Raw genomic sequence first — 56287 nt, forward strand, 5'->3', positions numbered from 1 at the left:
GTTCGATTCCGGGCCGTCGAACACTCCCGCGACCGGCGACGGACAACCGGCGGACGGAACCGCAGACGTCGCCACCGACGGTGGCAGGGGGGATGGCCGTGGCGATTGACTCGGATGTCCTCGTGATCGGCGGCGGGATTGCCGGCCTCTCGGCGGCACTGTCGGCCGCGCGGACGGGGGCCGACGTGCGACTCGTCAGCGAGGCCGAAACGACGCTCCATCACGCAAGCGGCCTGCTCGACGTCCTGGGCTACCCGCCGAACGCCGACGGTGACGGGCCGGTGGTCGACCCGTTCGACGCCATCGGGGACCTCCCCGACTCCCACCCGTACGCGATCGTCGGCGCGGGAACGGTCCGGGATGGCCTGGCGATGATCGACGACGTGCTGGGCGAGACGTATCACGGCAGCCACACCGACGCGAACGCCCTCGTTCCGACCCACGGCGGGACGGTCAAGCCGACCGCGCGATATCCAGCGGGCGTCACGGCGGGCCTGGCGAGCGACGACCGCGACATCCTGCTCGTCGGCTTCGAGCGGCTCACCGGCTTCGACGCCGGTGTGGCCGCGGACCACCTCGAAGCTGCGGGGATTCCGGCCGAGACGAGCGCCGCCACTGTCGAGTTCCCGATCGTCGTGCGCGACGACGCGAAGGTGACCCGGTACGCTCACCTTCTCGACGAGAACCCGACGGTCGACGGTGCTGGCAGCGATCGGCGCGTCCGGGCCGCCCTCGCCGACGCAGTCGAACCGTCCGTCGGCGAGGCCGAACGGATCGGATTCCCTGCGGTGTTGGGCGTCGACCATCCGGCGGCGATCCGGGACGAACTCGAAGACCGTCTCGGTGCGGCGGTCTTCGAGATCCCGATGGGGCCGCCCAGCGTTCTCGGTGGTCGGCTCGAAGACCGGCTCTATGCCGCGCTCGATGATGCGGGCGGACAGATCGAGTCCGGCGGCGGGCCGATCGTGGACTTTGACGCCGAGGGCGGGATGATTTCGGCGGTATACATGGATCGATCGGGCAGTCAGATACCCTACGCGGCCGAACAGTACGTCCTCGCGACGGGTGACGTCGCGGGCGGCGGGATCGACTCGGACCGTGACGGCGTCACCGAGCCGATCTTCGGCTGTCACGTGCCCCACCCGGACGATCGCTACGAGTGGTTCGAGGGCGAGGCCTTCGGCGAGCATGCCTTCGCAGAGTTCGGAGTCGTCGTCGACGATGCGCTCCGGCCGATGGATGAGGGAGGCACCCCGGAATTCGCGAACCTCCGGGCGGCGGGGGCCGTGATCGGCGGCTACGACTACCCGGCAGAGAAATCAGCGAGCGGCGTTTCCATCGCGACTGGCTACGCTGCCGGTCGGCGTGCGGCGAGGGAGGGCTAATCCAATGAGTGACACACAGCGCGGTGATACCACGACGGACCGTGCGGAGACAGACGCCGACGTCGAGAGCGACGAGGAGGGCTACGAACCACGCGACGTTTTCGACTCGACCACGGAGATGGATCTCCGGGCCGGGGCCGACAACTGCACGAAAGTCGGAACCTGCGACGCCGAGTGTCCCGTCGCCGAGGTCAACGACGACTTCCCCGGCCCGCAGTTCCAGGGCCCGGAACAGTGGCGACTCTCCCAGAAGGGCGAGGTCGAGATCGACGACTCGATCACCGAGTGTTCGAACTGCCTGCAGTGCGATAGCGGGTGTCCCTCCGGCGTCCCCTTCAGCGAGATGCACAACACGGCGCGGGCGAAGTACGTCTTAGAGGACCAGCCCCTCTCGATCAAGAAGATCCGCAACCGGATCCTCGCCAACTACCGGACGTCGGCCTGGCTGGCCTCGAAACTCCCGCGGACGGCGAACTTCTTCATGAACAACGGGGCGGTCCGGTGGCTCATGGAGAAGACGATGAAGATTCCGAGCGAACGCGAGTTCCCCGAGTTCGCCACGCAGACGTTTCGTGAGTGGTGGGCAGAGCGAGGTGGCGAAGCCACCTCGAAAGAGCGAGCGCGGGAGGCGCGAGCAGAGCGTGGAGGTGCCCACGTGCAAAGCGACGAGAAGCGCATCGCGTACTTCCACGGCTGCTATTCGAACTACAACACGACCGAGGTCGCCAAGGCGATGGTCCGGGTCTACGAGTCGCTGGGATACGAGATCACGGTCCCGAAACAGAAGTGCTCGGGGACGCCGATGTTCGCCAACGGCCGCGTCGACGACGCCCGGCGACACGCCAAAGTCAACGTCGAGCATCTGGGCAACGCCATCGAGGATGGCTACGACGTGATCTGTACCTGCTCCTCCTGCTCGCTTGCGCTTCGCCAGGAGTACCCCGACCTCTTCGATCTGGAGGGCATCGACGAACTCGCCGCTCACACCTACGACGCCATGGAATACCTCCGGATCCACGAGGATCTCGAAGCCGAACTCGCGGGGGCAGAAGCCGAGGAGTTCCCCGACGTCGCCTACCACGCGCCGTGTCACTCCCGCAATCAGGGCCTCGGGCGACAGGCCGTCGAACTGTTCGAAGATGTCGATGGCGTCACCGTGACCGATGTCGGCGACTCCTGTTCGGGGATTTCGGGCACCTACGGCTGGAAAGAAGAGAAGTACGAGACCTCGATGGAGATCGGCGAGGAGATGTTCGAGCACATGGCCGAGGCCGACGCCGAACACGGGATGACGGAGTGTCCCACCTGCTCGATGCAGATGGAACACGGGACGGGCTATGAGATCCACCACCCGATGCAGTTGCTCGATACGGTGTTGACCTGAGGGCCCAAGGCAAACAGCTGCCAGCACGGCAACGGACGACAGAGACAGTTGCGAAAACAGGCGTAGATTCAGCGGGTGAGGTCGGTTATCCGGTGTTCTTCATGCCGGCCGCGATGCCGTGAACCGTCAGCCGGAGCGCCCGGCGTTCGGTCTCGGTGAGGTGCGATTGAGCGAGCAACCGGATCTGGAGCAGGTTCAGCGGGTCGACGTAGGGGTTCCGGCGTTCGAGGTTGTCCTCCATCCACGACCGCTTGAGGAGGGTCTCCCGTCCGGAGATCTCCTGGATGAGTTCGACGGAGTTCTCGTACTCGCTCCGGATCCGGGGGAAGAACCGCTCGCGAAGCTCCTCGTCGGCCAGGTCGGCGTACTCGGTGGCGATCTCCATGTCCGATTTGGCCAGTGCCATCCCGGCGTGATCGAGGATCGTCCCGAAGTACGGCCACTCCTCGTACATCTCCTGGAGGGTCTCCATGTCGCCGCCGTCGTCGAGGTAGCCCTGGATGCCCGTGGCGACGGAGTACCAGCCGGGGATGATACACCGGGCCTGCGTCCAGGAGAACACCCACGGGATCGACCGGAGGTCTTCGAGACTCCGATCCTCCGTCCGGGAGGCCGGCCGCGAACCCATGTTGAGGTTTTCGATGACCGTGATCGGCGTCGCCTGCTCGAAGTACTGGACGAACCCGTCAGTTTCCAGGAGGTCCCGATACTCCGTGCTGGCGTGGTCGGCCGCCGTCTGGAAGGCGTCGATCCACTCCTCGGGGATGTCCTCGACGGGGTTCTCCATGGCGTTGTACCGCGCCAGGACCTGGGCGTTCAGCATCTGCTCTAAGTTGCGCTCGGCGATGTCGGGGTTGCCGTACTTCTCGGCGATGGCCTCGCCCTGCTCGGTGAACTTGATCTGGCCGTTGACGGTCTGGTTCGGTAAGGCGAGCATCGCCTCGTGCATCGGCACGCCACCGCGGGAGATCGAGCCGCCGCGGCCGTGGAACAGCCGAAGCGTGACGTCGAAGTCGTCACAGATGTTGGCCATCCGCTTTTGATTGCGGTACAGCTCCCAGTTGGCGGCCAGATAGCCGTTCTCCTTCGAGGAGTCCGAGTACCCGAGCAGGATCTCCTGGGTGTTGTTGCGTGCTTCCAGGGCCTGGCTGTAGGCCTCGTTCTCGAAGAGGGTGCTCAACATCTCCCGGACACGCGTCAGCGCGTACTCGCTTTCGAACAGCGGGACGATGTCGAACCCGCAGTAGCCCGGCAGGTCGACGATGCCGGCCTGGTCCCCGAGGAACAGAACCTCCAGTGCGTGGGAGGACTCTTCAAACCAGCTGATCGCGTAGGTATCGATGGCATCGACGCCGTACTCGCGTTGCCAGTGGGCGGCCTCGGAGAACAGCGTCAACACCTTTTGGGAGTCCTCCGAGAGGTCGTCGGTCACGTCGATGTCGATGACCGGCTCGTCCTGGAGGATCGCCTCGGTCAGGAACTCGACGCGTTCGTCCTCGTCCATCGACTCGTAGTCGATGCCCTCACGATCGAGGGTCTCGATCAGCGCGTTGGTGTGTTTCTCGCGGTGGTCCCGCAGGTCGAGGTTCGCCAGCGAGAAGCCGAACGTCTCGACCTTGCGGATCAGCGGCTCGACGTGCGCCTCGACGATTTCGTCGGCGTCGTTCTCCCGGAGGCTCTCGGCGATGCTCTCGAGATCGGCAAGGAGCTCTCCGTCGTCGTCGTACGCGCCGGAACGGACGTCATCGACCCGGAGCACGCTCTCGCGCATCAGTTTCAGCTTCTGGCGATAGGGTTCGTCCGGATAGCGATCCACTATCTCGTCGGCGACGCCCGGGAGGTCTGCTTTGTGCGTTTCGAGGTTTTCCTCGAACGCCTCGCTCATCTCCAGATTGTCGATGTCCTGGCTCAACACACCGGAGAGGCTCTTGAGTTCGTCCCGATACAGATCGAGGACGACGCTGCGCTGGCGGTCCAGCGTTTCGTGCGTGACCTCGGGCGTGACGTACGGATTCCCGTCACGGTCGCTGCCCGCCCACGATCGGAACTCGTAGAGTTTCGGGACGTCGACTTCGCCGTCGTATGCCTCTTCGAGCGCGACCTCGAGTTCGTCGTAGACTTCGTCGATGACGTCGAAGAGACTGTTCTCGAGGTACCACTGGATGTTCAGCGTCTCGTCGGTCACGTCGGGCCGGCGATCGCGGACCTGCGGGGTCTGCCAGAGGCTCGTCACTTCCGCCCGGAGTTCGCGCTTCTTCCGGCGTACCTCCCGGTCCGTGAGGCGGATCTGATCGAGGTCCTGGATGAGCTTCCCCACCGACCAGAGCTTGGCCTTGATCGTCTTGCGTCGCGCTTCGGTCGGGTGAGCCGTGAAGGTCGGCTCGATCATGACGTCCTCGAGGATCTCCTCGACGGTGTCCGGATCGACGTCCTCGGCAGCCAGCGTCTCGACAGCTTCCTCGACGGTGTCCGAGAGGTCCCCGCTTTGGACTCCCTCTCTGATCTCGCGGACACGCTCGCGCTCCTCGGCGAGGTTGATGAGTTCGAAATAGGTAGTAAAGGCCCGCGCGACGACGTCTTGCATCTCCGGGGAGAGCCGGTCGAGTTCGTCGTGGATCGGCTCACGGGACTCGCCGTCCCCGCGACGGTAGGCGATCGCGTTGTTCCGGATCCTCTCGACAGATTTGAACGCTTCTGTCGAGTCTTGTGCCTCGATGATCGACCCCAGCAGTTGCCCCAACTCACGGACATCCTGGTTGAGCTCTCTGCCGTGTAAAGTCATACCACCCAATGAACATTGGAAGGCTATAACACTAGCGGAATTGGAAGAATGTCATATCCGCAGTAGATAATCATTCAATAAGTCGCAGTCTTGGGATTTCGCCATGGAATTCGCCACGATCTATGAGTATAATATCACGGGCCGGACCATTCTTTCGGGGGGCAACCGGTTCCAACGGTCACCATGGCCCCCTCTCGAGACGGGATTCGAATCACGTCGACCTGCAGAGGGGGACCGGTGTCTCTCGGCGTCCGTGTTTATCCCTCGCGAGCGCGTATGGGTGAGCATGCGCGAGTTGGCTTTCGCCCTGGAGTACGACGCCGGGTGCAACCGGGTTGCGGATACGCTCGCCGAGCATTCGGGGGCACGGATTCGGTCGCTGTCGCTGCACGCTACCGACGAGCGCCTCTGGCGGGTCGACCACGCGAGCGGTTCGCCCGACGCACTCGACGCGATCGAGGACGCGTTCCGCACCACTGACTACTACGCCGACTGTCTCGCGACAGACGACTGTGGCGCGACCCAGACGACGGACGTCCTCGATCGATCAGCCGAGACGCTCGTTCTCTATTCGTACTGGGAGCGGACGCCCGTCTGCGTTTCCGTGCCCCACCTCGCACTGGATCACCTCGGCGACGGCCTCTTGTTCGATACGCGCCACGAGGGCCGCCATTACACCTGGCGGATCATCCACTCGGGGACCGGCGACGTCGCGGCCTTTTTCGATGCACTCGAGACCGCCGTCGGTGACTGCGCCGAGATGGAGATGCTCCGGACGGGCGTGACGGCCGATCCCGGATCGGGTGAGGACGGTGAGGCGACGCTTCTCGCCCCTGAACAAGAGGCTGCCCTGCGGGCGGCCGTCGAGCACGGCTACTACGAGAATCCGCGAGACGTCGACGTCGCCGACCTCGCCGAACACTTAGATGTGCCCCGGTCGACGCTCACCTACCGGCTGCGACGCGCGGAAGAACAGCTCGCGAAGGGGTACGTGGCGGGAGACCCCCGTCCGGAAGCGCCGCCGACAGGGTGAGCACGTGTGGACTGTGCTTTCGTTTCCTACAGCGAGACGGTAGCAGTCAGTAACCCAGAAAATAGTTATGCCTGAAACGATGATTTGACACCAATGAGGTCAAGCGGCCCCACTCGTCGACAGGTACTCGCGGGAGCAGGTGCAGTCGGGGCTTCCGGGCTCGGTTTTCTGGGCTACTCGACTGACAACCCAGTACATCGGTCGTCGATCGACCGGACCGAAACACGGCAGGTATCGCACGATCCCGATGTGGGGGAGGTCTGGGTCGGGAATTTTCAGTTCGGGGAGCGGCTGCCGGAGATGGATCTCACACAACTCATCGGCGTGCAATACGGTGGGCGGGATTCTCACGACTACCGGTTCTTTGACGTCATCGGGGTCACGATCACACACGGCAACTCGGGTGCGGACAGGCCATCGTTCGACCGACACTGGCTGGATATCGGATCGCGCGAAACCCGTCTGTTAACGCCGGTCGATCCACTTGATTACGATTCGATTCAGGGGGGCGCTCTCGTCTCGCCGGCCGTTATCACCGAGAACCTTCCGATCGAACGTGGCCAGCTGGACGACCCGTCCGTGATCATGGATCTCATCACGAGCGGGACGTTCACCGGGACGACTGGCTTGAGAGGGAACGAACATGTGGAACGCGATCTCGAACTGATCGACGCCTTCTTGAACCACTATTCACCCGAGCGATCCGATCGATTGACACGGACTGGACTCCTCTATGCGCTCCATAAGGACCAAACGACCGACTACGACGGCCACCCAGATGCGGAGTCCGAAAGAGGGTACCTGTGGCATTGCGACAGTGTGGCTGCCCACGTCGTTCAGTATGAGGGGTTCTTCCTCGAACCGTCCAGCAGTACGTATCAATTCAACGTCTCCCAACGTATCCCACGGCCGAGTATTCTGGGGGACCCGACCGTCGAATCCACCCTCTCCATCGAGATTTCCCCATGATCACTCCCGTTTCACGCTGGCCCGGGCAATCGACGAGCGGGACGGCTCGCGTCCGGACACACAGCTTTCCCCCTGTCCGTGTGTCTGTCCCCTGAACCACTGACGATCTTGGAATATTCCAACGAAGGCTTATCGAACTGTCGCCCGTAGCTCGAAGTAATGAGCGACGACGAGATGGCAGCGAGTTCGGGCGGTGGGGAACCGCCGACAGCGCGGGGTGCAGACGGCAAGACAGGCAAAGCGGTTACGGCCCGGCTCGCCGTCCCCGAGATGGATTGTCCGTCGTGTGCGAGCAAGGTCGACGGGAGCCTCGAACGCGTCGACGGGATCACCGAGGTGTCGCTGTCGCCCACCAAAGGAACCGCGACGGTGACGTTCGATCCCGAACGGACGAGCGAGGAGGGGGTGATCGCGGCCATCGAGGGCGCGGGCTACGAAGTTCTCGACGGCGGGAGCGGGGACGAGAGCGAGAGGGGCACCGACGGCCCCGACGTTGCCCCGCCGACCGAGATCTGGACGAGTCCGCGGGCGATCAAGACTTGGATCGGTGCAGCCTTCCTCGTGGCCGGCCTGGCCGTCGAGTTCCTCCTCACCGGTGGGAACGTCGAGGTCGCCGCTGTCCTCGACTATCCCATTGCGGTCGCTGACGCCCTGTTCCTCGTCGCGATCGTCGTCAGCGGCGCGCCGGTCGTCCGGAGCGGAATCTACTCGGCACGCAACCGGAGCCTCGACATCGACCTGCTGATGGGCGTGGCCATCATCGCGGCGACGGGGATCGGCTACGTCGTCGAGGCCGCGACCCTGGCCGTCCTGTTTTCCATCGCCGAACTGCTGGAGGACTACGCGATGGACCGGGCGCGCGATTCCCTGCGGGAGTTGATGGAGCTGTCGCCCGACGAGGCAACAGTTCGGCGGGAGGCCGCAGCGACCGACGGGAGTGAGGCCTCCGAACGAGCGAGCGGTGAAACCGCGAGCAGAGATGGTGAAGAGGTAACCGTCCCGGCCGAGGATGTCGCGGTCGGCGAGACGGTCCTCGTCCGGCCGGGCGAGAAGATCCCACTGGACGGCGTCGTTCGCGAGGGCGAGAGCGCGGTCGACGAGTCACCGATCACCGGCGAGAGCATGCCAGTCGAGAAGGGCGCTGGTGACGAGGTGTTCGCGGGTTCGATCACCGCGGAGGGCTATCTCGAGGTCGAGGTTACCTCGACTTCCGGGGACTCGACGCTCGCACGCATCATCGAACTGGTCCAGGACGCGGAGGCAAACCGCACCGAAAGCGAGCAGTTCGTCGACCGCTTCGCCGGCTACTACACGCCTGTGGTCGTCGTGCTGGCGATCCTGACCGCTGTCGTCCCGCCGCTGTTGATCACCGGGAGTGCGACGCTCGCGCTCGCAGGTTATGAACTCGTCCTGCCGGGTGGCTGGCGGCCCTGGTTCGTCCGCGGGCTGACGCTTTTGGTGATCGCCTGCCCCTGTGCGTTCGTGATCTCGACGCCGGTCTCGGTCGTCTCGGGGATCACCAGCGCCGCCAAGAACGGCGTCCTGATCAAGGGCGGCAACCATCTGGAGGCGATGGGCGACGTCGACGCCATCGCGCTTGACAAGACCGGCACGCTCACGAAGGGCGAACTCGCGGTGACGGACGTCGTTCCCGTGGGCGAGCGCGAGGAAGGCGACGTACTCCGGCGGGCGGCGGCCTTAGAGCGCCGGAGCGAACACCCGATCGCGGCCGCGATCCGCGAGCGTGCCGATCGCGCGGAGATCGACCCGCCCGACCCCGACGACTTCGAGAGCCTCACCGGCAAGGGCGTCCGGGCCGAGGTGGGGGGCGAGACAGCCTACGCCGGCACGCCGGCGCTGTTCGACGAGCTTGGACTCGATCTGGGGGCGCTGGGGTTCGAGACGGGCGGGGACGCCCGGACCGACGGCGGCAGTCTCGAGGGCCGGGCGGCGTCCGGAGAGACCGTCGCCGAGCGGATCGCCGCCCTCGAGCGCGAGGGCAAGACCATCGTGGTCGTCGGCACCGCGAGCGAGGTCTGGGGCGTCGTCGCGGTCGCCGACGAAGTCCGGCCGACGGCCAGGCGTGCGGTCGAGCGGCTTCACGACCTCGGCGTCGAGCACGTCGTCATGCTGACTGGCGACAACGAGGGCACCGCCCGGGCGATCGCTGCGGAAGCCGGCGTCGATGACTACCGTGCCGAACTGCTGCCCGAGGACAAGGTCAGCGCCGTCGAGACGTTACAGGCCGAGTACGGCGACGTGGCGATGGTCGGGGACGGCATCAACGACGCGCCCGCGCTGGCAACCGCCGACGTGGCTGTCGCGATGGGTGCCGCCGGAACCGACACGGCGCTGGAAACCGCCGATATCGCGCTTTTGGGTGACGATATCGGCAAGTTGCCCTATCTGTACTCGCTGTCGAACCGGGCCAACGGCGTGATCAGACAGAACATCTGGGCCAGCCTGGGCGTGAAAGCGCTGCTGGCGGTCGGCGTCCCGATCGGCTACGTTACCGTCGCGGTCGCGGTCGTGGTCGGCGACATGGGCATGAGCCTCGGGGTCACGGGCAACGCGATGCGGCTGGCCCGGATCGAGCCCGATTCGGACGCAACTGTCACTCCGTCCGCTCGTCAGGGGTCGGCAGCCGAACGGTGACGACGCTGCCGCGGGGGTCGTTGGTGGCGAACGAAAGCTGACCGTCGGAATGCTGGACGATGAGGTGGACGAGCCACAACCCGATACCGCGCCCGTGAAACAGCGGCTCGATGTCCTGGGTACCGGTCAACACCTGGCGCTCCATCTCGGGGATCCCCGGCCCGTCATCGGCGACGTTGATTTCGACGATGCCATCGTCTGTCGTGACCGTGATCGTGATCGTCGGCGTGGATTGGTCCGAGTGAGTCACAGCGTTCTCGACGAGTTCTTCGATCGCCCGGTCGAGGTATTCTACCGTGAGAACGGGCTGTTCGGTCGGGAGATCGACCGTCAACTCGGCCGTCGGATACTGTTCGCGCAGGTCGGCGACCACGCTCTCGACGACCGCAACCGCATCGCGTTGGACCGTCGGGCGGGATTCGGCCAGGAAACTCGTGATCTCCCGTTCTTTCTCCACTGTGGCCCGGAGTTGCTCTCCCGTTCGGATGATCCGTTCCGCACTCTCTCGGGGGTCCGCCGTCGTCGCGTCGGCGATCGAATCGGCGTTGCCCAGGATGACAGTGAGCGCGTTGTTGAGATTGTGCCGCAGGACCCGGTCGATCGTCTGGATCTGGGTAATGCGTGCCCGCCGGTCGGAAACGTCCCTGATGAGCCCGATGAACCCGGTGATCTCGCCGTCCCGGTCCCGGAGATAGAAGACGTTCGTCTCGCCCGGGAACACCTGTCCGGACTGCTTCTCGTAGCGGACTGTCTGAACGAACGTTGGGTCCTCCAGGTGCTGGCTCAGGGATTCCCCCATCGCCTGAAATTCGTCGTCGCTCTCACAGATGGCAGCCGTCGGCTTTCCCTCGATCTCGTCTAAACTGTATCCGAACAGCTCTGTAAACGCCGGGTTGCAATCGACGATCCGTCGATCGGTGTCGGCGACCAGGATGGCGTCTCTGATGCTGTCGAACAGCGATTCGTAGCGTTCCCGTGCTCGCCGGAGATCCTCGACCATCTCCCGGTGATCTGTGACGTCCCGAAGCGACGCTCCCACTCCCTGGATCGCCCCGTCGGCGTCACGTAACGGCCAGTATCGGACGTCGAGCACGCGATCGTCTTCGCCAGCGTGTGTCCGCGTCATCTCGAACTGGACCTGTTCGCCCGCCAGTGCGTCCCCGAGGTGGGGTTCGACTGTCCTGAACTCCCTGTCGTCGAGTACACTATCGAGTGTCCGACCGTGGACCATTTCCGCCTCGATACCGTGAAACGACCGATAAGCCTCGTTGGCGAACAGAAACTGCAACTCCGAATCGATGGCCGCAAGCTGGTCGCGCGAACTCTCGACGGCCTGTTTGTAGTGGGTGATCCGCCGCTCGCGCTCCTTGCGCTCGGAGATGTTTCGGGCGATCGCGACCCGGTATCGGCGACCGTCGATATCGACGTCCGATGCCGAAATCTCGACCGGGACCGTGGTTCCGTCGGCCCGGACATGGGCCGTCTCGTAGTACTCTAATTCCCTGCCCTCCGGTGAATCCAAAAATTCCTTGAACTCATTCGGGTCCGCGAACTCGGGGTTGATCTCGGCGACGGACATCCCGACGAGCGTCGAGCGATCGTACCCGAGGACGTTGCTTGCGGTCCGGTTTACGTCTTCGATCGTCCCCGTCGTCGGGTCCATCAGGAACACGCTGTCGGTCGCTTCGTCGACCAGCCGTCGAAACAGCGTCGTCTCGCGCTCGCGCTCGCGCATCTGGTCCGCCTGTCTCGCCGTGACGGCCCCGGCGGCCACGAAGACGACCATGATCACGATTCGGATGTACAGTTCGTGGGCCGGTATGTCTGTCAGGAGTAGCGCGACGAACGGCGTCCCCTCGTAGAAGAACATGGCGTCTAAAACCGCATCGAGAACCCAGACGGACATTCCGAGGGCCACAGCGACCGCCAGAATCCCCCTCGTGGTTCGCATGTGGTGTACTGACACTCGGCACGGACTTAACTCACCCGGCGAGGGCAACCTGTGACCGCGCCGTTCAGATAGTCATCTGCCTCCGATCGCTCCAGACGGTAGGTGGTTGGCTCACCGAACGATCACGCTGCTATCGCTGTGCCTCAGTGACGACGGTTGCCAGCTCCCGGGTCGCGACTGCCGGCTCGTCCGCGTCCGTGATTTCGGTAATCACCGCAACGCCGTCCGCCCCGGCCTCGACTACCTCGCTTGCGTTCTCGGTGGTGACGCCCCCGATTCCCACGACCGGGATGTCGACGGCGTCGACGATATCCGCCAGACGGTCGGTGCCGATGGCGTACTCATCGTCATCGATGTCGTCCTTCGAGCCGGTGGCGTAGATCGCCCCGACGCCGAGGTAGTCCGTCCCGGCTGCTTCGGCCTCGCGGGCGTCGTCGACGAACGACACTGACCGCCCGATGATCGCGTCTTCGCCGAGCAAGTCACGAGCGACAGCCACGGGTAGATCCTCGTCGCCGAGGTGGACGCCGTCGGCATCGAGTGCGAGTGCGAGGTCGACCCGGTCGTTGACGATGAAGGTGACGCCCGCCTCCCGGGTGTGCTCCCGGATTAGCCGCCCGGTCTCGTAGCGCTCCCGCGCGCTGCGGTCCTTTTCACGCAGTTGCACCACGTCCACGCCGCCGTCGACCGCCGACGCGACGACTTCGGGGGTCGTTCGCTCGCCGGAGAGCGATTCCTGGGTGACCAGATAGACGTTCCAGTCGGGCATAGCCATGTCTGGGTCCGGCGTCGGTGAGTGCGTTGTGGTTCAGCGATCGACTGCCGCGTCGTGGGCTCCCTCGACCGTCCGCCGGAGTTCAGCGATGTCGGGCGCGTACGCGAGATGCGTATTGCAATCACAGTCCGAAGCCCCGATCCCCGCAACCGGTTGGGCTTCGGCCGCGATCTCCCTGGCGACTGGACATTCGATGTCTTCGTCGACCGTCTTCACCACGTCCGTCAATTCCGTCCCGGGGTGCCCCAGCAGGTAATCGACGTGCCAGTGGCGAACGTCCCGCTCGCCCGCCGCGAGTTCGCGGTGGCGGTCGATCCGGCCGAACCCGCCCGTCCCGAAGGCGCTGCCGGTGTAGGCGTACCCGCCAGCCGCCAGCTCGCGCTCGCCCGCCGCGCCGAAGGTGATCGTCGCCGCTTGATCGAGGGTGACGAGGAGCGTATAGGTTCCCTGGGCTGTCATCGATCGCCCGTTCGTCAGTGGTTCCGAAAGGTCTACCGGAGTCAGCCGCTCGAACCATGTTCTTGGCCGCCCTAAATCATCACGTTTGTCCACATCTGTTTTCAGCGGGTGGGAACACCCCTGTGCCCTTTTTGGTGAACCTAGCTAATCCGTAGTTAGGTGAGACTAAATGAGTGAGGTACTGGCCGACGTGGGTTCAGGGGAGTCCGTCCGGTTGACCGAGGTACCGGACGGGGACACGCGCGCACGGCTGTTACGGCTGGGATTTCTGGACGGGGCCGTCGAGTGTCGCCACCATATCCGGAAGGGGCCGGTGATCGTGCGGCGCAACGGAACGGATCTCGCACTCGGCTCGGACCTCGCTAGCGAGATCGAGATCGAACGGCCGACCACGGAGGCCAGTGATTGAGTATGGAGGGGTGTCACGACGCCGGGTGTGACGCGAGCGAGATCGCCGCCGATTCCACCCTGGCGCTGGTTGGCTGTCCGAACGTCGGCAAGAGCGTCGTCTTCGGCGAACTCGCCGAGCAGTACGTCGACGTCTCGAACTATCCCGGCACCACCGTCGACACCACGCTCGCCGAGTTCGGTGACTACCAGCTGACGGACACGCCCGGCGTCTACGGCATCTCCGCGTTCAACGAGGAGGAGCGGGTCACCCGTGAGATCGTCCTCGAAGCCGACGCCGTGGTCAACGTCGTCGACGCGACCCACCTCGACCGGGATCTGTTCCTGACGCTGCAACTGCTCGATATGGGTATCCCGACCGTCGTCGCCCTCAATATGATGGACGAGGCCGAGGCCGGCGGGATCGATATCGACGTCGACGCGCTGGAGGATGCCCTGGGCGTCCCGGTCGTCCCGACCGTCGCCGTCGACGGCGAGGGGACCGACGACCTTCGCGAGCGGATCCCCGAGGCGACCGCGCCCGAAACGACCGCCGTCGAGGACTACTACGACGAACTCCCCGACGAACTTACGGCGACGCGTGCCGAGAAGACGCTGCTGGTCGAGGGTGACGAGCCGCTGGCCCGCGAGGTCGACGTCGGCGGCGTGATGGCCGACGGCGGATCGGCCGCCCTTGTCGAGCCCGGACTGCGCGAGGAGATCTACGGGGGGCGTCGCTCGCGCGTCCAGTCGATCGCCGACGAGGTCCAGACCGTCACCGAGGTCGAGGGCGGGATCAGGGAGTGGCTCTCCGACCTCATGATCCACCCCCTGACGGGCACGCCGATCGCGCTGGCGATGCTCGGACTCATCTTCTATCTCATCGGCGGGGTGGTCGCCCAGCGGATCGTCGGCATTACGGAAGGCGACATTTTCGCCCAGCACTACAATCCTGCCGTCGAGGCGTTCGTGAGTGACCTCCTGCCCGAGGCGGCCTGGGTCGACCCGATCGAGTTCCTGTTGATCAACCCCGAACTCGGCCTGCTGACGATCACCGTCCAGTACGTCGTCGGCGTCCTGCTGCCGCTGGTGCTGGCGTTTTACCTCGCTATCGGGCTGCTCGAGGACTCGGGTATCCTGCCCCGGCTCGCGGTATTGACCGATCGCGGTCTCAACCGGATCGGCCTCAACGGCCGGGCGGTCGTCCCGATGATCGTCGGCGTCGGCTGCGTGACGATGGCGGTCATCACCACCCGGATGGTCGGCTCGAAACGCGAGCGCCTCATCTCGACCGCGCTGCTCGGCCTCGCCGTGCCGTGTTCGGCCCAGATCGGCGTCATCATGGGGCTGCTCGCGGGACTCGGGCTGGTCTGGTGGTTCGGCTACCTCGGCGTCCTGCTGGCCGTGCTCGGCATCGCCGGACTCGTCCTCGACCGGACGCTGCCCGGGGAGGGCCAGGCGCTGGTGACGGAACTCCCACGGCTGCGCGTCCCCCGGCCGGGCAACCTCCTCCGGAAGACCTACAACCGCACGAAGATGTTCCTGCGGGAGGCCGCGCCGCTGTTCGCCGCGACGGCCCTGGTCGTCTCCGCTCTGGACTACGTCGGCGGGCTGGACGCGATCATGGACGGCCTGCGCCCGCTGACCTCGCTGATCGGGATGCCCGCCGACTTCGGGCAGATCCTCGTCCTCGGGCTGATCCGGCGTGACTTCGCCGCTGCCGGCATGACCGACATGGCGCTGAGTCACGCCCAGATCTTCGTCGGCCTGATCGTCATCACGCTGTTCGTCCCCTGCATCCTGACGATGACGATGATCCTCAAGGAGCGCGGCAAGAAGAGCGCGCTCCTGATGTGGCTCGGCTCGTGGGTCGCGGCCTTCACTGTCGGCGGGATCGCGGCCGCCACGCTGGGGGTGCTCGGGGTATGAACTGCCCGACCTGCGGCCTCGACTTCGAGCCGACCGAGGACCTGCAGTGCCCCCGCTGTGGCGCGTCGCTGTCCTGCTCGACGGTGACCTGTGGCGACTGTGACGCCTGTGAGGGCGTCTTCGAACAACTCCGCCGGACCGCCACCGATCGGCTGCGTGCCGACGGCGGCACGGAGTAGGCTCCCCGCTCACCGGCCACACCTCGCTCGACCGACCGTTTCTTTTCCCCGTGGCCCCACGTCGTGGTATGGACCGGGCCGGAAGTACGGTGCAGGCGAGCAGTCCAACCACGGTACTGATCGGCGTGCTGGTCGTCTTTTTCCTCCTGCAGCGGCTGCTTGAAGTGTTCGGCGGCGCACCCGGGACGCTCGCCCTCGCCTGGCCGCTCTCGGAGAACCCCTGGACGCTGGTGACGAGCGTGTTCGTCCACCGTCGGATCATGCATCTGGTCCCGAATGCCCTCTTCCTGTTCGTGATCGGGATCATCCTCGAACGGCGGACGGACCCCTGGCGCTTTTATGCGTTTTTCGTCGTCGTCGGGATCATCGCCGGGGTGATGGAAGTGACGGTCGCTCAAGTGCTGGGCCAGCCGGTCGCCGTTCTCGGGGCCAGCGGTGCGGTTTTCGGCCTGCTCGGGTACATCCTGTTGGGTAATCCGATCATCGACGCCGTCGCCGACCGGATCAGCGTCGATCCGCGGGTAGCAATTCTCGCCATGATCGGCGTCGCGCTCGCGATCACGTGGCTCACCAGGGGCCGTCAGGTCGCGCTGGTCGCCCATTTCACCGGACTCGTCCTCGGGCTGGTGGCCGGCCGAGCGCACGTGCTCCGGAGTAGTCGATCGCGTACGAGAACCAGTACGGAGCGGCGACGCTTCTGAGTAAACAGCCTCGGGCGCGGTGGCCCGAGGCTTCTATTAGAACTCGCAACCGTCGGGCACCGTTCGCTCGTGGAGACGCGTGACGACCCGGTCGGCGACCGTTTCCAGGTGATCGACGTCCTCGCGGTTGTAGGAGATCAGCGTCTCCAAAGCGGCATCGTCGCCGCGCTCGGCCTCGTACCACAGCCGAACGGCGTCCTTTCCCGAAAGGTCCGGCCGGTCGCGTTCGATACCCACGTCTTTCTCGATCTGTTTGAGCCCGCCCGTCAGATCGAGTTGCCGGCAGGGATACATGAGATCGAGGTGTGGTCGGTCGAGGAGTCCGTCGAGGTCGAAGGAATGCTCGAGGAAGGGCACGTCGAAGCGTTTGCCGTTGAAGGAAACGAGCAGGTCGGCGTCGGCGAAGGTTTCCCGGAGTCGGTCCGCGGTGAGATCCCGATCGCGGACGAAGGTCTTCGTCTCGCCGCCCTGCCGGACGCTGACGGTCGTCACCGTGTCGTGGCGCTGATCCAGGCCGGTCGTCTCGATGTCGAAGAAGGCCGCTGAGTCCTGAAAAGACTCGTAGAGGCGCCACTGCGCGCCGCTGGGGAACTGCCGGCCGAAGTAGTGGCTGTCACCGCGAGCCAACCGCTCGCGAGCGTTGTCGATGAACGTCTCGATGCGCTCGGCGGTGGTTGAGCCGACCGCGTCCGGCTCGAAGTCGTCCCAGTGGGTCATTCCCTGCCGCCACAGCTTGCGCTCGGTCTGCTCGCCGACGCCCCTGACCGGAATGAAACTCTGCTCGACGCGCACGATACGGCTAGTCCATCACGGATGGTCCTAAAGGTCGCGGTACCGATGGCATGCGCCATCGAACTCAGAGCGTCGCTCTGACAGCCTGGACGTACGCGTTCGACCCCCAGCTTCGGTGCGGGGTGATCGTCTCGATCAGTGTTCGGGCCTGGTCGGTCCGGAGGTGGCCGTTCCGTGCGTAATCTCGGAGCAATCTCGGAGTCGTGACGAGCGTTGCGTCCTCGAGCAACGCGTGCACTCGTGCCAGGCTCCGGAATTCGTCAGTTAACAACCCGTCCGCGTCGATCGCGTTCGCCAGGACGATCCCGGCAGTCTCGCCCTCGTCCAGCCCGTGATCGGGGAGGTTCTCCGGCGTCTCGGCCCGATCCAGTGGATCGACGCGCGTGTAGTGGTCGCTCGCGGCCAGAACGTTCGTCGCTGCCGCAGCGTGGATGTCGTCGTCCCCGGCCATCTCGTGGAGTTCGCGCTCGACCTGCAAGGGAACCAGCACCTCGGGTCCGGTGAGGAGATATTGGAGGGGGTCAGGGTCGACGGCTGTCTCGTAGTCCGTGTCGGCCTTCGGGATCGCGAGGCTGACTAGCGCGCAGGTGTCGGCGACGACGGTCTCCATCGGTGGCTACTCCGTAGGGTCGACTTCGGCCGTCTCGCCGTCGTAGATATCGACGCTTTCGTCGGGTTCGGGCACGTCGAGGGGGTCGGATTCGAGGTCGGCCTTGAGTAACTCGAACGTGCGGGCGCGTTCGGCCCCGACGAGTGCCTCGACGAGATCGTGGTCAATCCGACCGTCGTAGTAGGCCTCGGCGACGCGCTGCTGGAAGTCCTCGTCGTCGGTCCGCTCGTCGAGAAACTCCTGGAGTGCCTCGTTGATCACGTCGGTGCGGTCGGTGCCCATGATCTCCGCGAGCGCGTCCGCCCGCTCGACGAGATCCTCCGGCGAGAGGAAGTGGACGCGCTTGTGGTCGTTGTCGGCGGCCATGTGTGTCTGTTATGTACCTGTATGAATTAAATTTGTGCATGATATACTCATTTTAGAGACCGCGACGCTCGACCTCTGGCATAGTCTCACGATTCGTCTCAGTTTTACTTTCACTGTGGTCTGAGAACCTTTTTGCCCTTTCCCGATGATTTCAATGGCGGAATGTTAACAACTAAACGACGAGAGGTGGGGTGACGCTGGATGCGTGTACTCGCCCGGTTGCGGGCACGAGCCGACGCGGCGTACGACAACGCGTATCATCACAAACTCCGCGGGCGACTCTGGGGCGCGCTCGACGGGACCGAGTACGGGGCCAGCCACGACGAGAACCGTCCGAAGGCGTTCACGTATTCGAACCCCTTCCCGCCGGGCGACATGGACGAGGGTGACGAGCGAACGCTCCTCGTCGCCTCGCCGTACGAGGACCTGCTGGCCCACGTCGCCGCCGACCTGAAGGACGACCCCGAGCTGAACATCGGCGAGATGCCCTTCACCGTCGAGGAGATCACGCCACTCGCGCCCGACGTCGGCGAGCCCGGAACGAGCGGGACCATTTCGACTGGAACCGGCGTTCTGGTTCGGATTCCGCCGTGGCGGTTCGACGAGTACGGGATCGAGAGCGATCACGAGGAGGCGGAGTTCTGGCGACCGGAACACACGATGGAGCCGTTCCGCAACCAGATCGAGGCGAATCTCGACAAGAAACACGACCTGTTCTGTCCGGACTACTTGCCCGGGCCGAGTGAGGTCGACGGCGAGTTGTTCGACGGCTACGAGTTGCTCAAGACGTTCGCGATACCAGTCACGCCGACGACTGGCGAGCGCGAAACGTGGGTATTGAGCAAGTGGCGCTTCGAATACACCGTTCGGGACGACGACCATCGGCGGCACCTGAACCTGCTGTTGGACGTCGGGATCGGCGAGCGGAATTCGCTCGGGTTCGGGTTCGTGAACATCGTCGACAAGACGGAACCGGGCGAGACGGAACTGGAGGGCGAGAATGCTTTCGCCTGAGGAGTTCCGAGAGGAGTACGACGACGAGGAGTTGGCTGCGGAATTACCGGACTCGCCGATCTCGTCGCTCCGGAGCATCCAGTACCTCTACGGGAAACTCTACACACTCGGGACACTCGGTGGTGGTCAGTATGCTCCGTACCTCACTCCGGACGCCGCAGACGACATCATCGACACCGAGGACAGCCTGATCGTCGTCAGGGTAGACGTTTCCGATGACGAGCCGTCACTCGCCGATGACGACCGAGGACCCGTGTGGGTGACACGATACAGCGACGATTTGGTCCAAAGCGTCTCGCACTGTAAATATCCTGCTGCACGCGGGATCGATCACAGCGTTACGCATCAGGCCGGGCAAAACAGCAACCCCGAGAAACTCGCCCGCTACGCGAAGGAGCGACTGACGAAGTGGCCCGTCGATGACGAAGTGCAAGACGTCGCTGATGAGCATGTCGATGGCTGGATCATCGACGCACTTGCCGCGCTCGGGGAAAATGAAGAGACCCTCGAATCGGTCGAAAGCGGTGTCACTGACGCACTCGGTGGCGAATCGACGACGGCGCTCCTGACAGTACAGGTCAAGACGGAACCGGATGGCGACTATCGTTGGCCCGGAGAGATCGACGGGTTCATGGAAGCGATGCGACGCCGGAAGCTCTCGAAACTCGTCACGAAGAACAAGGCAGACGACTCTTCGGGTGATGCAACCGATCTTGTCACCGGAGACGGAGCGCGTACTGTTGGAACGGCAGAGGACCCACAGAACTACTTCCTCGGCAAGCAGCTGGAGAAGTTCCCTGGACTCGACATCGAGGAGGCATGGCGCTCGCACCCAATCTCGGAAGATGCGGCGATTACGGTAATGAACGCCGACACGTTCGTCGACGAGTGTTCATATCGGACGTTCGGGGCCAAGGTGTATTATCTCCCGTATTTCCAGCGTGTTCCGACGCCCGACAGCGCCAGAGAGCTGTATGGGTTGCTCTACCACGCGACGAAAGACGAGGACATGACGCCTGTCGAAAGGGCCTACCAGGAGTTACGAAACCGAGAGAGCGAGTACGAGTTGCGATTTTACGTTTCAGCCGTCATGCCGCACCAGATGTCGAGATACGACGTGTTCGGCGAGACGATGAACGGTCGCCTGCTATATCCGAAGACGCTGGCTGTCGAACACAACAACGTCGTCGATAAGACGGCGGCGTTCCAGTCGGATTCCGGCCGAACGGCTCCGATGCCGACGCACGACGGTTGGGATCTCCTCACTGAGGATAACAACCGACTTCACCCTGTCTCGACTGGCTGGTACTTCCGTGAGACGTTCGCCGAACGGGATGATGACGAAGCGGCCGCTGACGATCCACGAATTGAAGCGCTGATCGCCGTACTGAGCGGCGACTCGATCGCCGTCGAGACGCTTCTCGAGGAATACGTCGATCGGATCGACACGGACGAGAACGACGAAACCGTCGAATCGTTCCCCTCGTTCCGCGTCGCCAGCCAGTTCGCACAGTTGTGCGCTTTGGCGACCGACGAACTGGACTTGCTCTCGACGGACGATCCCGGGAAGGAATCGATCACACGAGAACCGAACTACGAGGAAGACTCCATGGAAACAGCAGCACAAATCCTGGCGACAGACGGAGGTAACGCCGCCGCGGAGAAGCTAGAGACGTTCATCGAGGACACTCCCGCGCTCGCCCACGATCCGGACGCATCGCTCAACGACCAGCGCCGCGGCGCGTTCCTGCTCGGCGTCCTCATCGGCGAAGTCGGCGGGTACCAGAACTACAGCGAGGAGCGCTCAACGACGTTGATCGACCAGTATCCGGTGAAATCGATCACCCGGACGCGCATCAAGAAAGTCACGCAGGAAGCGATCGGCAAGACGATCACGTATACACGAAACGAGGATCGGACGATCACGCTGTTTGAGCACGTCGTCGAACGACTCCGGGAGACGATCCTGCGTCCCGACCCCGACGAGTGGGAGATCGAAACCGACGACCTGCGGTTCTACTACGCGCTCGGCGTGACGTACGGCATGAACGACCATCCCGACTGGGAACAGACTGAAACCGATACCGAGGAGGAATCCTGACATGACTGACAACATCGACATCGTCGAGAATCGCTCCGAGATCGTCTTCCTGTACGACGCCGTCGACGCGAACCCCAACGGCAATCCGCTGAGTGGCGCTGATCGACCGCGGATCGATCCACAGACCCAGCAGGCAATCGTCACCGATGTCCGCCTGAAGCGCTATCTCCGCGACCAACTCGACGACGACGGCCACGGGGTCTACATCCGGAACGTCCAGGAAGAGGGACTCCAGTACACGCGAGAACAACTCCTCGAAGATCGACTCAAGGAAGTCGATCCTGATGACTACGATGTCGACGAAGACGAGGAGGCCGAGCGGTTCAGGGACGACATCTTCGGGACGTTCCTCGAAAACAGTGCCGACGTTCGATACTTCGGGGCGACGATGGCGACTGACGCTGGCGACTACGAGGACTACCTACCGGATCACTTCACTGGCCCGGTCCAGTTCTCGCCCGGGAAGACCATGCACGCCGTCAACGAGAACGAGGAGTACGACAGCCTGACGAGCGTCATCGCCACCCAGGAGGGCAAAGAGCAGGGCGGATTCGATCTCGACGATCACCGGATCCAGTACGGCCTCATCCGCTTTCACGGACTTGTCGACGAGCACGGTGCCGAGGACACGAAACTGACGCGAGGCGACGTGCGTCGCCTCGACACGCTCTGCTGGCGGGCAATCAAGAACCAGACGATCAGTCGGAGCAAAGTCGGTCAGGAACCCCGACTGTACTGCCGCGTCGAGTACGAAGAGGAGAGTTTCCACATCGGCGGCCTCGACAAGGATCTCGAACTGGACGAGGACGAGTCGAAGCCCGACGAAGAACTCCGGAACGTGAGGGATCTCACCGTCTCAGTCGACGCGTTCGTCGACCGCGTTCGCAACGCCAGCGACCAGATCGAACAGGTCCGAATCGTCGCGAGCGACGTCTTGGACGTCTCACACGACGGTGAAACTGGAGGGCCGGAGGTTCTCATTGGGGCTCTCGAAGACGTACTCGGCACGGACGCGGTTGAGGAGGTCAACGTATACGACGAGTACCGGAAAACGCTGGCCGACGCCAGCGAGTGACGATGACTCGGCAATCGCTGGACAAGTCGGTGTCTGAAGGGTCGACGGAGCGGATAGTCCCTGAACGCTGTCTTTCCCTGACAGTCCGAGGTCCGTGGGGCCATTTCAGGCGTGTCGAAGGCAACATCGTCAAACAGACGTACCGGATCATCCCTCGAACGACGATTGCAGGCTTGCTCGCGGCCGTGCTCGGTATCGGTCGAGACGAGTATTACGACCTGTTCGGTCCGGACGCGTCGGCAGTCGCGATCGAGCCAGTCAGAGAGCTCCGGACGGTGAACATGCCGATGAATACGCTCTCGACTGCCGCAGGCGATCTGACTTCTCTCAACGGTCGAGGGAAGATCAGCATCAAGCTCCCCGATCCGACGAACCTCCGGCAACAGCACAACTACGAAGTGTTGGTCGAACCGGCCTACCGGATCGACGTTTGGTTGAGTGACGCCGATCGGTTCGAAGAACTCGCATCGATGCTCGATGCCGGGAAATCCCATTATGTCCCGAGCCTCGGACTCTCTGAACACCTCGCTGATATCGAGTTTCATGGTGTGTTCGACATCGAACCGATAGATGAGGGGGCCGAACGAGTCGAGATCGATTCCGCAGTCCCGGGCGGTTTCGACGACGTGATTATGGACGCCGGCCACCGCTGCCAGATCGAGGAATCGCCGGCATTCATGACCGCTGACCAGGGTGGGCGGACGACGACCGCGTTCACGACGTACGCGTACAATCCTGACGCAGGCCCGCTTACAGTATCTGGTGCGGATGCCGCCCGGGTCGGCGACCGAACGGTGGTGTTCGTCTGAGTGAGTCGTCCGTATTCACATCCACCAGAGGACGGGCGGGAGGGAACGTATCTCCTCGATCATCTGAATGACGTCGCGTCCCGGGTCGAGTATGTCGTTCCGGAAGACGCCGAAACGCCGTCCGGAGAGTCCTTCAAGTCGACCGTCGAGACGCTGGGGTACGTCCATGACTTCGGCAAAGCAACGACGTACTTCCAGAAGTATCTCGAAACGGGTCGGTCACCCGACGATAAACGGCTCCGCCATCACGCGCCGCTCGGTTCGTTCGCGTCGTATTACGCCCTCGACGCGAAAGGATACGAAAGAGAGACCTGTCTCGCCGGGTTTGTCGCCGTGGCGAAACACCACGGACGCCTACCGAACGTTGCCGAATACGTCTTCGACCGCGCACATGGACAGGACGGTGACGAGTACCACGCGATACTTGCCAAGCAGATCAATGACATCGACAGCGATGCGTCCGAGGTGGCTCAGGAGGTGTTCGAAACGGCGACGAACGGCGCTGGATCCTGGGATGAGTTCCGAGACGGATTCATCGATCTACTCGATGCGATAGAAGACACCGTCGCGACGGAGGGGATCGTCCCCGAACCGCGGGAGGATGCTGTTTCGGACGCCTGTTACGGACTCGTCCTGCAATGTTGGGGATCGCTCGTTCTCGCCGACAAGACCAGTGCAGCAGGGGCCCCGAACGACGAACGAACGTTCATCGCTGAAACGCCGTCCACCGACCGTCTCGACGAATACGTCGAAGGACTTGAGGCAGACGTTCGACAGGACGAGGACGGGACCCGGACCGAACGGCTGAATCACTACCGATCGCACGCACGAGACAGCGTTTTGAATGCCATCCCGGAGTTCCTAGCGGCCGGAAGTGACGTGGCGACACTTACGCTCCCGACGGGAATGGGGAAGACGCTTACCGGACTCTCTGCAGCACAGAAACTCCGCGACGAGGGTCAACAGAGCCGTATCGTGTACGCCCTTCCGTTCACGAGTATCATTGATCAAGTCGTCGAGGAACTCGAAACGATCTATCGGACGGATGGGACCGGACGACTGCTGACTGCCCATCACCATCTCGCCGAGACGACGATCAGAGATACCGCCGACGAGGACGAAGCTGACCTCTCCGACGACGTGGCCGGGATGCTTGCCGAAAGCTGGCGGGCGGGCGTGACAGTCACGACGTTCGTCCAGTTGTTCGAGAGCCTGGCCGGCCCGAAAAACAGGCAGTCGATGAAACTTCCGGCACTCCGGGACGCCGTCGTGGTTCTCGATGAACCACAGAGCCTCCCGCTGGACTGGTGGAAACTCGTCCCTCGACTTGTGGACGTGCTTACCGAGCAATACAACGCGACGGTGGTCGCGATGACTGCCACGCAGCCACGACTGTTCGAGGACGAATTCGAACTCGTGGACGACCCGGACCGATATTTCGAAGTCGTCCGTCGCGTTTCCTACGAGCTCGACGATTCGACCGAGCGCTATATCCAGTCTCAGAGCGAGCCAAAATCTTACGCGGCGGCCGCCACCGAACTCCGTGAGGCCGTCTCATCGGGACAGACGACGCTCGCCGTCTGTAACACGATCGACAGTGCCCGAGAACTCACGGAGCGGGTCGGCGACGATGTCTTTGTCGACGTTGGTCGCCTTTACGACGACGAACTACAGGAAGCGGGGTCAGCTGACGACGTTGATCCTGTCGAACTCGCGAAGCGCGTTGTAGCGACCGACGACAATGCACTCCTTCATCTGTCGACCCGACTTCGGCCTGCGGATCGGCTCACGTTGATCGAGACGGCGAAAGCGCTCACCGAACGGGGCCATCCGACGCTCGCGATCTCGACGCAACTCGTCGAGGCCGGCGTCGACATCAGCTTCGATCGTGTGTTTCGCGACCTCGCTCCGATCGACAGTATCGTTCAGGCAGCCGGGCGGTGTAACCGTTCTTTCGAGCGCGAGCAGGGAGTCGTCACTGTCTGGTGGCTCGACGTGCCCGACGAGCAGTCGAAGACGCCGGCGGAAGCCGTGTACAATCGCGGGACAACGCTGCTTCCTACTGTCGCAGACACGCTCCGACAGATCCGGGACGAATCCGGATCGCTTTCCGAGACTGACGTAGCTCGAAGGGGTGTCGAACGGTATTTCGAACGGCTGCGAGAAGACAAGGATGTCGGGAAGCAAACGTATGCCGACTGGGTTGACGACGCGAAAGCGAACGAACTCGGAACCATTTCGCTCATCGACGAACAGCTTTCGGCAGAGATCATCGTCACCCGAACGCCTGCTGAACGGGAGCGGGCGGAAGCGATACGGAACGCTCAACGCAACTTCGAATTCGAGGCGCTTGGCCAGTTGCTCGACGAGACGAAGCCGCTGCGTATTTCGGTCCCGTATTACTCCGAGGATAGCCAGACCGCCGACGCGATCACGGATCTCCCGCCACTCGTCGAAGACGAAGGCATATACGAACTCGACGTGCAGCAAAATCCGTCGCACTTCGATCGAATGACGGGATTCGTCGTTCCCGAGGCGAGCGTCGATCACCAGTTCCTATGAGTGGACACACTGACGAGCGGACCGGCGAAACCGACCCTGTCGATCTCCTGCTCGAATCAGCACGCGACGAGGCCGTCGAGTCGTCGTTTCACGTCACCGGTGTGATGATGCAATATTATGAAGTGTGTGAGCGCGAACTCTGGTTCGAGAGCCGCAACATCGAGATCGATCGAGAGAACCCGAACGTCGTCCGTGGCACGCACGTCGACGAGACGGCCTACGACGAGCAGCGGCGGAACCTAAGTATCGACGGTCGGATCGCGCCCGATCTGCTTGATGACGGTCGTGTCGTCGAGGTGAAGCCGTCCTCGACGCTGGTCGAGCCGGCACGCCTCCAGTTGCTGTACTACCTCTGGTATCTCGATCGGGTCGTCGGCGTCGAGAAAGAGGGTGTCCTGGCTCATCCGACCGAACGAAAGCGCGAATCGGTCGAGCTGACAGACGAAACTGAACAGCAAGTCGAGGACGCGATTCGCGGGATTTACGACGTGATTCGAAGCGAGACGCCACCGCCCGCGACGGAAAAGCCGTTCTGTGAGTCGTGTGCGTACTACGACTTTTGCTGGAGCTGTTGATCCATGAACGACAACTACCACATCTTCTCGGACGGACGGGTCGAACGCCACAACGACACGGTACGACTCGTCACCGAGGACGACGAGAAGAAGTACCTCCCGATCGAGAACGCCGAGGCGCTGTACCTCCACGGGCAGATCGACTTCAATACGCGGGTGATCTCGTTTCTCGACGACCACGGCGTCGCGATGCACGTTTTCGGCTGGAACGACTACTATTCGGGCTCGATCATGCCCGAGCGTGGCCAGACATCGGGTCAAACGGTCGTCGAACAGGTCCGGGCCTACGACGACGAAGCCCATCGTGGCAACATCGCCCGTGAGATCGTGGCGGGAAGCATCCACAACATGCGGGCGAACGTCACCTATTACGACAACCGGGACTACGACCTCGGCGCGACACTCGAGTCACTCGATCGTCGACGTGACGAGATCAAGTCCGTGGCGTCAGTCGAGGAAGCAATGGGCGTCGAAGCGAGTGCGCGACGTGCCTACTACGCGATATTCGATCAGATTCTGCCCGACGGCTTCGTCTTCGGGGGTCGAAAGTACAATCCGCCAAACAACAAGGTGAACAGCCTGATCTCGTTCGGCAACAGCCTGGTCTACGCGAATATCGTCTCGGCAATCCGGGCCACGGCACTCGATCCGACGATCAGCTATCTCCACGAGCCTGGCGAGCGACGGTACTCACTGGCACTGGATCTCGCTGATCTCTTCAAGCCCGTCCTGACGGATCGCGTCGTTTTCCGACTCGTGAATCGAGGGCAGTTGTCCGACGATGATTTCGATTCGGAGATGAACGCGTGTCTGCTCACCGAGAGTGGCCGGGAGACGTTTTCGAAGGAGTTCGAGCAGACACTTGACCGGACTATCGACCATCCCAGACTTAATCGGAAGGTAAGCTACCAGTACCTCCTTCGGGTCGAGGCGTACAAACTCAAGAAACACCTGCTGACTGGCGAGGCCTACGAGTCCTTCGAGCGGTGGTGGTAACGTGGTGTACGTCGTCGCCGTCTACGACGTCGAAGCGGACCGAACCTACCTCTTTCTGAACTTCTTGCGTCGGTATCTCACACACGTACAGAACTCGGTGTTTGAGGGTGAAATCACAGAGGGCGATCTCGAAGAGGTCAAGGGAAAGCTTGATTCGATGCTGGAGCCCGGCGAGTCGGTGATCGTCTACCGGATGAGTTCCGAACAGTATGTCTCGCGTACTGTCTACGGCGAGGATCCGACCGAGGACAGCCAATTTCTATAGTGTCGTCATCGACCTCCCGGGTCTCGTGGGCTATTGACGGTCGACGAAAACACTAACTTCCAGGCAAGGGTATCACGCGCTATATGGCCGGTTTCGGCCATGGTTTCAGACGGACCCTCGTGGGGTTGAAGCCCGCGGTATATCGACAAGCCGAAAGCGGCCACCGACGTTTCAGACGGACCCTCGTGGGGTTGAAGCGCGTCGAGGAGTTGGGTCACGTTGTCCTGTGTATAGGTTTCAGACGGACCCTCGTGGGGTTGAAGCGTATTAGTCGGATCGCGTATGATAACCAGCGTCTCGTTTCAGACGGACCCTCGTGGGGTTGAAGCTCGCGGGTCACTGGCCGTCACCTCCGTCAAACTCGGTTTCAGACGGACCCTCGTGGGGTTGAAGCATCTCCTGAGGTCCGTCGTTGGCCTGCCAGGAGTCGGTTTCAGACGGACCCTCGTGGGGTTGAAGCTCTTGCAGGATGTCGATCACCTCGTCCGTCGACGTGTTTCAGACGGACCCTCGTGGGGTTGAAGCGGCCGGCGGTGGGGGGTTAGAGAAAAGGGGTCTAAAGTTTCAGACGGACCCTCGTGGGGTTGAAGCTCCCCGAGAGGTGGACGGCCGTGAGCGGCCCAGAACGTTTCAGACGGACCCTCGTGGGGTTGAAGCTCACCCGGCGCAGGGCACTGAAAGCGGGCGCTGGCGGTTTCAGACGGACCCTCGTGGGGTTGAAGCGGTGGCCTGCTCGCCGTGGCGATCGGCGCGCTCCCCGTTTCAGACGGACCCTCGTGGGGTTGAAGCACGATCCGGCCACCGTCGCTGAATCCCTTTATCTCGGTTTCAGACGGACCCTCGTGGGGTTGAAGCTACGGCCACAATACTGAATTATGATATTATCACATGTTTCAGACGGACCCTCGTGGGGTTGAAGCGGACGATGGTGAACGACATGGTTTCGATAGCGAAGCGTTTCAGACGGACCCTCGTGGGGTTGAAGCACCGCCTGACGGTCGCTCACCACCGGTAAGCTCCCGGTTTCAGACGGACCCTCGTGGGGTTGAAGCACGTCGGACCCGACGACTGACGCTGACGGCCAGCCGCGTTTCAGACGGACCCTCGTGGGGTTGAAGCCGAATCTCGGTCTGATTGCTGTCCCTGCTGCTGCAGTTTCAGACGGACCCTCGTGGGGTTGAAGCCAGACACCGGTATTTGTCAACCGTTTAACTTCAGGATGTTTCAGACGGACCCTCGTGGGGTTGAAGCTGGCGGACTTGATAAGACCCAGCCATCGCGTCAACGCGTTTCAGACGGACCCTCGTGGGGTTGAAGCTTGAAGGGTCCTGGTATCGCGTCGATCGCCTGAACGGGTTTCAGACGGACCCTCGTGGGGTTGAAGCGCTTTGTGAGACGGCATCAATCGCTCCCGCGCCTCGGTTTCAGACGGACCCTCGTGGGGTTGAAGCCGACGTAACTGGCATGCCCGACACTTTCGGTGGGGTGGTTTCAGACGGACCCTCGTGGGGTTGAAGCACATGACGGCAACAAGATGGTGGGTGAAGGCATTTGGTTTCAGACGGACCCTCGTGGGGTTGAAGCGACACCTACCAACCACTGGATGAACAGTTTGGCTTTGGTTTCAGACGGACCCTCGTGGGGTTGAAGCAAACATCATCCAGCGAACTTCTAACTCACTTTCCTGAAGTTTCAGACGGACCCTCGTGGGGTTGAAGCGTCTTACCAGTCTTCGGATCGCCAGCGACGGTCAGTTTCAGACGGACCCTCGTGGGGTTGAAGCTCTACAAATTGCCCCTGCATCGTCTGTAGATCGTCAGTTTCAGACGGACCCTCGTGGGGTTGAAGCATCCGGAAAAAAGAGGGTCGACACGGCCGACACGCGTTTCAGACGGACCCTCGTGGGGTTGAAGCATGGAAGGCGGGGAAATCGCCCGGCGATCGACCAGTTTCAGACGGATCCTCGGGGGTTGAAGCGTCCTTGATCTCGCCGTGGGCTTCGGCGAGCGATCTTTGGTATATACTTACGTTTAGCGAGGCTCCCACCCGAACTCTGTCTCTGGCATGGTGTCCTCCTATGAAAAGACGCCCTCGGCTGCCGCGTCAGGCCCGCGTCGCAGTGATCGTGAGAGATACCGTCACTTCGCCGTCAGGGCTCGTGCCGTAGACGCCAGTGTTGTCGAACACCAGATCATACTCTCCTGCCCCGACTGACGTAGTTAGCTGTCCACTCTCCGCAGCCGTCCGTTGAGCGCGGTGTTGGACATCTGAGTTTCTGTCCCGGTAACGATCGTACTCGTCGTCATCAAGGAGGATGACGTCGATCGGGCCGCCGTCAGTCACCTCGAACTCAACACTGTACTCGACAGCCACATCCGGCTCGAGGATGCGTGTCGCGTACCGACCGGAAGGGATCGTGACCGTTCCCTCGAGCGTCTCCGACGTCAGCCCGGAACTCCGCTCGACATCCCAGCCCTCGCCGTAGACTCGGTGCGTGGTCTGGCCGAGCGAGTCCAGCGCGACGATCGCGCCACCGCCCAGGAGCACCGCGCCACCGCCCAGGAGTAACCGCCGGCGCGTTACCAGCGTCGGGCCGTCGCCCGCCCCGCCGGCCCCGAGGGCCTCGTCCGCCGGTGGCTCTTCGGGCGCACGCCCCGTCTCGCCGAGGAGATCAGATCCACACTCACTGCAGTACCGGCCAGAGCCGGGCGCTTCGGCCCCACACACCGGGCAATATGTTGGCGTCTCAAACTCTACCATGTGTGGATCTGTGTATGGGTATCAAATATATTTCGGGGCATGGTCACTTCCACTGGGCTGTTTGGACAGTCAGCGCGAGCTGGACATCTCGCCACGGCCACCAGTTTCAGACGGACCCTCGTGGGGTTGAAGCTCGATCCGGGACCGGTCGCTCCCGAAAACCATCAGGTGTTTCAGACGCACTCTCGTGGGGCGACTGCCTCCAAAACCAGCACTGTGACGGAATCGCGTTTCCGATCACTCGGCAATGTCACTCCAAGTATAACCGAACCCTATACGTTTTCGATCCGCCCGTCTCGCGATCGCCAGTCTCCACGATCGAGGAGTCGTTCGAGCATCGGCCGAAGATCGTCGGCGGCGACGCCGAAGTATTTCTCGCGGCCGACAGGCGTCCGGAACTGGACGATACAGGTGTGATCGGTGGCTTTGAAGACCGTCAGCATACTGCCGGTCGTTCGGTTTCCGGCGGCGAACAATCGTGATGTCCCCCCGCTCGTCACACGTGACCCGAGTTCCCAGCTCAGTGATTCGATCGCCGCCCGGTCGATCGGCAGAATGTCGGCGAGGTGTTTCCCGTCCCCCGAATCGGATCCACCCTGCCGCGCCTCACGGGATGACATACCACTGCATACGCGATGGGTTACTAAAAATGACGCCATTCGAGCGCTCTCTTGTGGCGTGGTAACCCGTGTGTGAACCAACAAGCCTATATACTGGTGTGGTATACCATGTCATGTATGGCGACCGCACCGAGCACCGACGACGTCATCGATCAGTTCCTTGCCCAGCGCGGGCACGAAACGGACGCGGTCGGATGGGACGAGAGTTATAATAAAAAGCAGTGTCCCGAGTGTGGTGGATTACACGAGGCGACAGCCACGGAATGCTCGGTCTGTGAGTGGACGCCGGCGCGGTCGAGCTAGGATCGCGTTCGAGCTTGGTGGTCCCCCGGCTCCGGTTCGGACATCTCCCAAGATTTTTCAGCACCGCCAGAATACCTATCGTCAGTGGACGAAAAACGCCCCATTGAAGAGGTGCTGGATACGATCGGGGATCAGCACGCGCGCCACGTGCTCGCGGCCGTCAGCCAGGCACCCAAGTCGGCCAAGGAACTTAGCGAGGAGCTCGAGCTGTCACTGCCGACGGTCTATCGTCGCCTCGAAATCCTCGAGGAGCACGATCTGGTCAGCGACCAGACGAGCGTCGCCGAGGACGGCAACCACTACAAGGTCTATGAGTCGAACTTCGAGAGTACCGTCATCAGGCTCGAAGACGACGAGTATCAGGTTCGGATTTACCGATCGGAGAACTTGCCCGACCGGTTCGGCCAGCTCTGGGACGACCTCAACCTCGAGTGAGACCGTGTCGCTTACCGCAACTCTTTGAGTAGCTTAATATAGGGAGCTTGTCAAACTGGAGACGATCGTACTATGGTCGACACCGTGGTGCAGTATGGACAGGGGGCCCTGGTGTTGTTACGACTCGTGCTCTTCGGGCTGACGCTCGGGATCACGCTCATTAGCTTTCAGGCGTACCAGAAACGACGGAGCGAGCGACTCCAGTATGCGTTTATCGGGTTCGCTTTCATCAGCATGGGAGTCGCCGTCAGCAACATCGTCTCGCAGATGTTCACGTCCCAACCGGCTCCGCGAGTGCGGCTATTTTTCGATATGACCCAGACAGTGCCGTTTATCATCGGCTTTGCCATGCTGTACGTCTCGTTGTACCGGTAGCGAATTGGGGTACTTTCGCGGTCAGGGAAAAGTCACGTCGCTTATGAGGGGGCGGCCCTAGTTACTGTGCAATGACTGAATCGACGTCCCAGGTGACCCGTCTGTTCGGCGGGCCTGGCAGCGGGAAGACGACGGCGTTGCTCGACCGGGTCGAGGACCTCCTCGAAGACGACGACGTAGACGTTCGGGACGTCCTCGTCGTCTCGTATACGCGGGCAGCTGCCGCGGAGGTTCGCGAGCGGCTCGCCGAGCGCCTCGATGTCTCGCCGCGCTCACTCAAGGGCAACGTGTGTACGATGCACGCAAAGGCCTACGAGTTGTTGAACCTCTCGCGTGGCGACGTCGTTGGCGAGTCCGACAAACAGGAGTTCGCCGAGGAGTACGGCATCGAGTACGAGGATCAGTACGAAGGTGGCCGACGGCGAACGGCCCGATCGACGACGATCGGCAACAAGATCATCGCCACGAGCCAGTGGCTCCAGCGCACTCGCCGGGACGTCGCCGACTGGTACGATGTCCCCTTCAAGTGGAACGACGAGAAGGTCCGACTGCCGCCGGAGATCGACGAGAACGCTCAGACGGGCAACAAGTACACCCCGACGTGGCCCAGCGACGACGACCGGATCGACGTCCCGGAAGTCATCCGCGCCTGGCGGTCGTACAAGGGTGAACACGGGCTGGTCGGGTTCGCCGACATGCTCGAACGCGTCAAGCAGCGCTCGTTGCTCCCCAGCGTCGATTACCTCGCCATCGACGAGTTCCAGGACATCACGACGCTGCAATACGACGTCTACGAGGAGTGGAAAGCCCACGTCGACCACGCGCTGATCGCGGGCGACGACGATCAGGTCGTCTACGCCTGGCAGGGAGCCGACCCCAACCTCTTGCTCGAAGAGGAGGGCGAGGACGTCATCCTCGACACCTCACATCGACTTCCCTCGGAAATCCTCGAAGTCGTCCAGCGCGAGGTCACCCACATCGACCAGCGCCAGGAGAAGAACCTCTCGCCGCGCAAACAGGGGGGCAACGTCGAGGCCGTCCGGAACCCGTCGATGCTCGATCTCGTCCGGAACGTCCGGGGGACCGTCGAGGAGGACGACGGCACCGTCATGGTGTTGTTCCGGGCGCGCTACCAGATGTTCCAATTTGTCGATGAGTTTATCGACGAGGGCATCCCCTTCCGGACGATGACCGACCAGCGGATGTGGACCGACCGCCTTACGGACTACGTCAACGGGATCGAGGCCCTCGCGGCCGACGAACCCCTGACGGCTCTGGAGGGGCGACGGCTCGCGGACATGCTCGAAGACACGGCGTTCGGCACCGGCGAACGCGACGATCTCTTCGACGATCTCGAAGATCGCCAGGAGGCCGCCGAGACGGACGACCTCACCGAGATCGAGGTCGAGCCGGATCTCATCCGCGATCACGCGCCGTTCCTGCCGGAACCGCCGGCTGCCGCCGACATGGTTCGGAAAGTCACCAGCTTCCAGGAACAGACGATCGACGCGTACTTCGCCGGCGACTACGAGGGCATGGACCCCGGGCGGGTTCGCCTCGGCACGATCCACAGCGCGAAGGGTCGGGAGGCCGATCACGTCTTCGTCGCGACGGATCTCACCGAGAAGGTCGTCGAGCAGATGGCCGCGACCGTCGAGCGCAACGAGATCGACGTGCCCGCTGTCGATGAGTTCACCAAACACACCGATCCGGTTCCGACGCTGACCGATAACGAGCGCCGGGTCTTCTACGTCGGGCTCTCCCGTGCCCGCGAGCGACTCGTCATCCTCGAAAACCTCGTCAGCGGCGCGCCGACGCTGCCGATCGACGTCCTGTTGAACAACGAACCCAGCGAGGACCCAGAGGCGGCTCTCGCGTCGATTCTCGGCGAGGAAGCGGCTGCCGTCCACTGATCGGCTGTTCCGTTCCCCGACCGCTTTCACTCGTCGATCAACTGTCCATCGAGATAATTCCGGGCGTTGTCCCGCGTCGACTGTGAGACTTTTACGAACGTGACGACGCGCTCGCCGCTCTCGTCTCGGTCCTGCTGGATTTCGAGCTCGATGCCCATATCCCGCAAGTGCGAGAGGAGTGCCTCGATCACGGCAGGGTCGTCCCGGACGGTGTGTTCCTCCCCCACAGTCTCGCCGCGCTCGACCGCTCTGACGGTTTCGACCGCGGGCAAGAGGATCGACTCCCCGAGTTCCTGGGCTCGCTGGCGGGGCTCGCCCTTCGTTCGATCCAGCTCGATGGCCTGGAACACCTCCCGGAGAACCCGCGGAAAGACGAAGTCCCGCCCGTAGTCGAAGGGGAGCGAGAACGCGTGTTCCAAATCGGCTCGATGCGTCGCCGATGTCGTGTATTTCAGCTGCCGGGTACCGTCCATCGATTGCAGCACGACCCCTTCTTTGCCTGCCCGGTCCAGGTCGTCGATCACCTCCCGGACGGCCTCAGCCGCCTTCGCCGGATCGCACTCGCCGAACTCGGGAACCGTCGCCAGGCCGTGGCGCGCACAGAGGTCCCGCCGGTGATCGACCGCCAATGGCCGGCCCGTCTCTCGGTCACGGACGTCGAACACTTCGAAGGCAGCCGACTCGACTGTGGGATACTCGTGTGGCGTGTAGGGGTTCTCCGGGCCGATCAACTCCCCACAGAGCATGCGCTCGGGATTGGCGTCGAAAACGGAGTCGGGGTTGAGTAGCTCCCTGACTTTGCTGGTGGTGTACGGACAGATGTATCCGCTCCGGGTGAACCCCAGGACGTCGCCGTCGATCCGGGCGACGCGGACGTTGTACCCGTTGCGCTTCTCCTCGATCGTGACTCGCCCGTCGAAGTGCTCGGCGATCCCTGGGTCGAGCACCAGCGTTCGCGGGATCGACGGAAATCCCCGGACGACGGTCCCGTCGACGATTGCCGTCCCACGCTCGATCCCGTGGCGGGCAGCCGAGAGGTGACGGTAGCGCCGCCCCTCGTACATATCAGTCTCGAACGCCGCGAGGACCCTTTCGACCTCCTCGTCCGGGATCCCGAGAACCGCCGCCCAGTCGCGATCCTCGTCCATGCTGACAGCTACGGCGTCCCGACCAATAGCTATGGGGGGTGATAACACGCCACTCCGGTATGTAATACAAAAACCGCGGCCAGAACCCTCAGGCAGTGGCGGATTCGGCGTCCTCTTCGGCTTCGCGCTCGGCTTTCTCCTCGGCTTCCTTGTTGGCCTTGATCTTTTTCATCCGGAAGATCTCCTCGCGTTCCTGCTCTTCGAGCTTCTGCTCGATGTAGTCCTGACTCGATCTGAGATCGGGCAACAGCGTGAACTCCAGGGCGTTGACACGCCGCTTCGTGGTCTCGATCTCGTCGAGCAGTTCCTTCATCGCGGTCTCGACCTCGGCAGCGAGGATGATCTGTTCTAAGAGTTCCTCGTAGACTTCCGCGACCTCGTCGATCCGGGCGCTCGTCCCGAGGACCCCGTACCCGCGTTCGTCCAGGCTCTTGCGCACCTTCGTCGATTCGATCTGCGGGACGACGACGCCCATGATGTTCTTCGACTGGGTGGTGATCTCGGGGTGTTCCTTCAAGGCCGCCGCCGCCCCGCGGACGGCGACGTCGCCCTCCATCGCCCGCGCCATGTCGATGCGCTCTTGGGCGCGGTCGTAGGTCTCCTCTAAGTCCGCACGGACGTTCTGGGCCTGGTCGAGGATGTCCATGAACTCCATGATGAGGCCGTCACGCTTCTGTTCGAGCGTGTCGTGGCCCCGCTCGGAGAGTTCGATTCGATCCTCGATCTGCATGAGGTTCTTTCGCGTCGGCTTGACGTCCTGGGCCATTACCACCCGATAACCGAGCCACTCAGTTAACGCTTTTCAGTCGATGTGAGTTTGTGTTTGGATCTGTGACTTCTGGATCCGCCAGTGATGAGTCCAGCATGAAAGCCCCGGCTGGCTCCGGTCGAGGCGCTCGCTGCGGTCCTCACTCACTTCGCTCGTTGCGGTCCTTGCGTCGCCCGTCTTCCCGGAGCCAGCCGCCCCTTTCAGTCCCACCCGTGTCGGCTTCTTCACTGGCTTAAGTGGGTGGGACTGAAAGGGGCGAGCCGCGCGTGGCGGCGTACGCCGCCACGGAATGAGGAGGTCGGCGTCGCCGACCTCCCTTTCGGGGAAGGCGGACCCGACAAGCACCGGAACGCAGTGAGGAGCGCAGTCGCGGTCCCCCGACTCGAACGGCTCGGGGCTTTCATGCTGTTCGTAGTACTCTCCCTCGCCTCAATCTTATCAGAACGTCATCTCGCGTACCCAAACCCATCCACGTAACTCATCACCAGAACCCTTGCTCACGGTCAATCCAGGTGACGATCACCACGTGGGGCAGGGTCAGGACGGCGATGCCAACGAGATAGACCCCGATCGCGCTCGCGACTCCCTCGCTCGCCGGCGTCAAGACGTACAGCGCCCACAGGAAACCGCCGGCAGCGAGCGTCGTCGGCAACGCTTCGACCGCCAGCCGACCGGCCGGCTTCAGCCACTCGCCAGCCGAAAGCGAAGACGCCGTCCGCTGATCCAGCAACCCAACCCGGACGATGTGACGCAGCGAGTGCCACAGACAGAAGTACGCCCCGATGGCGAGCACTGGCTCGACGAGGAGGAAAAACACCCACAGCAGTGCCGTCTCGGCCGCGTCGAGTCGCCAGCCGCCGTTGTCGCTCTGCCGACGACCGTTCGCCTTCGCCAGCCGCCACCCGCGCCACAGCGTCACGACGGTCACCAGCCCGAACCCCACCGCAACGATCGCTTGCCCGCTCGGCTCGAACAGCCACGCCGACCCGATCGACCCGCCGAAGGGATCGACGAACGTTTCGAGGACGGCCAGATACCGGTCGGGAAACCCGACCAGCGGGACCGCCATCGGCAACCCGCCGCGGACCACCGTCGTCAGCGCCTGCTGGGTGCGATCGTCGAGGTGGCCGCCGCCGAAGGCGTCCCGGAGGACGAACAACTCGCCCTGCCCCCAGTGGAACCACGTCAGCGCGATGAACACCACGGCGGCCGGGACGGGTACGATCAGCCACGCCGTGAGGTAGGCCCCGCCGAGAATTGCATAGAGGACGCCCACGATCGCCAGTCCCCGTGCGTCAACCCGGCCGGACAGCGCCCGCGGCAGGGCGACGTAGTCCAGCGCGCCGTGGGGCAGGCCAAAGACTACGACGCTCGCAGCCAGGGGCAGATACCGGATGGGCTCCGGTAGCGGGGCGAGGAGTGGGACGACGACGGCGAGCCCGAGTAGCGGCAGCCAGCCGGTCCACCGGAGGAAGGCCCCGAGGCTAGCGGCCACCGTCCCGTCGATCCCGCCCCTATCGGTCGTCGGTTGCACGCGTTTGAACTCGATGGGCAGGTGCAAAACCGTTGGGTCGGCCCTCGCCGTCAGCTACCGTCGTCACGCCGGCGATAGTAGTACTTCGAGGCGTAGAACGTGAGGACGGCGACGACCCACGTCACCACGACGGGAGTCGTGACGGTCCCGCCCGTCGCGAACTGATACCCGCCGATGGCGACCAGCAGAAGGATCGTCGCGAGAAACCCGTTCCGGGCGGCGCGAACGAGTGGATCGGCTTCGACCATGTGTGAGGAGCGGAAACGCGATCAGCTTCAGTCGTCGGCTTCGGCAGCTTCGACCGTCGCGTCCGACCCCTCGTCGTAGTAGGTCTCGATGAACTCCTCGTCGATGCGGTTGAGTTCCTCTTTGGGTAGATCCGAGAGCAGATCCCAGGCGATGTCAAGGGTCTGGTCGATCGACCGGGCGGTGTCGTAGCCCTGGTCGACGAACTCGCTCTCGAAGCGGTCGCCGAAGTCCAGATACTTGTTGTCACGCTCGCTGAGTGCTTCGCGACCGACGATGTTCACGAGGTCACGCAGGTCCTCGGCCTCGGCGTAGGCCGCATACAGCTGTGACTGGACGTCGCCGTGGTCCTCGCGGGTCAGCCCCTCGCCGATCCCCTCGTCCATGAGCCGCGACAGCGAGGTCGGGACGTAGATCGGCGGCCGGACGCCCTGGCTGTTGAGGCCACGATCGACGTAGATCTGGCCCTCGGTAATGTAGCCTGTCAGGTCCGGGATCGGGTGGGTGTCGTCGTCGCTGGGCATCGTGAGGATCGGGATCTGGGTGATCGACCCCTCGACGCCCTCGATCCGGCCCGCCCGCTCGTAGAGGTTCGCCAGGTCGGTGTACATGTACCCGGGGTAGCCCCGGCGACCCGGAACCTCCTCGCGGGCGGCCCCGATCTCCCGGAGGGCCTCACAGTAGTTGGTCATGTCCGTCATGATCGTCAGGACGTGATACCCCTTCTCGAAGGCCAGGTACTCCGCCGTGGTGAGCGCCAGCCGCGGCGTGATCGTCCGCTCGACCGCGGGGTCGTCCGCGAGGTTGAGGAAGACGACCGAGCGTTCCAGCGCGCCGGTCCGCTCGAAGTCGTCCATGAACTCGTTGGCCTCCTCGGCGGTAATCCCCATCGCGGCGAAGATCACGGCGAACTCACTTTCCTCCTCGTCGTCCTCTTCAGGCACTTCGGCCTGGCGCGCGATCTGGAGGGCGAGTTCGTTGTGGGGCAACCCCGACCCGGAGAAAAGCGGCAGCTTCTGGCCCCGGACGAGGGTGTTCATGCCGTCGATGGCGGAAATCCCCGTCTGGATGAACTCCCGGGGATACTCCCGGGAGAACGGATTGATCGACGCGCCGACGATGTCCTGGCGGTCGTCGGGCACGATGTCGGGGCCGCCGTCGATCGGCCGGCCGGTCCCGTCGAGCACCCGCCCCAGGAGGTCCTCGGTGACGGGCATCTTCATCGTCTCGCCCAGGAACCGGACCGAGCACTCCCGGTCGATCCCCTGGGTGGACTCGAAGACCTGGATCGCGACGTGATCGCTGGTCGATTCGAGCACCTGCCCGCGACGGGTGTCGCCGTCGCCGACTTCGATCTCGACGATCTCGTCGTACCCGATCGGCTCGTCGGTCTCGACGAACACGAGCGGCCCACTGACTTCGGTGATCGTCTGGTATTCTTTCATTGGTAGGTCCCCCTGAGTTGGGATTCGATGTCGTCTTCGAGCTCGGCGACGAACTCGTCGTACTCCTCGGTCGTCCCGATCCGGTTGAGCCGCGGCGCGGCGTCGATGTCCGTGATCTCGTCGACCGGGACGCCCGCGTCCAGCGCGTCGAAGGCCTCGTCGTTGAACGTCTTGATCGCCTGCATCATCCGGTAGGTCTTCTGGGGTTCACAGTAGGTGTCGACGTCGTGTAAGGCGTTCTGCTGGAGATATGACTCCCGGATGTACCGGGCGACTTCCAGGGTGAGCTGCTGGTCGGCCGGCAACGCGTCCTGGCCGACCAGCTGGACGATCTCCTGGAGGTCGCTCTCCTCGTCGAGAACGTCGATGACCCACTGGCGGATCTCCGCCCAGTCGTCGGCGACCTCAGATTCGAACCACGGATCGAGCTGATCGCGATACAGCGAATACGATTCGTCCCAGTTGATCGCCGGGAAGTGCCGGCGATCGGCCAGGTCGGCGTCCAGCGCCCAGAAGGTCTTGACGATCCGCAGGGTGTTCTGGGTCACCGGCTCCGAGAAGTCACCGCCGGGTGGGCTGACCGCCCCCACGACGGTGACCGAACCCTCGGTGCCATTGGCGTTCTGGTAGTAGCCGGCCCGCTCGTAGAACTCGCTGAGGCGCGCCCCGAGATAGGCGGGATACCCCTCCTCGCCGGGCATCTCCTCGAGTCGCGAGGAGATCTCCCGCAATGCCTCGGCCCACCGCGAGGTGGAGTCGGCCATCAGCGCGACGTCGTAGCCCATGTCCCGGTAGTACTCGGCCATCGTGATGCCGGTGTAGACCGACGATTCACGCGCCGCGACGGGCATGTTCGACGTGTTGGCGATCAGGCTCGTCCGGCTCATCAACGGCTTGCCCGTCTGTGGGTCCTCCAGGTCCGGGAAGTCCTCGATGACCTCGGTCATCTCGTTGCCACGCTCGCCACACCCGACGTAGACGACGATGTCCGCGTCGGCCCACTTGGCGAGCTGGTGCTGGGTGACCGTCTTCCCGGAGCCGAAGGGCCCCGGAATCGCGGCCGTCCCGCCCTTCGCGACGGGGAAGAGACCGTCGAGGATGCGCTGGCCCGTCACCAGCGGATCGGTTGGGGTCTCCTTGTCGCCGGCGGGCCGGGCCTGCCGGACCGGCCACTCCTGGCGCATCTGGATCTCCTCGCCGGTATCGAGTTCGACGACCGTCTCCTCGACGGTGAAGTTGCCCTTCTTGGTATCGATGACTTCGCCACCCTCGTAATCGGGCGGCACCATCACCTTGTGATCGATACTCTCTGTCTCGGGAACGGTCCCGACGATGTCGCCGGCGGTGACCTCGTCGCCTGCCTCGACCTCGGGAGTGAACTCCCAGGTTTTCTCCAGATCGACACCCGGCGCGTCGACCCCACGGTCGAGGAATGCCGAGTTCATCTGCTCTTCGAGTCCTTCGAGGGGGCGCTGGACGCCGTCGTAGATGTTGTCCAGCAGCCCGGGCCCGAGGTCGACCGATAGCGGTGCGCCCGTACTCTCGACGGGGCCGCCCGGCGCGACGCCGGAGGTCTCCTCGTAGACCTGGATCGTCGTCAGGTCTCCCTCGATCTCGATGATCTCTCCCATCAGGCCCTCCGAACCGACGCGAACCACGTCGTTCATCCGGGCCTGCAGGCCCGTCGCCGTGACGACGGGACCGCTCACGCTCTCGATGACGCCGTCTTCACGGACGTCGGACGTTGTCGCTTGACTCATACGTTAGTCTTCCTCCATCAGGTCGATACCGACCGCACGTTTGATCTGGTCGCGCAATCCACCGCTTCCCGCTCCGCCGCCGAGCGTCACCAACACCGGATCGACGCTCGTCTCGACGCGCTCGCGGACCGACCGCGAGAGGTGATCGATATCCGGATCGTGCATCACGATGATGCCGACATCGTCGTCTTCGAGCATCGTCGTGACCGCCTCGTCGACCTCTTCGGTCTCGGGGTCATCCGAGATGGTGGCGAACGTCCGGATGCCGGCAAGCCGGAAGCCGGTCGTGAAATCCGCACTCCCGATGACTGCGATCTCTTTGCTCATAGCATCACCAGCTCCCGCTGGATCTCCTCGGGCGAGAGCCCACTTTCGGTCCCGCGGGCGATCGCCCGGATGTTGTCTATCTCCCGCTCCTTGGCCAGTACGTACGAGAGAACCGCCGTGATAGACACCGGATATCGGTAAGATAGCCGGTCTGCGTACTCAAGCAACGCCGCTTCGATGGCGTGTTCGAACTGGATCAACTCCTCGGCCGAATCCAGGGCATCGAGCGCCTCGGACAGCTCGTCGCCGTACTGGCTCTCGCGGATGTGATCGAGTAACTGCCCTTCGTCCTCGACGAGCTGGCGGACCGCCGTCGCATCGAACAACTGGCCCCCCTCGATGTAGTACTCGGCGGGGTCCATGTCCGCGCCGCTGCGGACCAGCCGCAACGCGTTCCGGAGGTTCCGGAAATCGATCTCCGCCCGCAGGAACTCGAGATAGTACCCGATCGCGCTGCCCGTCTCCGCGCTGTCCGGCAATCCGGCGAGCAACGCCTCGTAGAACGCCCGGTCGACGGCGTTCTCCAGGGGCACCAACAGTCCCGTCTCCTCGAAATCATCGAAGGCAGCCACGAGCGGGTCGTGGAAGATCGTCTCGTCCAGCCGCTCGATGACGCCCTCGATCGACTCCGCAGTTGCCAGCTGGTCGAGTTCGTCCTCGGTGAGTTCGCCCGCCCGGATGAAGTCGGACTCGATGGCCTCGGCATCCGCTCCCGAGTAGATCCCCCGAAACACCGTCTTGATGTTCCAGGCGTCGAACTTCCGGAGGTACCTGGCGACGTAGTCATAGAGTTGCCCCTCCGACCACGACAGCAGGTCCTCGAAGTGCTTTGCCATGTTCCGTGTCAGCGCGTACTCGATGAGGTCGACCCCGGAATGCCGCGAGCCCAAGGCGTTCATCTCGCGCTCGTACTCGCTTTCCTCCATGAACCGGGCGATCTCGCCGGTCCCCATCCGGACGAGCTTGCGGTAGTCGTCCTCGTCGAACAGCGAGGCACGACGGGAGCGAACGCGGGCAACGACGTACTCGTAGTTGCTCTTTGCGCCGCTGGGGTTTCTCATGGGACTCATTGCTCGGTTGTCTCGGCGTCGTCGGCGAGGTCGCCGTCGACGTCAGTATCTTCGAAGAGGCGATCGCTGATCGCCTTGATCTGGTCCTCCCAGACGTCTTCGAGTACCGAGTCGAACGTGTTGTTCACCCTGACCCTGGACTCGTCGCTCTCGACGACGACGCCGCCGAGACAGTCGCGTTCGCCAGCCAGGGTCGCGTCGTAGTCCGCAAGGATCGATTCGAGCAACTCGGCGTCCTCGGGCCGACCGTAGACGCGTACCTCGCTTCCCTCGAACTCCGCAAGCGCGTTTTCGAGGAGCTCGCGGGTCAACGTCTCGCGTCGGTCCGCCTCGAGGGTCGCGAGCCCGTCTTCGACCTGGCTGCGAACCGTTTCGAGGACTTCCCGGCGTGCGTTCAGCCGCTCCTGTTTGGCCTCCAGGTTCGCACTCGAGAGCCGGCGCTCGCGCTCCTGGGCGATCTGGCGTTCGACCTCGCGCTCGCGCTCGGCGACGATCGACTCGGCGTCGTCCTCGGCCTCGCTGACGATCGATTCGGCTTGCTCGTCAGCGGCCTCCGTGATCTCTCTCGCACGCGAACGGGCTTGCTCCCGGATGTCTTCGACGACCGTTTCGAGGCTCATGAATATCGAGAACCTCGGTTTCTACGATAGCGTCAGGAAGACGACGACCAGTGCCAGGATGACGAGCGTCTCCGGGAGGACAGTCAGGATCAGCACCTGTCCGAACAGACTGTCGTCCTCGGCGAGCGCGCCGACGGCCGCCGAGCCGATACCTCGCTCGGCATACCCCGCTGCCAGCGACGCGAGACCCACGCCAAGTGCCGCAGCCGAAAGCGGTTCGAGAACGACCATGTTCAGTTCCCTCCCTCGGTCCGGCCAGCTAGTTCGGAACGCGATACGGTGTCACCGTCGGTCGACAGTAGTGGTTCACTCATGGGTTTGCGAATAGATCCTGTTCGGTTCAGGAACATTGGTTTTCGGACATCCTGGAATCGGATCACAACCCTCATAAAGCTTCTCAAAGCGGTCGAGACGCGTGGAGTGGGAGTTATCGAATACGGTCGACTGGTGGGGGTCAGTAGCGAGCCCACGTTCGGGGAAACATACCGGCTGTCGCCCGGGTAGTTTCAATCCTCGGCCGTATATTCGCGCTCGTGTCCGAACGGCCGGTAGGCCGTCCCACCGCCCTCGTAGAACTTCCCGAAGAACTCGACGTATTCGAGACGGACGGCCTGGAGGCCGGCCGAGGAGACGCCAAGCACCAGCACGACCAGGTGGCCGGCCACCAGGACGACGATGCCGGCGAGCCAGCCGAGTGCGATCATCACGGGCTCGCTCCCGTTGACCAGGCCCGCGAAGACGACGTAGTCGGGATTTGGCGCATGATCCATGAAGAAGATGAAGTGGAACTCCCCCTCATGCAGCGTCGCGCCGAACACCAGCAGGTTGACGACCAGCGCCATGCCGGCCTTCGCTAGCAGGACGGCCGCCAGCCGGGTGTAGGACACCACGTGACCGAACGCCTGCGTGATGCTCTCGACCAGTGCGATGCCACCCTCGGCGTAGATCGCCAGGACGAACCCGACGGCCGTCAGCACCAGCCCGGCCGTCCCGACCGTCGGCGAAAACCCGGTAAACCCGAGTGGGATGGCCGCCGCCTCGCCGCTGCCGAAGGCGGTGAACATGAACTCGGGCTTGGGGCCACGGGCCTGCGTGCTGAACACCCACAGCCAGATCCCGGCGGTGAGCATGATCCAGGAGCCGCTCTCGGCGAAGGCGTCCCACAGCCCGTGGTGGAGATTGTTCGCGAAGTCGATGACCCGACCGACGATCAGGTGGAGTACGCCGGCGACGAGACTCGCCACCAGCCACGCCTGGGCGAAGGCGACGTAGTGGGGCTGGAGTCCCTTGTGAATCGGCGGGTGGCCGTTCCAGACGATCTCGCCGAGCTGGTGGAGCCCGAAGATCTCGCCGTACAGCACGCCGAAGACGGCAGTGAAGCCGCCGGCCCACATGCCGACGCCGCCGAGACTCTTCAGTGTCGGCTTGTCCAGGCGACTCCAGATGCCATACCCCGCGATGAAGTACAGGATCCCGTAGCCGAGGTCGCCGATCATGAACCCGAAGAAAAGCGGGAAGGTGAGGAACAACGCGAGCGTCGGATCGAGTTCCGTGTACTTCGGCCGGTTGATGACCTCGACCAGCGACTCGAAGGGCGCGATCCCGCCGGGATTGTCCTGGACGACGGGCGGGTGCCCCTCGCTCATCGTGAGCGGGCCAACCGTCCGGCCGCCGTCCGCCGCGACCGCTTCGGCCCCGTCGTCTGCCGCCTGGTCACCAGCGCCCTCGACCGGCTCCCGCTCGGTGGGGTGACCCTCGTCGTCGTAGTCGGCGCGCTCGAGCTCGTCGATCTCGAGGTGATCGCCGACGGCCGACCGGAGTGCGGACTCGAAGCGGTCGACGTCCTCGGTCGGGATCCATCCCTCGGCGACGAAGGCGTTCTCCGTCGTCGCGAACGTCAGGGGCGCTTCCCGCTTTTGGACCTCGACGGTGAGTTTTTCCTCGGCCGCCAGCAGGAACCCGCCGACGTCGAGTTTGAGCTCCTCGAACTCGTTTTCGACCGTCGAGAGCCGCGACTCGAGTTGCTGGCGGCGGTGTCTGAGTTCGCTCAGATACGTCTCCGGGTCCCCATCGCCGTCGGGCATGTCGACAGCCGCGAAGTCGGTCCCGACGAGGGCGTCCCCGAGCGCTTCGTCGTCGGCCGGGTAGGCGAACGCGGCGAGCGTGTTCCCGTCGCCGAACACCTCGGTGGCGTCGAACGCATCGGCCGACTCGAGTGCCGTGCTGACGCTGTTCGGATCGCCGTTGCCGACAGCGACGGACAGCGAGTCGTACCCGGAGAGCAGATCCAGGTCGATACCGAGGTCGACGAAGAACTCCATTCGCTCGATGTCCTCCTCGACGTTCCGGATGTCGGTGCGCAGCGCGTCCCGGCGGTCGTCGAGCTCGTTGACCTCCTCACGGATCTCTTCGAGATCTGATTCGAGCGCCTCGTCGGTCACCAGCCGCGTCGGACCGGCGTCCTCGGGCTCGACGCCAAGAGTCGATTCCAGTGCCCGCACCGTCACGAGCTTGTCCGAGGCGTCGTCCGCGCCTTCCGCCGGGTCGCCAGGGTCGAACCCCTCGAAGGAACCGTCGTACTCCGTGATGTGAAGGACATCGAGGTCGTGGACGGTCTCGATGACGTCGGTCATCACGCGCTTTGCGCCGGCGACCGAGACCCGGCTCATCCGCTCAGGTCTGAGCATGTACCTCCTCCGCGAACGCTTCGAGGACATCCTCGACGACCTCGTCGATGCGCTGTTGGGCTTGGGACTCGAGTCGCTCCCGTCGGTTGGCACCGTCCTCGAGGATCTCCTCGCGGTCGGATTCTATCTCTTCGCGCGCGTCGGCGAGACGCTCTTCGGCCATCGCTTCGGCGTCCGCGTGGGCCTGCTCACGGATCTCCTCGGCCCGCTCGCGCGCCTCTTCGAGGCGCTGTTCACGCTCGTTTTCGGCCTCGGCGACGATTTCGTCAGCCTCTCGCTCGGCCTCCTTGATGCGGTCGAGAACCTCGGGCCTGGGCATTTGTCAGTCGTGATTTGCGAGAGCGCCTATATGGGCGTTGCGAAGTACTCACGGGATTTCGGCAATCCATTCCTGATCCGGGGAGTTATGCCGACGAAGGCCCAATACGGCCCAAATGGGCATCCTTGAAGACAAAGCGCGGGCACGGCTATTTTACAAGTACCTCTCGAAAGTGTACGACCGCGTAAACCCCTTCATCTGGAACGAGCGGATGCGCACCGACGCGCTCGAACTCCTCGACATCGGCACCGACGATCGAGTTCTCGATGTCGGGTGTGGCACGGGGTTCGGGACCGAGGGCATCCTCGAACACACTGACGACGTCTACGGGCTCGATCAGAGCCCCCACCAACTTGCCAAGGCCAGAGAGAAACTCGGTGACGGGCCCGCCCAGTTTTGCTTTGGCGACGCCGAACGCCTCCCGTTCGAGGCGGACACCTTCGACGTGGTCTGGTCCTCGGGTTCGATCGAGTACTGGCCCAACCCCGTCACGGCACTTCGGGAGTGTCGGCGCGTCGCCCGTCCCGGCGGGCAGGTCCTGGTCGTCGGCCCGAACTACCCCGGGTCGTCGATCTTCCAGAAACTCGCCGACGCGATCATGCTGTTTTACGACGCCGAGGACGCTGACCGGATGTTTGCCGAGGCCGGCTTCGAGGATGTCGAACACGTCACGATGGGACCGGGGTACAACCCCGAAATCGCGATCACGACCGTCGCGCGCGTTCCGGCGTGAGTCTGGTCGGGCGCCCGGCAGGGACACGCGTCCTCGAAATGGTGGCGGCCACGGCTACTCGGCCGTCGTTTCCAGCCTCGCGAGCACGTTGGTCTCCTCGGTGACAGTCACTGTCACCGTCGCGCCGTCCGTGAGCAGCGGGTTGTTCGTCGAGGCGAGTTCGAGCCTGGCGGTCTCGCCGGCGGTCCAGGGCCCGGTCGTCTTGCTGTTGAACGCGCCAGTTGGGCCACTCACGAACCCCGTCGCGGCGAAGAATGGAACCGGCGGCTGGTGGGTAAGATCGGTCCCGTCGATGGCGATATTCACGTCGATGGCCGCCGGGTCGAGGGCGTCGCCACCCTCGTGGGTGAGGGCGACGGCATCACTGGCCGCGTCGGCGTTCGCCGAGAGCTGTACTGTCGCCCCCGGGTCGGGTGTGGTTGTCCCGAGTGCCATCGTCCCGACCGTTGCCGCGAGCAGCACGGTCAGGGCAACGACCAGGACGATGCCGACGACGGGCGAGACGGCACGATCAACCATCGCGGAGACCTGGCTGCGCGATCGTATATAAACTCACGAACGACACAGCGTGGGGTCAGCCCGTCACGATCCGATCGTGATCGAGACGGTCGTCCCGTCCGGTCGCCGGGCCGTGATCGTCCGTGTTTCGTTCGCATCGAGCAGCCACAGGCGACTGCCGATCGTCGACCGCTTCACCCGTTGCGCTTCGACTGTGATGTCGGCGATCACCTCCTCCCCGGTCGTCGCGTTTCTCACGGTGACGGTTTTCGGTCCGATAGCTGTCGTGTTCACCTGTATCAGGAGCTCCCCCGTCGTGTTCGTCGCGACGGCTTCCGTGGGGAGGCTGGACAACCGGAGCTGTTGGACCTCATAGAAGACGTTCGTCGTCCGGCCGTCGAGATACGTTCTGAGGTCGCCGTGGCTGTGGGTCAAATCGACGCCGTAGACTGTCGAGTCCCCGAAGCCGGTCACGCTCAGCCCAGAGATCATGTTGTCGGCGGCCCACGGGTACGTCTCCTGGGCGCGCTGGTAGGCCCGTGACAATGCTGAGCTGTCCCCCTCGACGAACTTGTTGGGGCCGGACTCCGCCCGCTCGTTCCAGAGCGTCGCCTCGCGGACGAATGTCCCTCCATCGTCGATTGTCGTGAGAACGACGCCGCTATCGCCACCCTGAATGCCGATCGACCGCGAAGGCGCTGTTCCAGCGAGGCTCGCCGCCATCCGTTCCGTAACGGGCCCTCTCAGCGTGATCAACTCACCGTCGATGCCAGCCAGCTGCCCGGTGGCATCGGCCGAAAGTGAGAGGGTCGAGGACTGCTGGACGACTGTTTCGACGACGGCTGCGCGCTCGTCGACACCCTCAGCAGCGGCGCGAATACGGGCGAGTTCACGGAAGAGCCCGGCACTACCGATCTCGCCCTGCGCGAAGGCACGGAGTGCGTCCTGGCGTTCTGTCTGGAGTCTCGATGTCCGTGTTTCGAGTCGATCGAGGGTCTCCTCGACGACTGTCCGCTTGGCCGACTCGTTGTCGGCGGACTCGAACGAATTGCCGAACTGTCCCGTCTCAACGGTTGTTTGTAGCTGTTCCTGGTCGCCGGCAAGCGCGCCCGCAAGGTCGGCTGTCGCTTGCTGACGCGTCGGGCTTCCACCGGGCACGACAAGCCGGCCGACAGTGTCGTTCCCGGGCGTCACCGAATACGGCATTTCGGGACTGTCACCGACTGTCGTGGCCACTGCCGAACCCACGCCGAAGACTGTCACGACCGTGAGGAGGGCCACGAGGAGCGTGACGATATGCGGGGGCCTGCGCATCGGATATGTGTTTGAGACCACAACACAAAAACCCATCTACCTCCAGTTATGACGTGTGTCTGACGCCCTGAGACGGGGCGATACCTTTCATCAAGGCAGCTAACGTTTTATTTGTGGATGGAAAGGGTTTTGGACTCGGCCCGACACTGCAACGACATGTCCCCGTCGATGCGACTCGTCGCTGCGTTTCTTGCTCTCCTCGCGATAGTGGCTGGTAGTGTCGTCGTCGGGGCCCAATCGGGAGATGTCTCCGACCAATCGACGGCCAACGTTTCGGTCAACGTTTCGACAACGATGTGGATCGAACTGGGAAGCGGTGGCGACGCCCACTGGAACGTCTCGTTGCTCGCCACACTGCCGGACCAGGAGGCGGTCGATTCGTTCCGGGAACTCGGAACTTCCTTCGAGGCGAACGAAAGCGAGATCCTCTCGTCGGCGACGTTTCGCCGGTACGTCGAGATCGCGGACAATTCCACTGGCCGGGACATGCGACTCACCGGCATCGAACGGACAGCTACCGTGGCAAACACGACCGGCCGCCTCGAACTGTTGTTCACCTGGGAGAACTTCGGCCGGCGTGATGGATCGACGGTCCACGTTGCGGATGCCTTCACCGGATCGGACGGGCTGTGGTTACAGACGTTGAGTGCCGATCAGCAACTGGTCTTTTCGGTGCCCGAGTCCTTCGATATCACGAGCGCGCCCAAGGGGTACACGAACCGGACGATCCGGTGGGAGGGACCGACGGAGTTCGAACCGGGGGACTTCGAGATCACGTACGACGTCACTCCCTCGTCGACGACGGACACTCCCCCAACCCAGGACCCGACGACATCGACGACGGGAACGACGGATGCGGGTCCCACCCAGAGCGGTGGCGTTCCGGCGCTCGCGATCCTCATTGGCGTGATCGTCGCCGTCGCCGTCGGTGTGTATCTCTTCCGGAACGTCGGGGACCTCTCGACCCCGGATCGGCCCACCGGGGGTGACGGGATGGCCGCCGAGACGGCTGACGATCGACCGGCCGATTCGACGGCGACGCCACCGCCCGGATCGAGTGACGAGCAGGCACAGACGGACGCGACTGCCGACGACCAGCCCCCTCTGGACCGGGAACTGCTCAGCGACGAGGAGTACGTCGAAGCACTCTTAGATCGCAACGGCGGGCGGATGAAGCAGGCGAACATCGTCACGGAAACCGGGTGGTCGAACGCGAAAGTCTCGCAGTTGCTCTCGACGATGGCCGAGGAGGGCCGCGTCGAGAAACTCCGCATCGGGCGGGAGAACCTGATCTCGTTCCCGGACGAGGACGGGGAGACCGAGGAGTGATCGTCGCGGCTTGATCGCCGATCCGAACGACATCGTGGATTCGACCGGCGCGAGACAGACACGCTGCGGTCGTCACGTACTTGTCCCACCAACGCCTAGGACGGCCGATGGAGTACCTGGAGCGACGGCGAGGGCTCATCGAAACGCGACTCGAAGATGTCCTCGCGTCGGTCGACCCGGCCGAACTGTCGAGCGAACTCGAAGACGTCGTCCTCGCAGGTGGCAAGCGGGTTCGCCCAACGGTCGCGCTGCTGGTCTGTGAGGCCGTCGGCGGCGAACCCGAGGACGCTGTCGATTTTGCGGTCGGCGTCGAGCTCGTCCACAACGCGTCGCTGGTCGTCGACGACATCATCGACGAGTCCGACCGCCGGCGTGACTCGCCCAGTGCCTGGTCCGCATTCGGACACGGGCCGGCACTGATCGCCAGCGACGGGCTGATCGGCGAGGCGTTCGCGCTGTTCTCGACTGACGAACGCGCGATGCGCGCCGTCTCGGAGGCGATGGTCGAACTCGGCGAGGGTGAAGCGACCGAACTCGCCGCGATGCCCGACTCCGAGGACGCCTACCGGCAACTCGCCCGCCGAAAGACCGGCGCACTGTTCCGTGCGGCGGCCGAACTCGGGGCAATCGCGGCCGACGCCGACGCGCGTACTGTCGAAGCGTTCGGGCAATACGCCGAACAGGTGGGTATCGCCTTCCAGATCCGCGACGACGTCCTCGACGCGACGGCCGACGCCGAGCAACTCGGCAAGCCGGCCGGTCACGACGCGGCAATGGACCGTCCATCGATCGTCCAGGTGACCGACCTCTCGCCGGCGGAGGCCACCGAGCGCGCCCGCAGCGAGGCCGACGCCGCCCTCGAACTCCTCGATACCGTTCCCGTCGAAGACGAGCAGGCCGTCGAGTATCTCCGCGATCTGGCGAATTTCGTCGTCGAACGTGAGCGGTGAGGGCTGCGCTGGACCGCCCCACTCCTCATTCGAGTTTGCCGTTGAGAACCTTTGCCGCCGTGAGAATGGGGTCCCACGTCGGCCCGAACGGCGGCGCATACGAAAGATCGAGATATTCCACATCCTCGACGGTCAACTCCGACTGGATGGCCGTCGCGATCGGATCGATCCGCTTGGCGACACCCTCACGGCCGACGATGCTTGCGCCGAGGACGTGCCCCGTCTCCCTATCGCCGACCAGCGTGATCTCGATCTCCGACCCGCCGGGATAGTAGTGTGCCCGGGAAGCCGACGTGATCGACACTGATACTGGGTCGAAGCCGGCGTCCCGCAGCTCCCGCTCGTCGAGAATCCCCGTCCGGGCGACGGCCAGGTCAAACGCCTTGAGGACGGCCGTGCCGGCGATGTCGCCGACAGGCGTGGGATCGCCGCCGACCGTCGCGCCGACGGCCCGCCCGGCGCGGTTGGCCGTCAGCGCCAGCGGGACGTGGGCCGGTTCGTCCGTGACTGCGTGGCTCATCTCCGCGCAGTCGCCAGCCGCATAGACGGCGTCGTCGCTGGTTCGGCCGTATTCGTCGGTTTCGATCGCGCCCGTCGGCCCCAGGTCGATCCCCGTCTCCTCGGCCAGTTCGACGTTCGGTTCGACGCCCGCGGCGACCAACACCGCGTCGACCGGAACGGCCCCGGCGTCGGTGCGGACCGTCTCGACCCCTCCATCTCCTTCGAGGGCCTGGACGCGCGTCCCGGTTCGGACATCGACACCGTTGTCTTCGAGTTCGTCCTCGACCGTTTCCGCGGCCGCCGTGCCGAAGGGCGGGAGGACGTGTTCGCGCATCTCGAACAGCGTCACGTCGAGGTCGCGACCCCGGAAGGCCTCGGCCATCTCGATGCCGATGTAGCCGCCGCCGATCACGCCGATCCGGTCGTACTCGGCCGCCGCAAGTGCTTCCTTGAGTTCCCGCCCCGCGTTCATCTCCTGGAGCGTGAAGACGTTCCCGGCGTCCAGACCGTCGATCGGCGGTTCGAGCGCACCCGCTCCCGTGGCGATCAGGAGGTCGTCGTAGCCGATCCGGTAGGACTCGCCGTCGTCGGTCTCGACCGTGACTTGCTGTCGATCGCGGTCGATCCCCGTGGCCTCATGCCCTGTCCGGAGGTCGATGTCCCGCTCCTCCCGGAAGCGTTCGGCCGGGATCGCGATGAGATCGTCGAGGGAGTCGATCTCCCCCTTGACGTAGTAGGGGAGGCCACAGGCCCCGTAGGATACCCACTCGCTCCGTTCGAGGACCACTACCTCGCGGGCAGGAGCCTCGCGTTTGGCCTTGCTGGCCGCGCTCATTCCTGCCGCATCGCCGCCGATAACCACAAACGCCTCGGTCATATTTCAGCTTCGGCTCCGAACCCATAAAGAATTGTGGTGACCGCACAAACCCAAATACCCGAATTCCGATCTGAACGCTGGCTGGAGGTCTTCGAGCGGATCACGCCCGAGATAGGGAGATACCCGAAGGGGGCCACGCCCGAGCAGGTGGACCTGGTAGTGGCGACCGAAGGAACCGCCCGCGTCACCCGCTGCTCACCGGGCGGGGCAAGCGAACGCGATCCTCACCGGGCGACGACCAGTTTCCTGTTCATTCCCAGGGGGCGTCCGGACCGCCCTGCTCCGGCGGTTCGTCGTCGTCCGGCTTCCTGTTCTCCGTCGAGAGGTCTGGCTCGTCGATCCGCTCCCCATCCTCATCTCTGTCATCGAACGGCGGGAGCTTCTCCTCCATCACGCTCCGATAGTAGATGGTCCAGAGGAATCCGATCACCAGCGAGAAGACGAGGAGTTCCGTGACCGTTATGTCGTAGGTGAGGGCGACGTATCCGCCCGAGAGAACGACGCCCCAGTTGTACACGAAGATGGTGAGATCGCCACGGTCGATGTCCATGCACGGTACTGGCGCGACCGTCCACAAATGCGTGTCGGTACTTTTCGACGGGATCTCGGCCAATTCCGACTATTTCCCGCCGTCAGTGATCGCCGTCGTGGCCGATCGGCTCACCCGGATACGCCTTCTCGCCGGCCTCGACCCGGACGTCGAGCCAGTTTGCCATCGGGATCAGCGGACACTCGTAGGCGGCGTTGTACGCACACGTCGGGTTATACGCCTGATTCAGGTCGAGGATCCAGGTCCCGTCGGCCGTCTGATGGCGGTCGGGTTCGAGGTCGAGATATCGACCGGCACCGTAGGTCTCCTCGTCGTTGGTCTCGTCTCGGAACGGGACCCAGAAGCGATCCTCGCCGGCTGCCGGTTTGTACGCCTGGAGGGTGACCGCTTCGCCGTCGACATCGAAATTGAACTCGCCCCACCGGACGTATTCTTGACTCCCGTCGGCGGTCGTCTCGACGGTCACCGACTCCTTGTCGTCGTGTTCCTCCAGGGGCAGTTCGTACCGATAGGCCGGGTCGACCGCGAAAAAGTCCAGCCCGGCAAAGTCGGCGTGTTGCGGGACGGGCGATCGCGGGTGTTCGGCGAAATACGTCTCCTTTTCGGCTCGCTGCTCGCGGATCCGCTCGGTGTAGTCCTCGTCTGTCATCGTCGGAACTTGGACGCGGGGACACATAATGGTATTGCGTGACTTCGACAACACCGGTGACGCTACGCAACTGCCCGGATCGGGGGCCAGAGCGCGGTCGCCGCGCTACTGCTGGAGGCGACTCAGCCACTGTCCGACCCGGCCCGAACTACCCGTGATCAGGCGGTCGGAGTTGAACACCCGGATCGCCAGGTAGATCATGGCGGCGGCGAAGATCGCCTCGTAGACGATCCCGCCGAACACCATCGTCGTGTCGTTCAACAGCAGTCGTTTGGGTGCGATCGTCGGGTGCGTGAACGGGATCGCCAGCAGGATCGCCCGGATCGGCAGCGACAGCTGGGCGACGTCGGTGAACATCGTCGCCAACATCGGGACAATTGCCAAGATAGAGATCGGGAACAACAACATCTGGGCGCCCTGGCGGTCGCCGGCGAACACTCCCAGGAGGAGCGCCAGCGCCAGAACACCGACCAGCGAGAGGAACAGCGAGACACCGATGATCGCGTAATCGGTGATTCCCAGGCTCAGCGCCGTACTCGCCGCGCCGTCGCTGAACGACGACTGGTAGTAATAAAAGGAGACGGTGTACAACGCTGCGCCGAGCAGTCCGATCGAGGCACTACCGATCAGCTTCGCGGCCACGATCGTCGAGCGCTTGACCGGCATGGTTAGCAGGGTTTCCAGCGTCTTGTTCTCCTTTTCGCCCCCCATCGAATTGATCACCATCTGGCCCGAAAAGAGGATGACAAACATGATCACGACGGGAATGAGAATGAACTGGGTGGCGAAGCTTCCCGACAGACTGGCGGGTGAGGTCCCGTTGAGGGTCTTGTCTTCGAGATAGGTCGTATGCTCCGGCTGAATCGGATTGAGCATCGCGGGGGTCGTGCCGGTGACGTTTAGCGTCAGGGCGGTGCCTGCCCGCCCGATCTGTTGATCGATCTCTGCCGAGGAGGTGATCCCCGAGAGGCTGAGTGAGCGAACGACCGAGTGGACGCCGACGTCGCCGACCGTCCCCTGTCGGATCCGTTCGCTGAAGCCATCGGGGATGACGATCAGGGCATCCCCACCCGCGTCGGAGACGGTCTCCATCGCAGTCGATGGATCGCCCGACTCGGCGTAGTAGACGACTGAGGCATTCTGTGAGAGCGAGGCGTTGACCAGGTCGCCGTACTGCCCGTCGTCCTCGTGGATGATCCCGATTGCGGGCTCGCCGTCCGCGCCGTCCTCGATGCCGCCGATCCCTTGCCCCATCGCGACGAAGATGATGGGGATCATCAGGATCGGCAGGAGATACCGCGGCCGGAGGAGCTCCCGGGTTTCCTTCCAGAGGAGCCGCCAGAAGTGGTTCATGCGACCGCCTCCAGGAAGGCCTCCTCTAGGTTCTCGACGCCGTAGCGCTCGACCAGTTCGGCCGGCGGCCCCTCGGCGACGATCTCGCCCTCGTTGAGCAAGCCGATCCGGTCACAGAGGTATTCGACCTCGAGCATGTTGTGGCTCGATAAGAGGACGCTTCGATCCGTGCCGGGGAAGTCCTTGATGATGTCCCGGATCGCCCGGGCGTTCTCGACGTCCAGTCCCGACGTCGGCTCGTCTAAGATCGCCAGATCGGGCTCGGTCATGATCGTACTCGCAAGCAGAAGCTTGCGGGTCATCCCCTTTGAGTACTCGCTGGTCTTGCTCCCGATTCGATCGCCGAGATCGGCGATCTCGACGCCCCGGTCGACGAGTGCTGTCGGACTGTCGCTGTAGAAGTCCGCCACGAACTCCAGATACTGTCGGCCGGTGAGATTGTCGTACGAGCCGGCGTCCTCGGGAAGATATCGGATCCGCTTTCGTACCTCGTTGGGCTCTGCCTCGACGCCGGTACCGAAGACAGTCACGTCGCCGCCACCGACCGTCAACAGCGTCGCGAGCGTCCGGAGGGTCGTGCTCTTGCCCGCGCCGTTTGGCCCGACGAGCCCGTATATCTCGCCCGGCTCGACGGTAAAGGAGACGTCGCGGAGGGCCTGTACGTCGCCATATCGTTTCTCCAGCTCGGAGACCGTCACGGCTGATTCTGCCATCGTCGGCTACGTCACACCACTGTTAAATGATAATACCGGTTTCGTCAGGTGACGCCGGTTGTGGTACGCGGCGGGGAAACACGGGTCAGACCACGTCCGGGCGAACTCGAAACCGCTGGTAGCCGCCGTGGGAGAGTTCGAGCGCGCCGAGCCACCAGTTCCAGCGCTCGATCAGATCGGACTCCTCGGGTGCATCGTTCAGGTTGTCGACGACGATCTCGACGGTCAGCGGCCCCTCGAAGTCGGCTGCGTACTGCGCGGAGTCGGCCAGATCCGTCGCCTGCCGGGCGACGATCCGGGCGGTTTCCGGCTCGGTGTCGAAGGTTTCGACCAGTTGGGCTTCGAGTTTCCTCCGGTCCACAGCGGATGTTGATCGAGCGCCGACTTCAAGAACTCGAAATTCGTTCGCCAGCCCGACGGGAGCGCCATTCCGGACTCGGGACCGTCAGTCGTGGCCGACGATCGGCTGTGGCTCGTAGGGTTCTTCGAGATACTCGACGTCAGAATCCGAGAGGTCGATCTCCATGGCTTCGACGGCGTCCTCTAAGTGTTCGACGCTGGTCGTGCCGACGATCGGCGCGGTGACGTACTCGTTTTGATACTGCCAGGCCAGCGCGATCTGGGCCATCGTGACGCCGTAGTCGTCGGCGAGTTCCTCGACGCGCTCGTTGATCTCGCGACCGCCGCCGCGAGTGTACTCGTCGGTCGGGTTGTGGAAGTTCTCGGGGTCGCCAC

The 56287-nt window shown here is 63.6% G+C and carries 55 protein-coding genes and 1 CRISPR repeat array (2 of these 56 running past the window's edge); of the genes, 25 read left to right on the plus strand and 30 right to left on the minus strand.

Annotated features, from left to right (window positions below; genetic code table 11):
- The 3 genes in view from glpA to HBNXHr_RS00775 are tightly spaced (at most 4 nt apart) and all read left to right on the plus strand, a layout consistent with a single transcriptional unit that may run on beyond the window.
- A protein-coding gene (gene glpA, locus HBNXHr_RS00765) for an anaerobic glycerol-3-phosphate dehydrogenase subunit GlpA (RefSeq protein WP_275882771.1) crosses the window boundary here: on the plus strand, window positions 1-109 show its end. The gene continues 1649 nt to the left of window position 1, outside the view; only the last 109 of its 1758 coding nucleotides appear in the window; its start codon lies beyond the left edge, outside the window; its stop codon occupies window positions 107-109.
- Window positions 99-1385 carry a glycerol-3-phosphate dehydrogenase subunit GlpB gene (glpB, locus tag HBNXHr_RS00770; RefSeq protein ID WP_275882772.1) on the plus strand — a complete coding sequence of 429 codons (1287 nt, stop codon included), beginning with the start codon at window positions 99-101 and terminating at the stop codon, window positions 1383-1385. The genes glpA and glpB overlap by 11 nt, the downstream gene beginning before the upstream one ends.
- Before the next feature lie 4 nt (window positions 1386-1389).
- Complete coding sequence (locus HBNXHr_RS00775; RefSeq protein WP_275882773.1) at window positions 1390-2769, plus strand: anaerobic glycerol-3-phosphate dehydrogenase subunit C; 1380 nt, start codon at window positions 1390-1392, stop codon at window positions 2767-2769.
- 85 nt (window positions 2770-2854) lie between these two features.
- Here the strand turns inward: HBNXHr_RS00775 and ppc are convergent, their stop codons facing one another.
- The gene (gene ppc, locus HBNXHr_RS00780; protein ID WP_275882774.1) at window positions 2855-5551 is read right to left on the minus strand and encodes a phosphoenolpyruvate carboxylase; all 2697 of its coding nucleotides are present in this window, start codon (window positions 5549-5551) and stop codon (window positions 2855-2857) included.
- Window positions 5552-5837: 286 nt separating this feature from the next.
- On the opposite strand from ppc, the gene HBNXHr_RS00785 reads away from it, so the two are divergent.
- The 3 genes from HBNXHr_RS00785 (at window position 5838) to HBNXHr_RS00795 (ending at window position 10208) form a co-directional block, all read left to right on the plus strand.
- Complete coding sequence (locus HBNXHr_RS00785) at window positions 5838-6584, plus strand: helix-turn-helix domain-containing protein (protein ID WP_275882775.1); 747 nt, start codon at window positions 5838-5840, stop codon at window positions 6582-6584.
- 93 nt (window positions 6585-6677) lie between these two features.
- Window positions 6678-7553: a hypothetical protein gene (locus HBNXHr_RS00790; RefSeq protein WP_275882776.1), complete on the plus strand. Its 876-nt coding sequence runs from the start codon at window positions 6678-6680 to the stop codon at window positions 7551-7553.
- A gap of 159 nt (window positions 7554-7712) precedes the next feature.
- Window positions 7713-10208: a cation-translocating P-type ATPase gene (locus HBNXHr_RS00795; protein WP_275882777.1), complete on the plus strand. Its 2496-nt coding sequence runs from the start codon at window positions 7713-7715 to the stop codon at window positions 10206-10208.
- Here the strand turns inward: HBNXHr_RS00795 and HBNXHr_RS00800 are convergent.
- The 3 genes from HBNXHr_RS00800 to HBNXHr_RS00810 all read right to left on the minus strand — a co-directional run bounded on the left by HBNXHr_RS00800 (window position 10168) and on the right by HBNXHr_RS00810 (window position 13393).
- Window positions 10168-12159, minus strand: a complete 1992-nt coding sequence (locus HBNXHr_RS00800) for a PAS domain S-box protein (protein WP_275882778.1) — start codon at window positions 12157-12159, stop codon at window positions 10168-10170. The two genes, HBNXHr_RS00795 and HBNXHr_RS00800, sit on opposite strands and share 41 nt — an antisense overlap.
- Before the next feature lie 130 nt (window positions 12160-12289).
- Window positions 12290-12928, minus strand: coding sequence for a thiamine phosphate synthase (gene thiE / locus HBNXHr_RS00805; protein ID WP_275882779.1), 639 nt, complete (start codon window positions 12926-12928; stop codon window positions 12290-12292).
- Window positions 12929-12967: 39 nt separating this feature from the next.
- Window positions 12968-13393, minus strand: a complete 426-nt coding sequence (locus HBNXHr_RS00810) for a GIY-YIG nuclease family protein (RefSeq protein WP_275882780.1) — start codon at window positions 13391-13393, stop codon at window positions 12968-12970.
- Between the two features lie 169 nt (window positions 13394-13562).
- Here HBNXHr_RS00810 and HBNXHr_RS00815 point away from each other — a divergent pair, with 169 nt between their 5' ends.
- The 4 genes from HBNXHr_RS00815 to HBNXHr_RS00830 all read left to right on the plus strand — a co-directional run bounded on the left by HBNXHr_RS00815 (window position 13563) and on the right by HBNXHr_RS00830 (window position 16589).
- Window positions 13563-13802, plus strand: a complete 240-nt coding sequence (locus HBNXHr_RS00815) for a FeoA family protein (protein ID WP_275882781.1) — start codon at window positions 13563-13565, stop codon at window positions 13800-13802.
- Between the two features lie 2 nt (window positions 13803-13804).
- Window positions 13805-15709 (plus strand): ferrous iron transport protein B, encoded by a 1905-nt coding sequence (gene feoB / locus HBNXHr_RS00820; protein ID WP_275882782.1) that lies wholly within the window; start codon window positions 13805-13807, stop codon window positions 15707-15709.
- Complete coding sequence (locus HBNXHr_RS00825) at window positions 15706-15888, plus strand: hypothetical protein (RefSeq protein ID WP_015789209.1); 183 nt, start codon at window positions 15706-15708, stop codon at window positions 15886-15888. Before feoB ends, HBNXHr_RS00825 begins: the two co-directional genes overlap by 4 nt.
- A 68-nt stretch (window positions 15889-15956) precedes the next feature.
- Window positions 15957-16589, plus strand: a complete 633-nt coding sequence (locus HBNXHr_RS00830; protein WP_275882783.1) for a rhomboid family intramembrane serine protease — start codon at window positions 15957-15959, stop codon at window positions 16587-16589.
- 36 nt (window positions 16590-16625) lie between these two features.
- Here the strand turns inward: HBNXHr_RS00830 and HBNXHr_RS00835 are convergent, their stop codons facing one another.
- The 3 genes from HBNXHr_RS00835 to HBNXHr_RS00845 all read right to left on the minus strand — a co-directional run bounded on the left by HBNXHr_RS00835 (window position 16626) and on the right by HBNXHr_RS00845 (window position 18357).
- Window positions 16626-17381, minus strand: a complete 756-nt coding sequence (locus HBNXHr_RS00835; RefSeq protein ID WP_275882784.1) for a ribonuclease H-like domain-containing protein — start codon at window positions 17379-17381, stop codon at window positions 16626-16628.
- Window positions 17382-17445: 64 nt separating this feature from the next.
- Window positions 17446-17991 carry a hypothetical protein gene (locus tag HBNXHr_RS00840; protein ID WP_275882785.1) on the minus strand — a complete coding sequence of 182 codons (546 nt, stop codon included), beginning with the start codon at window positions 17989-17991 and terminating at the stop codon, window positions 17446-17448.
- A gap of 6 nt (window positions 17992-17997) precedes the next feature.
- Window positions 17998-18357 (minus strand): hypothetical protein, encoded by a 360-nt coding sequence (locus tag HBNXHr_RS00845; protein ID WP_275882786.1) that lies wholly within the window; start codon window positions 18355-18357, stop codon window positions 17998-18000.
- 201 nt (window positions 18358-18558) lie between these two features.
- Between HBNXHr_RS00845 and cas6 the strand changes: the two genes are divergently transcribed.
- Genes cas6 through cas2 form a run of 8 tightly spaced genes read left to right on the plus strand, consistent with a single transcriptional unit; the run spans window position 18559 to window position 27754 of the window.
- Window positions 18559-19371: a CRISPR-associated endoribonuclease Cas6 gene (cas6, locus tag HBNXHr_RS00850; protein WP_275882787.1), complete on the plus strand. Its 813-nt coding sequence runs from the start codon at window positions 18559-18561 to the stop codon at window positions 19369-19371.
- Window positions 19358-21472: a type I-B CRISPR-associated protein Cas8b/Csh1 gene (gene cas8b, locus HBNXHr_RS00855; protein ID WP_275882788.1), complete on the plus strand. Its 2115-nt coding sequence runs from the start codon at window positions 19358-19360 to the stop codon at window positions 21470-21472. The genes cas6 and cas8b overlap by 14 nt, the downstream gene beginning before the upstream one ends.
- A gap of 1 nt (window position 21473) precedes the next feature.
- Entirely contained in the window at window positions 21474-22547 is a 1074-nt protein-coding gene (gene cas7b / locus HBNXHr_RS00860; protein WP_275882789.1) for a type I-B CRISPR-associated protein Cas7/Csh2, read from the plus strand.
- 2 nt (window positions 22548-22549) lie between these two features.
- Window positions 22550-23356 (plus strand): type I-B CRISPR-associated protein Cas5b, encoded by an 807-nt coding sequence (gene cas5b, locus HBNXHr_RS00865; RefSeq protein WP_275882790.1) that lies wholly within the window; start codon window positions 22550-22552, stop codon window positions 23354-23356.
- Window positions 23357-25918 carry a CRISPR-associated endonuclease Cas3'' gene (locus tag HBNXHr_RS00870; RefSeq protein WP_275882791.1) on the plus strand — a complete coding sequence of 854 codons (2562 nt, stop codon included), beginning with the start codon at window positions 23357-23359 and terminating at the stop codon, window positions 25916-25918.
- Window positions 25915-26493 carry a CRISPR-associated protein Cas4 gene (gene cas4 / locus HBNXHr_RS00875; protein ID WP_275882792.1) on the plus strand — a complete coding sequence of 193 codons (579 nt, stop codon included), beginning with the start codon at window positions 25915-25917 and terminating at the stop codon, window positions 26491-26493. Before HBNXHr_RS00870 ends, cas4 begins: the two co-directional genes overlap by 4 nt.
- A gap of 3 nt (window positions 26494-26496) precedes the next feature.
- On the plus strand, window positions 26497-27489 hold the full coding sequence (gene cas1b / locus HBNXHr_RS00880) for a type I-B CRISPR-associated endonuclease Cas1b (protein ID WP_275882793.1): 993 nt from the start codon (window positions 26497-26499) through the stop codon (window positions 27487-27489).
- 1 nt (window position 27490) lies between these two features.
- On the plus strand, window positions 27491-27754 hold the full coding sequence (gene cas2, locus HBNXHr_RS00885; RefSeq protein ID WP_015789198.1) for a CRISPR-associated endonuclease Cas2: 264 nt from the start codon (window positions 27491-27493) through the stop codon (window positions 27752-27754).
- Between the two features lie 102 nt (window positions 27755-27856).
- Window positions 27857-29732: direct repeats of the CRISPR family, unit length 30 nt; unit sequence GTTTCAGACGGACCCTCGTGGGGTTGAAGC.
- Window positions 29733-29857: 125 nt separating this feature from the next.
- Here the strand turns inward: cas2 and HBNXHr_RS00890 are convergent.
- Both HBNXHr_RS00890 and HBNXHr_RS00895 read right to left on the minus strand, forming a co-directional pair.
- Window positions 29858-30514, minus strand: coding sequence for a zinc ribbon domain-containing protein (locus HBNXHr_RS00890; RefSeq protein ID WP_275882794.1), 657 nt, complete (start codon window positions 30512-30514; stop codon window positions 29858-29860).
- A gap of 272 nt (window positions 30515-30786) precedes the next feature.
- Window positions 30787-31134: a hypothetical protein gene (locus HBNXHr_RS00895; protein ID WP_275738649.1), complete on the minus strand. Its 348-nt coding sequence runs from the start codon at window positions 31132-31134 to the stop codon at window positions 30787-30789.
- Between the two features lie 117 nt (window positions 31135-31251).
- Between HBNXHr_RS00895 and HBNXHr_RS00900 the strand changes: the two genes are divergently transcribed.
- The 4 genes from HBNXHr_RS00900 to HBNXHr_RS00915 all read left to right on the plus strand — a co-directional run bounded on the left by HBNXHr_RS00900 (window position 31252) and on the right by HBNXHr_RS00915 (window position 34160).
- Complete coding sequence (locus HBNXHr_RS00900) at window positions 31252-31437, plus strand: HVO_0416 family zinc finger protein (protein ID WP_275738651.1); 186 nt, start codon at window positions 31252-31254, stop codon at window positions 31435-31437.
- A gap of 84 nt (window positions 31438-31521) precedes the next feature.
- Entirely contained in the window at window positions 31522-31872 is a 351-nt protein-coding gene (locus HBNXHr_RS00905) for a helix-turn-helix domain-containing protein (RefSeq protein WP_275738653.1), read from the plus strand.
- Window positions 31873-31944: 72 nt separating this feature from the next.
- Window positions 31945-32247 (plus strand): hypothetical protein, encoded by a 303-nt coding sequence (locus HBNXHr_RS00910; RefSeq protein ID WP_275738655.1) that lies wholly within the window; start codon window positions 31945-31947, stop codon window positions 32245-32247.
- Between the two features lie 71 nt (window positions 32248-32318).
- Window positions 32319-34160, plus strand: coding sequence for an ATP-dependent helicase (locus HBNXHr_RS00915; protein ID WP_275882795.1), 1842 nt, complete (start codon window positions 32319-32321; stop codon window positions 34158-34160).
- 26 nt (window positions 34161-34186) lie between these two features.
- Here HBNXHr_RS00915 and HBNXHr_RS00920 read toward each other — a convergent pair whose 3' ends face one another.
- The 12 genes from HBNXHr_RS00920 to ahaH all read right to left on the minus strand — a co-directional run bounded on the left by HBNXHr_RS00920 (window position 34187) and on the right by ahaH (window position 46085).
- The gene (locus HBNXHr_RS00920) at window positions 34187-35308 is read right to left on the minus strand and encodes an RNA ligase (protein ID WP_275882796.1); all 1122 of its coding nucleotides are present in this window, start codon (window positions 35306-35308) and stop codon (window positions 34187-34189) included.
- Window positions 35309-35396: 88 nt separating this feature from the next.
- Window positions 35397-36074, minus strand: coding sequence for a V-type ATP synthase subunit D (locus HBNXHr_RS00925; RefSeq protein WP_275882797.1), 678 nt, complete (start codon window positions 36072-36074; stop codon window positions 35397-35399).
- A gap of 484 nt (window positions 36075-36558) precedes the next feature.
- Complete coding sequence (locus tag HBNXHr_RS00930) at window positions 36559-37611, minus strand: Brp/Blh family beta-carotene 15,15'-dioxygenase (RefSeq protein WP_275882798.1); 1053 nt, start codon at window positions 37609-37611, stop codon at window positions 36559-36561.
- Window positions 37612-37661: 50 nt separating this feature from the next.
- On the minus strand, window positions 37662-37859 hold the full coding sequence (locus HBNXHr_RS00935; protein ID WP_275738662.1) for a hypothetical protein: 198 nt from the start codon (window positions 37857-37859) through the stop codon (window positions 37662-37664).
- A gap of 27 nt (window positions 37860-37886) precedes the next feature.
- Window positions 37887-39302, minus strand: a complete 1416-nt coding sequence (locus HBNXHr_RS00940) for a V-type ATP synthase subunit B (protein WP_275738664.1) — start codon at window positions 39300-39302, stop codon at window positions 37887-37889.
- The gene (locus HBNXHr_RS00945; RefSeq protein WP_275882799.1) at window positions 39299-41062 is read right to left on the minus strand and encodes an ATP synthase subunit A; all 1764 of its coding nucleotides are present in this window, start codon (window positions 41060-41062) and stop codon (window positions 39299-39301) included. Before HBNXHr_RS00945 ends, HBNXHr_RS00940 begins: the two co-directional genes overlap by 4 nt.
- 3 nt (window positions 41063-41065) lie before the next feature.
- Window positions 41066-41389: a V-type ATP synthase subunit F gene (locus HBNXHr_RS00950; protein ID WP_275738668.1), complete on the minus strand. Its 324-nt coding sequence runs from the start codon at window positions 41387-41389 to the stop codon at window positions 41066-41068.
- On the minus strand, window positions 41386-42459 hold the full coding sequence (locus HBNXHr_RS00955) for a V-type ATP synthase subunit C (protein WP_275738670.1): 1074 nt from the start codon (window positions 42457-42459) through the stop codon (window positions 41386-41388). Before HBNXHr_RS00955 ends, HBNXHr_RS00950 begins: the two co-directional genes overlap by 4 nt.
- Entirely contained in the window at window positions 42456-43079 is a 624-nt protein-coding gene (locus tag HBNXHr_RS00960) for a V-type ATP synthase subunit E (protein WP_275882800.1), read from the minus strand. Before HBNXHr_RS00960 ends, HBNXHr_RS00955 begins: the two co-directional genes overlap by 4 nt.
- A gap of 21 nt (window positions 43080-43100) precedes the next feature.
- Window positions 43101-43310: a hypothetical protein gene (locus HBNXHr_RS00965; protein ID WP_275738674.1), complete on the minus strand. Its 210-nt coding sequence runs from the start codon at window positions 43308-43310 to the stop codon at window positions 43101-43103.
- Window positions 43311-43585: 275 nt separating this feature from the next.
- Window positions 43586-45766 (minus strand): V-type ATP synthase subunit I, encoded by a 2181-nt coding sequence (locus HBNXHr_RS00970; RefSeq protein ID WP_275882801.1) that lies wholly within the window; start codon window positions 45764-45766, stop codon window positions 43586-43588.
- Window positions 45753-46085, minus strand: a complete 333-nt coding sequence (gene ahaH, locus HBNXHr_RS00975; RefSeq protein ID WP_275738678.1) for an ATP synthase archaeal subunit H — start codon at window positions 46083-46085, stop codon at window positions 45753-45755. The genes HBNXHr_RS00970 and ahaH overlap by 14 nt, the downstream gene beginning before the upstream one ends.
- Window positions 46086-46200: 115 nt before the next feature.
- Here ahaH and HBNXHr_RS00980 point away from each other — a divergent pair, with 115 nt between their 5' ends.
- On the plus strand, window positions 46201-46818 hold the full coding sequence (locus tag HBNXHr_RS00980; protein ID WP_275882802.1) for a methyltransferase domain-containing protein: 618 nt from the start codon (window positions 46201-46203) through the stop codon (window positions 46816-46818).
- 54 nt (window positions 46819-46872) lie between these two features.
- Here the strand turns inward: HBNXHr_RS00980 and HBNXHr_RS00985 are convergent, their stop codons facing one another.
- Window positions 46873-47337 carry a type IV pilin gene (locus HBNXHr_RS00985; RefSeq protein ID WP_275738682.1) on the minus strand — a complete coding sequence of 155 codons (465 nt, stop codon included), beginning with the start codon at window positions 47335-47337 and terminating at the stop codon, window positions 46873-46875.
- A 63-nt stretch (window positions 47338-47400) separates the two neighbouring features.
- On the minus strand, window positions 47401-48630 hold the full coding sequence (locus HBNXHr_RS00990) for a hypothetical protein (RefSeq protein WP_275882803.1): 1230 nt from the start codon (window positions 48628-48630) through the stop codon (window positions 47401-47403).
- A gap of 156 nt (window positions 48631-48786) precedes the next feature.
- Between HBNXHr_RS00990 and HBNXHr_RS00995 the strand changes: the two genes are divergently transcribed.
- Together HBNXHr_RS00995 and HBNXHr_RS01000 are read left to right on the plus strand one after the other, a co-directional pair.
- Window positions 48787-49959, plus strand: a complete 1173-nt coding sequence (locus HBNXHr_RS00995) for a hypothetical protein (RefSeq protein ID WP_275882804.1) — start codon at window positions 48787-48789, stop codon at window positions 49957-49959.
- A 107-nt stretch (window positions 49960-50066) separates the two neighbouring features.
- A complete protein-coding gene (locus HBNXHr_RS01000; protein WP_275738688.1) occupies window positions 50067-50909 on the plus strand; it encodes a polyprenyl synthetase family protein in 843 nt (280 codons plus the stop codon).
- A gap of 25 nt (window positions 50910-50934) precedes the next feature.
- Here HBNXHr_RS01000 and HBNXHr_RS01005 read toward each other — a convergent pair whose 3' ends face one another.
- The 7 genes from HBNXHr_RS01005 to HBNXHr_RS01035 form a co-directional block, all read right to left on the minus strand.
- Window positions 50935-52287 carry an FAD-dependent oxidoreductase gene (locus tag HBNXHr_RS01005; protein ID WP_275882805.1) on the minus strand — a complete coding sequence of 451 codons (1353 nt, stop codon included), beginning with the start codon at window positions 52285-52287 and terminating at the stop codon, window positions 50935-50937.
- 250 nt (window positions 52288-52537) lie between these two features.
- On the minus strand, window positions 52538-52837 hold the full coding sequence (locus HBNXHr_RS01010; RefSeq protein WP_275738692.1) for a hypothetical protein: 300 nt from the start codon (window positions 52835-52837) through the stop codon (window positions 52538-52540).
- Window positions 52838-52919: 82 nt separating this feature from the next.
- The gene (locus tag HBNXHr_RS01015) at window positions 52920-53486 is read right to left on the minus strand and encodes a DUF1684 domain-containing protein (RefSeq protein ID WP_275882806.1); all 567 of its coding nucleotides are present in this window, start codon (window positions 53484-53486) and stop codon (window positions 52920-52922) included.
- 105 nt (window positions 53487-53591) lie between these two features.
- Entirely contained in the window at window positions 53592-54839 is a 1248-nt protein-coding gene (locus HBNXHr_RS01020) for an ABC transporter permease (RefSeq protein WP_275882807.1), read from the minus strand.
- Entirely contained in the window at window positions 54836-55552 is a 717-nt protein-coding gene (locus HBNXHr_RS01025; protein ID WP_275882808.1) for an ABC transporter ATP-binding protein, read from the minus strand. Before HBNXHr_RS01025 ends, HBNXHr_RS01020 begins: the two co-directional genes overlap by 4 nt.
- Before the next feature lie 85 nt (window positions 55553-55637).
- A complete protein-coding gene (locus HBNXHr_RS01030; protein WP_275882809.1) occupies window positions 55638-55913 on the minus strand; it encodes a hypothetical protein in 276 nt (91 codons plus the stop codon).
- A gap of 84 nt (window positions 55914-55997) precedes the next feature.
- Window positions 55998-56287 carry the end of an aldo/keto reductase gene (locus HBNXHr_RS01035; RefSeq protein ID WP_275882810.1) on the minus strand. Its footprint extends 685 nt past the window's final position, so the window shows 290 of its 975 coding nt (coding positions 686-975); its start codon lies off the right edge, out of view — the gene reads right to left on this strand; the stop codon is at window positions 55998-56000.

Origin of the sequence: Halorhabdus sp. BNX81 (assembly GCF_029229925.1) — an archaeon.
GTDB lineage: Archaea > Halobacteriota > Halobacteria > Halobacteriales > Haloarculaceae > Halorhabdus.

Bases quoted from the DNA above. Each gene is read 5' to 3' on its own strand.
- HBNXHr_RS00775 (WP_275882773.1), top strand. From the start codon at position 1,390: ATGAGTGACACACAGCGCGGTGATACCACGACGGACCGTGCGGAGACA.
- ppc (WP_275882774.1), bottom strand. From the start codon at position 5,551: ATGACTTTACACGGCAGAGAGCTCAACCAGGATGTCCGTGAGTTGGGG.
- HBNXHr_RS00785 (WP_275882775.1), top strand. From the start codon at position 5,838: ATGCGCGAGTTGGCTTTCGCCCTGGAGTACGACGCCGGGTGCAACCGG.
- HBNXHr_RS00790 (WP_275882776.1), top strand. From the start codon at position 6,678: ATGAGGTCAAGCGGCCCCACTCGTCGACAGGTACTCGCGGGAGCAGGT.
- HBNXHr_RS00795 (WP_275882777.1), top strand. From the start codon at position 7,713: ATGAGCGACGACGAGATGGCAGCGAGTTCGGGCGGTGGGGAACCGCCG.
- HBNXHr_RS00800 (WP_275882778.1), bottom strand. From the start codon at position 12,159: ATGCGAACCACGAGGGGGATTCTGGCGGTCGCTGTGGCCCTCGGAATG.
- thiE (WP_275882779.1), bottom strand. From the start codon at position 12,928: ATGCCCGACTGGAACGTCTATCTGGTCACCCAGGAATCGCTCTCCGGC.
- HBNXHr_RS00810 (WP_275882780.1), bottom strand. From the start codon at position 13,393: ATGACAGCCCAGGGAACCTATACGCTCCTCGTCACCCTCGATCAAGCG.
- HBNXHr_RS00815 (WP_275882781.1), top strand. From the start codon at position 13,563: ATGAGTGAGGTACTGGCCGACGTGGGTTCAGGGGAGTCCGTCCGGTTG.
- feoB (WP_275882782.1), top strand. From the start codon at position 13,805: ATGGAGGGGTGTCACGACGCCGGGTGTGACGCGAGCGAGATCGCCGCC.
- HBNXHr_RS00825 (WP_015789209.1), top strand. From the start codon at position 15,706: ATGAACTGCCCGACCTGCGGCCTCGACTTCGAGCCGACCGAGGACCTG.
- HBNXHr_RS00830 (WP_275882783.1), top strand. From the start codon at position 15,957: ATGGACCGGGCCGGAAGTACGGTGCAGGCGAGCAGTCCAACCACGGTA.
- HBNXHr_RS00840 (WP_275882785.1), bottom strand. From the start codon at position 17,991: ATGGAGACCGTCGTCGCCGACACCTGCGCGCTAGTCAGCCTCGCGATC.
- HBNXHr_RS00845 (WP_275882786.1), bottom strand. From the start codon at position 18,357: ATGGCCGCCGACAACGACCACAAGCGCGTCCACTTCCTCTCGCCGGAG.
- cas6 (WP_275882787.1), top strand. From the start codon at position 18,559: ATGCGTGTACTCGCCCGGTTGCGGGCACGAGCCGACGCGGCGTACGAC.
- cas8b (WP_275882788.1), top strand. From the start codon at position 19,358: ATGCTTTCGCCTGAGGAGTTCCGAGAGGAGTACGACGACGAGGAGTTG.
- cas7b (WP_275882789.1), top strand. From the start codon at position 21,474: ATGACTGACAACATCGACATCGTCGAGAATCGCTCCGAGATCGTCTTC.
- cas5b (WP_275882790.1), top strand. From the start codon at position 22,550: ATGACTCGGCAATCGCTGGACAAGTCGGTGTCTGAAGGGTCGACGGAG.
- cas4 (WP_275882792.1), top strand. From the start codon at position 25,915: ATGAGTGGACACACTGACGAGCGGACCGGCGAAACCGACCCTGTCGAT.
- cas1b (WP_275882793.1), top strand. From the start codon at position 26,497: ATGAACGACAACTACCACATCTTCTCGGACGGACGGGTCGAACGCCAC.
- HBNXHr_RS00890 (WP_275882794.1), bottom strand. From the start codon at position 30,514: ATGGTAGAGTTTGAGACGCCAACATATTGCCCGGTGTGTGGGGCCGAA.
- HBNXHr_RS00895 (WP_275738649.1), bottom strand. From the start codon at position 31,134: ATGTCATCCCGTGAGGCGCGGCAGGGTGGATCCGATTCGGGGGACGGG.
- HBNXHr_RS00900 (WP_275738651.1), top strand. From the start codon at position 31,252: ATGGCGACCGCACCGAGCACCGACGACGTCATCGATCAGTTCCTTGCC.
- HBNXHr_RS00910 (WP_275738655.1), top strand. From the start codon at position 31,945: ATGGTCGACACCGTGGTGCAGTATGGACAGGGGGCCCTGGTGTTGTTA.
- HBNXHr_RS00915 (WP_275882795.1), top strand. From the start codon at position 32,319: ATGACTGAATCGACGTCCCAGGTGACCCGTCTGTTCGGCGGGCCTGGC.
- HBNXHr_RS00920 (WP_275882796.1), bottom strand. From the start codon at position 35,308: ATGGACGAGGATCGCGACTGGGCGGCGGTTCTCGGGATCCCGGACGAG.
- HBNXHr_RS00925 (WP_275882797.1), bottom strand. From the start codon at position 36,074: ATGGCCCAGGACGTCAAGCCGACGCGAAAGAACCTCATGCAGATCGAG.
- HBNXHr_RS00935 (WP_275738662.1), bottom strand. From the start codon at position 37,859: ATGGTCGAAGCCGATCCACTCGTTCGCGCCGCCCGGAACGGGTTTCTC.
- HBNXHr_RS00940 (WP_275738664.1), bottom strand. From the start codon at position 39,302: ATGAAAGAATACCAGACGATCACCGAAGTCAGTGGGCCGCTCGTGTTC.
- HBNXHr_RS00945 (WP_275882799.1), bottom strand. From the start codon at position 41,062: ATGAGTCAAGCGACAACGTCCGACGTCCGTGAAGACGGCGTCATCGAG.
- HBNXHr_RS00950 (WP_275738668.1), bottom strand. From the start codon at position 41,389: ATGAGCAAAGAGATCGCAGTCATCGGGAGTGCGGATTTCACGACCGGC.
- HBNXHr_RS00955 (WP_275738670.1), bottom strand. From the start codon at position 42,459: ATGAGTCCCATGAGAAACCCCAGCGGCGCAAAGAGCAACTACGAGTAC.
- HBNXHr_RS00960 (WP_275882800.1), bottom strand. From the start codon at position 43,079: ATGAGCCTCGAAACGGTCGTCGAAGACATCCGGGAGCAAGCCCGTTCG.
- HBNXHr_RS00965 (WP_275738674.1), bottom strand. From the start codon at position 43,310: ATGGTCGTTCTCGAACCGCTTTCGGCTGCGGCACTTGGCGTGGGTCTC.
- HBNXHr_RS00970 (WP_275882801.1), bottom strand. From the start codon at position 45,766: ATGCTCAGACCTGAGCGGATGAGCCGGGTCTCGGTCGCCGGCGCAAAG.
- ahaH (WP_275738678.1), bottom strand. From the start codon at position 46,085: ATGCCCAGGCCCGAGGTTCTCGACCGCATCAAGGAGGCCGAGCGAGAG.
- HBNXHr_RS00980 (WP_275882802.1), top strand. From the start codon at position 46,201: ATGGGCATCCTTGAAGACAAAGCGCGGGCACGGCTATTTTACAAGTAC.
- HBNXHr_RS00985 (WP_275738682.1), bottom strand. From the start codon at position 47,337: ATGGTTGATCGTGCCGTCTCGCCCGTCGTCGGCATCGTCCTGGTCGTT.
- HBNXHr_RS00990 (WP_275882803.1), bottom strand. From the start codon at position 48,630: ATGCGCAGGCCCCCGCATATCGTCACGCTCCTCGTGGCCCTCCTCACG.
- HBNXHr_RS00995 (WP_275882804.1), top strand. From the start codon at position 48,787: ATGTCCCCGTCGATGCGACTCGTCGCTGCGTTTCTTGCTCTCCTCGCG.
- HBNXHr_RS01000 (WP_275738688.1), top strand. From the start codon at position 50,067: ATGGAGTACCTGGAGCGACGGCGAGGGCTCATCGAAACGCGACTCGAA.
- HBNXHr_RS01005 (WP_275882805.1), bottom strand. From the start codon at position 52,287: ATGACCGAGGCGTTTGTGGTTATCGGCGGCGATGCGGCAGGAATGAGC.
- HBNXHr_RS01010 (WP_275738692.1), bottom strand. From the start codon at position 52,837: ATGGACATCGACCGTGGCGATCTCACCATCTTCGTGTACAACTGGGGC.
- HBNXHr_RS01015 (WP_275882806.1), bottom strand. From the start codon at position 53,486: ATGACAGACGAGGACTACACCGAGCGGATCCGCGAGCAGCGAGCCGAA.
- HBNXHr_RS01020 (WP_275882807.1), bottom strand. From the start codon at position 54,839: ATGAACCACTTCTGGCGGCTCCTCTGGAAGGAAACCCGGGAGCTCCTC.
- HBNXHr_RS01025 (WP_275882808.1), bottom strand. From the start codon at position 55,552: ATGGCAGAATCAGCCGTGACGGTCTCCGAGCTGGAGAAACGATATGGC.